This is a genomic window from Rhodocytophaga aerolata, assembly GCF_030503435.1.
Taxonomy (GTDB): Bacteria; Bacteroidota; Bacteroidia; order Cytophagales; family 172606-1; genus Rhodocytophaga; species Rhodocytophaga aerolata.
Genome location: NZ_JAUKPO010000015.1, coordinates 115344 through 166874 on the forward strand (window position 1 = coordinate 115344; position 51531 = coordinate 166874).

Consider the following 51531-nt stretch of genomic DNA (forward strand, 5'->3'; position numbering starts at 1 on the left):
TCTTCTTGCCGGAAGCTTTATTATCATCTTCAGCTTTATATGGGATTATTTACAATATGTAGAAAAATGGGGAGGCGTAACCAAACTCTGGACAATTAGCAGCCAGAACAGCCTGTTTATGGAAGCTCCGCAATATATCCCACAGCAATTCGACTGGTGGCTTTTCTGGATAGGCGAATGCGTACTGCTGCTAGCTATTGGTTTATATGTGAAGCGTATAGTATCCCAACCCTTGAATAAGCCTTCCAAAATGGCCTCCCCTGGCCCTGTGTATTCGGGAAATTTTGCAGACTACCTGGATGGTTTGTAATAGTTTATAAACCAAATCTTCCTTTTTCTACATGCATTTATTGATTTTTATATGAAAGTTAAATTCATATTACCTGCCCTTACAGAGGCCAAAAGTCCTTACTGGCGTCCGATCAAATATTCACTCTTTCCGCCCTTGGGATTAGCCACGCTGGCGGCTTATCTCTCCCCGGCAGATGAGGCTACCTTACAGGATGAACATGTGGAAGAAATTACGCTGCATGATCAGCTGGATTTGGTAGTGATTCAGGTATATATTACCAACACTTACCGCGCGTATGCGCTGGCAGATCATTACCGGGCTAAAGGATGTTATGTTATTCTTGGGGGATTGCATGTAACCTCGCTCCCGGAAGAAGCAGCCCCTCATGCAGATAGTATCTTTCTGGGACCTGGCGAAGAAACGTTTCCTCAGTTCCTGAAAGACTTTAAAAACAAATGCCCTCAGAAGCGGTATTTCTCTCCGGTCCGGACGCTGGCAGGCATCCCCCCTGTACGGCGGGATCTGATAAAAAGGCATTTGTATCTGGTGCCCAATTCAATTGTCGTAACCAGGGGCTGCCCTCACCATTGCGATTTCTGTTACAAAGATGCTTTTTTTGAAGGAGGGAAAGGATTTTATACGCAACTAGTAGAAGATGCCCTTTCGGAAATAGACCGGCTGCCGGGAAGGCATCTATACTTTCTGGACGATCATCTGTTAGGAAATCAGAAATTTGCTACTGAGCTTTTCGATGGCATGCGGGGAATGAACCGGGTATTTCAGGGAGCTTCCACGGTGGATGCCATCCTTCGGGGCAACCTGATTGAAAAAGCCGCGGATGCGGGGCTGCGAAGTGTATTTATTGGCTTTGAAACCTTGAGCACCCATAACTTAAAAGCTAGCAATAAGAAGCAGAATTTAGGGAAAGATTACCGGAAAGCCATTCAACGCTTGCATGATCTGGGGGTGATGATTAATGGAAGTTTTGTTTTCGGGCTGGATGATGACGACAAAGATGTATTTAAACGCACGGTTGACTGGGCAGTAGAGAACGGAATTACCACTTCCACTTTTCACATTCTTACGCCCTATCCTAGTACCAAACTGTTTGCAGACATGGATAAAGCCGGACGTATCCTACACAGGCAATGGGATAAATATGATACACGCCAGGTAGTTTTCCAGACAACCAGAATGTCTGCCAGGGAACTAAAAGATGGCTACGATTGGGCCTACAAAGAATTCTACAGCTGGGCTTCTATCCTGAAAGCCAGTACGCAACACGAGCAGGTAAAACACATGCTCAAACATTTTGCCTATGCCGGCGGCTGGAAGAAGTTTGAGCCTTTATGGAATTTTATTATCAAATCCCGGCAGCTTACTACCATGCTTCCGCTACTGGAAGCCATTCTTTCGAAAGTGAAGAAACAGTCAGTAATTCAAGCAGAGCCAGAGTTGGTCAGGACGCCGCCGATACCATTAGAAAGTTAAGTGCTTTATTCATTCTGCTTTTATTGGCTACTAATCACTCGATGCTACTCTTTATAGGCTTTGTCGTAATGCTACTGTTATTCTATATTTTTACTCTTTATAGTATATCATATGCTTTGATGAGTATCGTACTAAGAAAGGTTACAGATAGTTTTTTTGTTAGGATGTTTTTAGGTGTAGTACTTGCAGCACTATTGGGTTATTTACTTTTGGTTTTACATGAGTCTGGGTTAAGCACAGGATATGAGAATCTGCTGCTTTTTTTTGGTAGCTTACTAGCTGGTATTTATTTACGGGAAAAGCAAGCAAAAAAATCAAAACACAGGTAATCAGCTGATAAACTCTTCAATTAACTCATTCACCAGCTGGCTTTTTTCGTGGTGTACCCAATGGGTGGCATCTGGTATAAGGTATAATTTCCCTTTCTGGCAGTAGGAAAGGCTTTTCCTCGCCATTTCTTTTTTCAGGAAGGTATCCTTTTCTCCCCAGAGTATAAGCGTCTGCACTTCTATTTTATGATTGCCCATGACAGCCGGATTTCTGTACCGGACAGCAGCCCGGTACCAGTTAACCATACTTGGTATAGCATTTTGCTGTTGCCAGGCCTGTACGTATTGACTCATATCCGCTTTGCTAAACGTGGATGCATAAGAGCTTTTCAGCATACTATTCTGCAACATTTTGAAATTTCCCAGGCTGATAAGCTTTTCAGGAATAAACGGAATTTGAAAAAAGCCGATGTACCAGCTTCTTAGCATCTGACCGGGATCTGACCGGAGTGTTTGAAAAAACACCTTCGGATGCGGCACATTGATAATAATTAACCTGGTAATTAGCTGCGGATACAAATAAGCCATGGCCCATGCTACGGCTGCCCCCCAGTCGTGGCCAACCAGGTAAACCTTCCTCTCTCCTGCCGCTTGTATTAACTGGGCAATGTCGCTGGCTAACTCTCTTACCTGATAGGCTTTGAGTTCCGTAGGTTTACTGCTCAGGTTATAGCCCCGCTGATCTGGAAGCAATACCCGGTAGCCTTTTGCTGTAAAATAGTCTATCTGGTGTCGCCAGCCATACCAAAACTCCGGAAATCCATGCAAAAAGAGAAGCACAGGCTGCCCTTTCCTCCCTTTCTCCACCACATGCACCCGGATGTTATTTACCTCATAAAACTTGCTGTTTTCCGTCATATCTGTTTGTACGCACTAAGGAAAATAAGTTAACGATTTTCATAAAAAAGAAACGTCAATTCAACTCTCTCCGTTACAACAACACTTTTGAAACGGGAGCTTATTTTCTCACAAAAGGTATACGGATATTTCAGCCTATACAACCATTTACAGCGTGGGGCTCATTATCCATTTCTATAATTTCATTATTTACATATTTTGTATGGTAGTATCTTTTTATGGGGCGGCGCAGATGGTGACTGGCAGTAAACACCTGGTAACTTTATCGAACGGCACACGCATTTTACTGGATTGTGGGATGTTTCAAGGCAAAGGAGCCAATAACAAAAAGCTGAACGAAGAATTCGGGTTTGAACCGGAAAAAATCAACTACCTCATTCTTTCTCATGCACATATCGACCATTCCGGCCTTATTCCTAAGCTGGTAAAAGAGGGGTTTGAGGGACCTATTTTCTGTACGCCTCCTACACTAGAATTCAGCAAACTAATTTTAGTGGATAGTGCCCGCATTCATCAATCCAATACCTCTGGCGGGGCTACAGCGGATGAGCCTTTGTATACCGAAGCCGATGCAGAAAAATGCCTACAACAGTTTGTACCCATTCCCTATAACCAGCCACATGCAATTGATGAGAACATTGAATTGCTATTTACCGATACAGGGCACGTATTAGGCAGTGCGGCAATAAATTTAACCATGCAAGAAGACGGGCAAACCAAACGCTTGTGCTTTAGTGGAGATATTGGCCGCTTTACAAACCGAATTCTAAAAACCCCACAGCCTTTTCCGCAGGCAGATGTTGTTATCTGTGAAGCTACCTACGGCAACAAACTGCATATGGCCCTGCAAAGCACCGAGAGCCGGTTAGAAGAGATCGTTCAGGACGTGTGTGTAAACCGGAAAGGCAAGCTGATTATTCCTTCCTTCAGCATCGGCCGTACCCAGGAATTAATATATTCTCTCAATGTACTGGCAGAAGATGGCCGATTGCCTGAAATTAACGTATTTGTAGATAGTCCGCTTTCCGTTTATGCTACTGATATTATGCGCGACAACTCCGCCTATTTTAATGATGAAATGTTAGCATACATCAAATCCGATCCTGATCCGTTTGGTTTTCCGCAGCTGCATTATGTAGTAGACCAGGACGATTCAAAGCTTATTAATACAGTTGATGAACCATGTATTATTATTTCTTCCTCCGGTATGATGGAAGCCGGCCGCATTCGCCACCACCTTAAAAATACGATTGATGACCCGAAGAATGCCGTGCTCATTACCGGCTACTGCGAACCCTCTACTCTAGGCGGTCAATTATTGAGAGGAGCGGATAAAGTAAGCATCTTTGAAGAAGAACTGGAAGTAAAAGCCGAAATTATCTTAATGAAGGAGTATAGTGCACATGCCGATTTTGGAGACATTGTAAAGTTTTTATTCTGCCAGGATAAAGAACAACTACAGCAGATTTTTCTGGTACACGGCGAAAAAGAGGCGATGGAGAAGCTGAAAGAAGAATTAGGCGAGTATGGATTTAAAAACATCCAGATAGCCGAATTCCGGATGTCATACGAAGTATAAGTTTCCTGTGCTTTAGACCCGGCAGGTATTGCACTCCACATAGTTGTTAATCATCCGCGACAAAGTATAGTTTTGCTACTCATTGGATATGCATATACCCTGGCTCAACAAAAAACTCAACCATTTGCTGTATCAAAAAGCCTATAGCCGGGCCATATTTACCACCTTCGGTTTGGTAATAAAAGAGATGCAGCAAAGTTTCCGGCAGTTCTTTACCTGGCACAGTCCGCTGTTTTCGTTGTTGCGGTCAATAAAATATATGCTGATCCCCCTATTGCGGCTGGTGCAAGGCCGAAATGTGCGGATCAGTTATGGATTTACCGGAGAAGACCGGTTGATTGAATCCCTGCTGAAAACGCAGATCACGTATAATGGCTTTTATGTGGATGTAGGCTGTAATCACCCACAGTTTTTATCCAATTCCTTTTTGTTTTACCGGCGCGGATGGCGGGGAATCTGTATTGATGCCAATTCAACGCTTATACAACTGCATAAACGAGTCAGACCCTGGGACAAAGCCGTATGTGCTTTGGTTTCGGATTTACCCGAAGTGCGTACCTTCTATGAGTTAACCAATAATGTGCTTTCTACCACCGAACCTCAGTTTTTAGAAGAATACCTGTCAGAAGGCCTACAAGTAATGGCTACCAGAAGCATAGTACCCCAAACTCTTACCTCCATTCTGGATGCCTGTCAGGCTCCTGCACATATAGATTTTCTCTCCATAGATGCCGAGGAACATGATTTACACGTGCTGCAATCACTGGATTTCCGTAAATACTCGCCAACACTAATTATAGTGGAAGACGAATCATTTGATCCGGCTACCCCTTCTCAGAATACCATTTTTACGTTTCTTCAGCAAAGGGAGTATAGCCTGGCTGGCAGTATTCTAAAAAATGTGTATTACCTAAAAAACAAGCAGTAATGTCAAGTTTTCAGCTAAATTCGGCTTACTGTTTCTCCTTTTTCTTCAGGAATTTTCCATCTGCGGTAAACACGAGTTCCGTTTCGGATTTATCCTTTTTTAGTTTTACTTCATATACATTTTTGCTGGCATCTTTATCTTCCTTCCATTCAATCTGGTCTATCTTGTGGGAAGCATAGTTTTTTTTAAGGTAGGCGGAAGCCTGCTCAGGTAAATCTTTGGCATCTATCCGTTTGTCTGCAGAATCCCAGGTGCCGTCGGCCATAAATTTGGCTTCGGCTTTTTTACCATTTTGCCTGAAATCCGCTTCATATTTGCCGCTTTTATTTTTTTTCCATTTCACCTCGGTAGCATCCGGATACTTGGTGGAGAAACTACTGGAAATGGCTTGCGGAACATCGGTTGGAGCCAGGTCTTGAGCCTGCAGGCTCTGTGAGGCCAATACGACAAAACAGCCTATGTAAAAAAAAGATGAGAATTTCATATGGTATGCAGCTTAAATAATTTGACATGCTTTCAATCAGAATACAAAATTACCTAAACTCTTTCTTTTAGTTATACAAACGTTCAACATTTGGTTTTCTGAGTACTCTGGCTATAACCCGGAAAAATTACCGATGTAGGTTACCTTAGGTATATTGCTGTATGTTATGAATATCAGGGAGTTACTTAAAAAACAAGGCAACTTGCCTGACAAATTGCTTATTTTTTTCATTCAAAGGAAGCCTGTTCAGAACATTTTGTTCAAATATGTGTTTTTAAATACAAAGGTCTTTATGAACGAACAAAAGGTAAGCGGCTTGTTTATCAGTTAACAGAAAACGGTTGGACTTAGTATTAAGAAAATTAAATATTTACCACCCCCTATATCATCCCTAAACATCCCTTGGTATTTATTTTTATTCTATATTTTAAATGATTATATTTGAATCAGCACGAGACCTTTAAGTAACCATTTTACACGTTATTAACCGGAAACCAACCTATTTTCATACACTTTCACTTATTTAACTTTATTGATAAACCAGATAAACCTAAGGAATTTACAAATGGATACATTACAGATACTACTCGTAGAAGATAACCCCGGTGATGTACGGTTAACCCAGGAAGCCTTAAAGCAAAGTGATTTCCGCACCACCCTACAAGTAGTTGGAGACGGAGAAGAAGCCTTGCGTTTCCTACGAAAAGAGAATGGCTTTGCTCAGGTGTTCACTCCCGACCTTGTTTTACTGGATTTGAACCTGCCTAAAAAGAACGGATTTGAAGTACTCGAAACCCTACGGCAAGACAAAAACTTTAAACAAATTCCGGTCGTTGTGCTCACCACCTCTGTTGCCGAAGAAGACATTATCCGTACACACCACGCCAATGCCAATTGTTACATCAGCAAACCCTTCGATTTTACACAGTTTTTGATGGCGCTGCAAATCATTAATCAAAGCAAATACTCACCACTTAAAGTAACTCACGACATTTAATCTGTATTATCTTGTTAATACAAAGCCGGTAGCCAAAAAGCTACCGGCTTTTGATTTTTATACCTGAGGCAACCTATCTGCTGTAAAAATATATAAACTTTTGTAGGTCAAAGTATAGCCAATGGGGAAGTGAATTTCTGTAAAAGATTCGCATCCGAGATACTTGCATTTCATGAGTTATTATGCTTAATTTAATTTTTAGTTTTCATTTTTAAAGATTCCGATGCAAATTTCTCAAAGCAGAAAAGAATACGACGTATGCATTGTCGGCTCCGGTGCCGGCGGTGGTATGGCAGCCAAAGTCCTTACTGAAGGTGGCGCAAATGTACTAATGTTGGAAGCAGGTCCTAACTGGGATGTAAACAAAGACGGCAAGATGCTTGCCTGGCCGTATGATTCTCCCAGAAGAGGTGCCGGAACAACCAGGCCTTTTGGCGAGTTTGATGCAGCCCTGGGAGGCTGGGAAATTGAAGGAGAGCCCTATACTAAAGTTCCCGGCTCCGATTTTCAATGGTTCCGTTCCCGGATGCTGGGTGGCCGTACAAACCACTGGGGACGTATTTCCTTAAGATTCGGCCCCCTGGATTTCAGACGCCGCAGCATAGACGGCCTGGGAGATGACTGGCCGATCACGTATGATGAAATTAAACCCTACTATGACAAGGTAGACCGCCTGGTAGGTATTTTTGGTAGCAAAGAAGGAATATATAATGAGCCGGATGGCGAATTTTTGCCTCCTCCCAAACCCCGTTGTTATGAGTTATTTGTAAAAAAAGGCTGCGATAAATTAGGTATTCCTGTAATTCCTTCCCGTTTATCTATCCTTACCAAACCACACAACGGACGTGCGGCCTGCCACTACTGCTCCCAGTGTAACCGTGGCTGCTCTACCCATTCCAACTTCTCCTCCCCTTCGGTACTTTTACCTCCAGCCTTGAAAACTGGCAGACTGGAGATTATTACCGATGCCATGGCTAGGGAAGTAACTGTAGACCAGGAAGGACAAGCAACGGGCGTATCGTATGTAGATACCAACACTTTGCAGGAACATCATGTAAAAGCCAAAATTGTGGTACTGGCAGCTGGTGCCTGCGAAACAGCCAGGTTGTTATTGAATTCTAAATCAAGCCGCCACCCGAATGGCCTGGCTAACTCCAGTGATGTGGCCGGAAAATACCTGATGGATTCTACAGGTACCAACGTTAGCGGCTTTTTCCCCCAGATGATGAACAACGTACCCCATAACGAAGATGGTACAGGCGGTATGCACATGTACATGCCCTGGTGGTTGAACGACAAAAAACTGGACTTCCCACGTGGCTATCATATTGAGTTTGGAGGTGGCCGCCGTATGCCGAGTTTTGGTTTTATGGGAGGTATTCATAACTACAATAATCCTAATCCTTCGCATAACACGAGCGGCACCTACGATTCGGAGAAAAAAATAGATCCAGCCAATATGGTAGGAGGCGGATATGGTAAACAGTTAAAAGATGATTACCGCCGTTTCTATGGGTCAACGATTGGGTTCTCAGGCCGGGGCGAAGCCATTGCATTTAAAACCAACTATTGCGAAATAGATCCTAATACGGTAGATAAATTTGGTATACCTGTCTTGCGTTTCCACTACAAATGGAGCGAATATGAGTACAACCAGGTAAAACACATGCAGGAGACTTTCCGCGAAATCATTGATACGCTGGGCGGTGTAGCTCTTTCTCCCATGCCTACTAAAGAACAAGGCTATGGCATTGCTGCCCCTGGCCTCATCATCCATGAACTGGGTGTAACCAGAATGGGTAATGATCCTAAATCTTCGGTGGTAAACAAGCATTGCCAGGCGCATGAGGTGAAAAACCTATTCATTACCGATGGGGGCTCATTTGTTTCTCAGGCAGATAAAAATCCTACCTGGACCATTCTTGCCTTATCGATGCGTGCCTCTGAATATATTATTGACCAAAAGAAAAAGCAGAATATTTAACAGAACCCCAAGAGACACTCCCTCTGGGTTGGTTTAACTTTTTATGCTTTCCCTTTCTCACTTTTCAATTATCCATTTGCCATGAGCAAAATAAGCAGAAGACAATCATTGAAATTTTTAGGGGTCGGCTCTGTCGGAGCTGGCCTTACTATGGCCGGATGTGATACCAAGTCTACCGGAGACCATACCAGTGAAAACAAAGATGCCGCTGAACATAACCACGTAGCTCAGTCCGTAGATCCCAGCGACCGTGATAAACAGCTACTAAAAGAAAAATTCTTTACCGACCAGGAAAGAAAAACGGTACGTACGCTGGCAGATATTATCATTCCAAAAGACGAACGGTCTGGCAGCGCATCGGATGCAGGTGTTCCGGAGTTTATCGAGTTTATGATGTTGGATCAGCCCTACCGCCAGACGGCCATGCGGGGAGGTTTAGCCTGGCTTAATAACCGTTGCCTGAAAGTCCATGGAAAAGATTTTGTAGACTCCGATGATGCACAGCGGAAGGCAATTCTGGATGAAATTGCCTTCCCGGCAAAAGGAAAAGCAAAGAAAGAAATTACTCAGGGTATTTCTTTCTTCAATAGTTTCCGAGATCTGACAGCTACCGGTTTCTGGACCAGTAAGATCGGCATTGATGACCTGAAATACATCGGTAATGTGGCTAATCCGAACTGGAATGGCTGTCCGGATGAGGCTTGCAATCACCTGGGCGTACAAAATTCGGCATAAAAAAAGGGTAAAGAAGTGAAAATGTAAAATAGTTTTTGTAATTTATACATTCTATTGCCCCATAAACACTTCAGTGACAAACACTTGTTCCACTTAAACCTTCATACCTATGAAAACCGCAGAAGAAATCCTTAGAGAAAAAGCAAGGGACATCATAACTGTTACTCCCGAAACATCCATAGAAGAAGCCTTGCAATTGATGGTTTACCATAAAATTGGCGCTATACTGGTAAAAGAAGGAGATGATATTGTGGGTATCTGGACTGAACGTGACCTGATGCAGGATATATTACAGGAAGGCTTTTCTATTAAAGAAGCCCGGATCGGCGACTATATGACAACCGGTCTTCTGTCGGCCCCCTGCACAGACACCAGCTACGAGCTGATGGATAAGTTTTTAGGTATGCGGCTGCGGCACCTGCTGATTGAAAAAAATGGCCGCTACATAGGCATGCTCTCTGCCGGTGACGTAATGAAGGAGACTTTGCTGGATAAAACCCGTGAATATGAGGCGTTGAATTTTAAAGTAAGCTGGGACTATTACGAGAACTGGCGCACGCCGGTAACTAAAGCAAGTACAGAACCCAATGAACTGTACATACCTTATCCGGCTAATATTCAAGCCTTCCGCAACAGGTAAAACCAGGGTCTTTACCACTAAAAGCCTGTAGACACCTAATCAAATGGTGTTTGCAGGCTTTTTTATTGATGGTTAATCCAACAGAATATCATTTTCTAGCAATTCCTGCAATTTTGCAACTTTTCAGCCTGCTTTACACGTATTGGGCTACAACAATCATTATCAATCTTTTCCTCCTGATTTTTTGTATTACTACTAACTAATTTCTACAACAAATATTTGTGTTTCAAATATTTACTAATTCTACCACAACTAATTTTATCCATGATAAGCAATACTGCAAAAAAAACAAAGCGCACAACAAAAAAGACTAAACTGAATGTCTGGATTGGTAAACCGTACCCCTTGGGAGCCACCTGGGATGGTGATGGAGTTAATTTTGCCTTGTTCAGTGAGAGTGCAACCAAAGTAGAATTGTGTCTGTTCAATTCCGCAGAAGATTCCCAGGAATCTGTCCGCATCCGGATGCGGGAACAAACCGACTATGTATGGCATTGCTACATCCCAGGCCTGAAGCCCGGACAATTATATGGATACCGGGTATATGGTCCACACCATCCCGAACATGGCCAACGGTTCAATCCGAGTAAGCTACTGCTTGATCCCTATGCAAAAGCTATTACCGGCCGCATTAACTGGAGCAATGCCATGTTTGGCTATCCGGTAGAGTCCACAGATGAAAACAGGCATTTGTTACTCGATACACAAGACAGTGCTGCAGGTATGAACCGCTCTGTAGTCATCGATGAAGCCTTTGATTGGGGAAACGACAAAAGCCCGAATATTCCGCTCAATGAATCCATCATATACGAAGTACATGTAAAGGGATTTACCCAGCTGCATCCGGAAATAGATCCAAAAATCCGGGGAACCTACGCAGCCCTGGCCACCCCGGAAATTATTGATTACCTGAAAAAACTAGGTATAACAGCTGTAGAACTACTCCCGGTGCATCACTTTGTGCACGATAAAATTCTGGTAGAAAAAGGGCTGAACAATTACTGGGGATATAATACCATTGGTTTTTTTGCACCCCATGCCGATTACTCCTCACTGGGTATATTCGGTCAGCAGGTACTGGAGTTTAAGGCCATGGTGAAAACCCTCCATAAAGCCGGCATTGAAGTAATACTGGATGTGGTATACAATCACACTGCCGAAGGCAATCATTACGGGCCTACCCTATCCTTTAAAGGAATCGACAATCAAGCGTATTACCGGCTGGTAAATGGCAATCCACAATTTTACATGGATTATACTGGTACTGGAAATACCATTAATATGCTCCATCCTAAATCTTTGCAAATGGTTATGGATAGCCTCCGGTACTGGGTTACGGAAATGCATGTGGATGGCTTCCGCTTTGATCTGGCTTCAACGCTGGCTCGGGGTCTGCACGATGTAGGCAAACTTTCTACTTTCCTGGATACCATACACCAAGACCCTATCCTTTCTCAGGTAAAACTCATTGCCGAACCTTGGGATGTAGGCGAAGGCGGCTACCAGGTAGGAAACTTCCCGGTGAAATGGGCTGAATGGAATGGCAAATACCGCGACAGTGTGCGCCGATTCTGGAAAGGCGATGAAAGTCAGGTAGCCGAACTTGCTTACCGGTTGAGTGGCAGCAGCGACTTATACCAGCACAATGGCCGCTTGCCGGGCTCCAGCATCAACTTTATTACGGCACATGATGGCTTTACCCTGAACGATCTGGTAAGTTATAATGAAAAGCATAACCATGCCAACGGCGAAAACAACAACGATGGCGACAGTCATAATAATAGCTGGAACTGTGGAGTAGAAGGCCCTACGGATGACGAGGATATTATTTTCCTTCGTGAAAAACAGAAACGCAATTTTCTGGCTACCCTGTTTTTAAGCCAGGGCGTACCTATGTTGCTGCATGGCGATGAATACGGCCGTACACAACATGGCAACAACAATGTGTACTGCCAGGATAATGAAACGAGTTGGTTTAACTGGGAATGGACGAAGACAGAACAAGCCTTGTTTGAGTTCACCTCCATGATAATTAAACTTCGCAGAGATCATCCGGTGCTGCACCGCCGTAAATTCTTTCATGGCCGGGAAATCCGTGGTACCAAAATTAAAGATATCCGCTGGTTGCGTCCCGATGGAAAAGACATGACCCGCAAGGAGTGGCACAGTTCTTATGTCCGCTGCCTGGGTATGCTGCTCAATGGCCAGGTAATGAGTGAGTATGACGAACGGTCTCAGCGTATAAAAGATGATATTTTCCTGCTAATTGTGAACAGCTATTGGGAGCCTATTGATTTTAACGTTCCTGACCGGCCTATCAAAGGTAGCTGGGAAATCATCATCGACACGCACGAAGATATTCAGTCTGATGATAAGAAAAAGAAGAAAATCAATTTTGGAGAAGCATACACCTTGCAGTCCCGTTCGCTGGTGCTGCTTCGTATGATTCCCAAGGCAAGCAAGCAGAGCAATCATCTTGCGGAACAAGCAGAATAACAAAAATCTACCCTCACAGCCTGCACAAACTGTGAGGGTTTTTCTTTACCAATTATTGATGAGCGTTGTATAGGCAAGGGAATAGAACTTTTTTTAAGAAAAAACTTTTCGTGTTCTCTTCCGATATACATTTCCTTCGAATCCCCTTCAATCCTGCCAAGAATAGATGGGTGGTATAATTTTTCTACATATGTGCTAAAGTAGAGTCGTTACTTTATATTTTAATTACAGAAAATCTTATCAAATTTTATGGCCTTACGTATGCTACTTGCATAGGTAACAGATGCCTTCACATGTTTCATATTTAAAAGAAAGGACGATTTTTATGTTAGCAATGAATTATCGGGGGCCTCAACGGGTTCGTATTGATCATAAACCCTACCCAAAGATAGAGCACCCGCAAGATGCCATCATACGGGTAACCCGTTCCTGCATCTGCGGATCGGATTTGCACCTATATAATGGAAATGTGCCAGATACCCGCGTTGGCATGACCTTCGGGCACGAGTTCACCGGAGTAGTAGAGGAAATAGGTCCAGATGTTGAAAAGCTGAAAGTTGGCGATCAGGTATTGGTGCCTTTTAATATTTCCTGTGGCAAATGTCATTTTTGCAAACAAGGCTTGTACGGAAATTGCCACGAATCGAATTCGCAGGCTACAGCCGTTGGCGGTATTTTTGGCTATTCTCATACGGCAGGCGGCTACGATGGCGGGCAAGCGGAATATGTACGCGTGCCTTATGCAAATGTAGGGCCTACCGTTATCCCACCCGGAATGGACCTGGATGATGCAGTATTACTTACTGATGTGGTGCCTACAGGTTACCAGGCAGCTGAAATGGGAGGCATTCAACCCGGCGATACAGTAGTAGTCTTTGGAGCCGGCCCGGTCGGTATTATGGCAGCCAAATGTTCCTGGCTATTCGGCGCCGGCCGTGTAATTGTAATAGATCATGTAGATTACCGGCTGGAATTTGTCCGCAACTATGCCCAATGCGAAGCCTATAACTTTAAGGAGATGGACGATCCGGTGGTGTTTTTAAAACGGACAACTGACTGGATGGGTGCTGATGTATGTATTGATGCGGTAGGAGCTGAAGCGGCTGGCAGTGCACTGCAAACTATTACCGGAAGAAAGCTTTTACTCCAAGCAGGTTCTGCTACTGCCTTACATTGGGCTATAAATTCTGTCAAAAAAGGCGGCATTGTATCTATTGTAGGCGTATATGGGCCAACAGATAACTTGGTTCCGATAGGAAATGTGGTAAACAAAGGCCTTACGATCCGGGCTAATCAGGCTTCTGTAAAACGCTTATTACCCAGATTGATAGAGCACGTTCAGAATGGCGTGTTGAATCCGAAAGCATTGATTACGCACCGGGTGCCTTTAGAAGATGTAGCCGATGCGTATCATATTTTTTCAGAAAAGCTTGATAATTGCATCAAACCTGTTCTTATCCCATCATCCAAACGATAAAATAGATCACTATGAATAATACAGCAAAAGATTTTTCACATATAAAAGGCTGGGGCATAGATGCAGATCCAAAAAATGACCCAACCTATCCGATGAAACGCCGGACTGACGCAGAGCAGCAAGGATATAGCTGGCAGCGGCCAACGCAACAACCGGTAAATATTGAAGTGTTGCACTCCATTGAACGACCGAATGTAAGTGCTGTCTTTGGTACGTCTACTCCTCCTTCCGGTCTTAGTGGCATGATCCGGAGGTTTGCTTTTAAATACAGTGAATCCAGTTATGGCCATTGGTTACCCTTGTTACTAGCCGACCGGGTAAACGTAGTAGAAGGTGTGCTAGAAGATCTGTCCAAGGGACATGTACCCAATATTTTTGCCGAGAAAGGCTGGAATGCCGAGTGGAAACATAATCCGAAAGGGTTGGTACAGAAAGTAGCCATAGGGGTATTAGTTACAACCGCTGTTGTTGTACTTCTATCCAGAAAAAAAGAGCACAAACATACCAGACATACCGGGTACTCAGAAGACGAAAGGTACTCGGAAGACCAAGGGTATACAAGCAATAAAAGCTATTCCAAGCATGACTTGTTTCCCGAAAGCAAACCTATAAAATAGCTTATTCCTACTCACACAAAAAGGCTCTCTTTTGCAAGAGAGCCTTTTTGTGTGAGTAGGAATGCAGAATGATCCAGCATATTTTTACGCATTCTTCTCTAATGCTTTTCTGCAATACTCCACACATTTGGCTACCTCTTTTACGGCATCTGAACCTTCCGGAATCTGATATTCCAGTTCTACTGTTGCCGGGAAATTATATTTGTTCTTTTTCATCGTTTGTAATATCTGCACAATGGGCGTATCACCAGTTCCCCAGGGAAGATTAGCCCGTCCATTGGCTTTATTTTGCCGGTCTTTCAGGTGGGCACTGGCAATGCGGTCGTGTTTTGCTTCTATGAGTTCAACGGCATTGTACCCGGCGGCGGTGTAATGTCCCAAATCGCAGTTCAGAGCATTATTTCTAGACTGACTCAGGGCTGTATCCCAAAAAGTAGGCGTTTGCTGCTCATGTCCATGATAGGCGACCAGAATTTTATTTTTGGCGGCTAAGTCTCCCAGCCGTTTCGTCTGTGCAGGATCTTCCGGCAGTTCCAGGGTTACATGGCTTGCACCTAAGGCTTTTGCTGCCCGCATTCCATACTCTACTTCCGCATCAGAATTGGTGGCACTAAAGGCATTGGGTTTATACGCATAAATGGAAACACCGGCAGCTTTGTACATCTTTTTAATTTGCTCGAACTTCTCCATAGAAACCTTGGCACGCCATTGGGCCAGATCTTTCATACGGGCTGCCCGTTGTTCCTGCTCTTCTGGGGTAGGTTGCGGCCGCTGCCCTGGCGTTCCTCTAAACACCATCGGTTCGGTGGAACTATGCGGCGCTCCGGCAAAAGCTTCGGCAGTATTCCCCATCAGCTCAATAGCGCTGATATTTGCATCCTGGCAATATTGTAAAATTTGCTCAACATTACTCGGCATACTTCTAAAGGAGTAGGTTATCGTTCCTATCTGTACACCGTTGAATTTTGAATTAGGCTTTCCCATATTCTTTATGTACGCAGGTACCCCAAACGTTGAGGATGAAGCAAGGGCTGTTCCGGTTAATGCAAGGGCGGCAGTGCCTAAAAACTGGCGTCTGGTAATAGGTTGAGTTTTCATAGTCTTTGGATCAGGAGTAAAAAAATTGAATGTGGCTAAATAAACGATAACGGAAAGTAACGGAAATAAACATACACAGCTGGCTACCTTACTGGCTTACTTTTTCCAGTTCCTCCCAGGTAAAGGTTTTGGTTCTACCCGCGGTTTGGTCCCTGGCCTTTTTCACTTCTTCAGGCGTTACTATAACTCTGGATAAAAATTCAGGGGATAAGTTCCCTCCAAAGCCCCGCTCCGAAAGGCCTAAATCGTAGCGGACATAACTCAGAACAGAAGCCACCCACTCGTCATCATTGGTTCCCATCGGGGGCATCATATCCGGATAGGTTTTGCCTTCTACTGGCCCGGTTAAGCCATGTAACACAATCTTAATCATGGCCTCTTTCTTCTCCATCATCCGGCGGAAATTGCCTACCAGCGGTGGGGCAATCTGGGTAGGCAGTCCTTTTCCATCCCCGCCATGACAGGTAGCACAAAGAGACTTAAACGTGATTGACCCATTCAGTATCAGCTTCCGGCTGGCAGCATCCAGATTGCCAAGTTTGTGTCCGAACTTGCGGATCTCTGTATTTTTCTCAATGGTTTTCTTTACACTCGTCAGCATTTCATTGCCTGCATTAGCACTTAGTATATGATTCATAATTTCTTTTGCCTGTGGGACTTCACTGTATTGAAGAGAAAGCAACAGCTGGGTACGTACATCATAGCTTGGGTCATTTTGCAAGGCAGCCAGGGCATTGATTAGTGCTGTATCATTTTTCTTCAGGTAGGGTTCGCTAATCCATATTGCCGCGCGTCGTACCTGCGCATCCTGATCTTTTAGGGCGTTTTGTACTACTTCTTTATCAATAGCTCCAAGGCCTTCCAGAGTCCATAGGGCATGTAACCGGCCTAAGGCTCCTGGCTTCCGGCTAAGATTTCCTTGCTCACCTTGTGCTATTTGTTTCAGGATTGGTACTACAGTTTGATCTGCCCGGACTATCACTTCTTTCTGGGCATTATCCCGCCACCATCCGTTGGGGTGATCTAAATAGGTAACTAGCTTGTTTGTAGATTCAGTCAACATCTGTGGCTTTGGTCCTGGTGTTATACCTTCATAAACAAGCCGGTAGATACGGCCACGCTGCTTATTCTGATCCAAGCCCAGCCGCAAAATTTGTGGACGAAGGTAGCTGTCAGGTCCAGTCCAGGTGCCTTCCTGGATAATGCCACGGTTCATATCAATAATATACAGACACCCATCCGGGCCAGTGTAGGTGTTCACCGGACGAAAATTCATATCGGTAGAAGCAATAAACTCTTCTTGCTGATAGGCATTTTCCAGGGTTGTTTTTCCTTCGTTAGCAATTACTTTTGCCCGCCGGATGATTCTGGCCACTGGTTCATTAATTAAATAATCTCCCACAAGGGTCTGTGGTAAACGGTCGCCACGGAAAATTGACTGGCCATTGCCGGAAGTAAAATGATTTAGCGTAGAATCTTCCCTAAGCCTTTTTAAGCCGCCTTGAATATCCGGTGTTTTGATAATTGGCCACACAGCCCCAAATGTAGAGTCAATATAGGCGTCGCGGAACTCAAGCTGGCCATAAGCGGGATTTATCTGGAAACCGGAACCGGCATTTTCTCCTCCGCCCCGGCTAAAAAACAACCGGCCATAATTATCATGTGTTAAGCCCCATTGCCCATTAGAGCCGTTAATTAACGTATCGGGTTTCAGCTGGCCATTTACATACCGGAAACGGACCGGGTCTACGGTTACATAAATCCAGTTATCCAGGTTCCAGTCTAATCCGCTGCGCTGGTGTTCCAGATTTCCCGGAGATTTTTTGCCCAGTTTATACACCGGCCTTTTCTGATCTGCTTTGCCATCTCCATTGGTATCTTTGTAGGCATATACATCATAGGTATCCGTTTCATTGACCAGCAGTTCATCCCCCACACAAAGTACCATGCGGGGCAGCATGAGTTTGTCAATAAACACCGAACTTTTGTCCATTTTGCCATCTCCGTTCGTATCTTCCAGCAGCATCACCCGGCTGGCAGACACATGCTCTCCGGTGGTATCTACCGTTTGCATATATGTTTCCATCTGTGCCACATACATGCGTCCATTGCCATCCCAGGTTAAAGCAACCGGCTCGCTAATCATGGGCTCGCTGGCTACCAGTTCCAGCCGGTAACCTTTCGGTACCCGGAAAGTCCGAAGGCTTTGCTCTGGGCTCAACGGCGCTGGCGAAGGATTTTGATCTACCGTGCGGGGTGTAGCAAAGGACATTTCCTCTTGCACATTCGCTGGCGCATCATTGGGTGATTTTTTAGAAACCTGGCAGGTTACCAGAATAAGGGAAACAGATGCACTGGCAAGAATGCTCCAAATGGCTTTTTTCATTTTGAAAAGAAAACAAACGTACAGATTAGCTAAGTTGTCATTTTTACTTAAGCAGTAAAATTGACGATCATTCTAAAAGTACAAATAAATATTGTTTTTTTTCTGTTGCTATTAGACCATTGGTGCTTTTTTTTCGACAATCCGGTCAGGTATGCTTGCTCCACCCAAATGTACAAGGCAGGATTGAAAGCCTTCTGATGACTTGATCCTGCCTTTTGTACCCTACAAGAGAAACCTACTCCTCTAAAACCTAATACGCATTACTTACCAACATCAGTAACAAGATGACTAGCACTAGCATAATATACCCCAGGGTATACCTGATGTCATACAAAGTGTTGATCGTTGCCATGGATTTAATAATTAAAGGTGACTATGAATTTTCCTATTCTGATACAAACTTAGCCGTTACTAATTGGAAGAACAGCTGATGAAAATTAGCTGAAATATTATCAGCCGACAATGATTTTAATCAACCAGGAAGATGAGAAAACCAGGAACAGACAAACCTAGCGGCTTCCCTCATGGATTTAGTGTGCAGGTAAACGATAAGTTATGATCGGTATGGAGGCCTGATTGACTAGCCGCTCGGCCAGGCTGCCTTCCAGTACATGGTCTACCCCTTCCCTTCCATGCGTTAACATGGCAATGAGGTCAGCTCTTACTTCCTGGGCGTAGGCATTAATTCCTTCCAGTTCGGAATAATCATCCACCATCTGTATAGTAAAATCTTCTTCCTTATGTTTTTTCAAAAATGTATGCATCCGTGCTCTAATTTGCCCGGTAGTCTGAAAGTGTAAGGGAGTGTTCACATATAAAAGATGAATGGTAAAATCAGATGCCTTTTGCCATTGCTGCAAAGTATGAATGAATGGGTCTGCATTCTTAGTAAAATCAGTCGCAAACACCACCTGCTTGAGTTTAAAATCCTTCACCTTTTTGCGGACCGTAATAACTGGACACAGGGCTCTGCGTACTACTTTTTCTGCATTGGACCCGATAAAAAATTCATGCAATCCACTATCTCCTTTGGTACCCAGAACAATTAAATCGGCTTCCAGTTTTACAATATTATCGGCAATATCCTGGAAAATGCTGCCTATTTTTACAGATCCTTTCATGGCCACATCCTTCACCTGGTAATGTTGCACCAAGTTTTCAATCTCTAATTTGGCTAAGGCTACCTCTTCTTCAAAGGCTTTCCGCCCTTCTTCCGGCAACGCAGCCGTATCGGCATAGGCCTTATCATAAAGGGATGGCAGAATATGCACCAGCTCAATATTTGCTTTCATTTGCCGGGCCATTACGATAGCCACATCTATTGCATGATCTGCTTCTCTGGATAAATCGGTGGGAACAAGAATGGTTTTCATACTATCGGGCTATAGCAGGTGTATGTGTGTATTTGCTTCCTGTATATTTGCTTCACTGCTACAGTGTAAAAGAAGCACATTTGAGTGTTCAGACCAATGATTTTTGTGTGCCTGGCAACTGATTTTTCTCACCTTCTGTAGATAGACGTTATTTTTTTCGATACTATTTTGAGTTAGTTATTCACCATTTGTCTGGCGCCTGAAGGTTGTAAAGCAACTAAAGTAAGTATGGCGGAAACTAGTAACGAAACAGCCATAAAAAGATATGATGCTCCAAATCCTCCGGTAGTAGCATTTAAATACCCCACCAGATAAGACCCAATAAACGAACCCAAGGCGCCCATACTATTAATTAAAGCCATAGAAACACCGGCAACATTTTTAGGTAATACTTCCGGAATGATTGCAAAAAAAGGCCCGTATGGCGCATACATAGCACCTCCGGCAATCACCAGCAGCGCAAAAGAAAGGTAGAAATTACTGGTACCCAACAGATAAGAAGTATAAAAAGCAATGGCCCCTATTAGCAGAAAGGGCCAGACAAAAGCTTTTCTGTTCAGGGTTTTGTCAGAGAAGTAAGAGGCAGCTAGCATGCCGACGATAGCAAACAGGTAAGGAACAGAAGAAAGCCATCCGGTTTTTACAATCGTCATGTTGGGGGCAGCGTTGATAATGGAAGGAAGCCACATTACAAATCCATAGACGCCCACACTCCACAATGCATACTGCAAACTGAGCAATACCACTGTTCTGGACTTAAATGCCTGGGCATAGTTTTTTACCGGTTTTATGTGTTGTTGCTCTTCCTGCATCCGTTGGTCTAACTGCCGTTTTTCTGTATCCGATAGCCAGGTGGCATTTTTGGGTTTATCCTCTACCAGTTTCCACCAGAAAAAAGCCCAAATAATGGCCGGAAGTCCTTCCCAGATAAACATACCCCGCCAACCAACGGCTTCTATCAGGTAGCCAGATAAGATAGACATCCACAGTACGGTAGCCGGATTGCCCAGAATCAGAAAAGTATTTGCCCTGGAACGCTCGGTTCTGGTAAACCAGTTGCTAAGCAAAATAAGCATGGCGGGCATTACGGCACTTTCTACCACGCCCAGCATAAAGCGGATACCAATCAGCAAATTTACATCACTTACCAGTCCAGTAGCTGTAGCCAGACCACCCCAGGAAATCAACGACCAGAAGATTAACTTTTTGGCAGAATATTTGGCAGCATAATGGGCTCCGGGAATCTGAAAAAAGAAGTATCCGAGGAAAAACAAGGAACTCAGCAAAGACGAAGTGGCTGGGGTAATCTGTAAATCTTCCGCCATTCCACTGGCTGCCCCAAAACCAAAGTTTGCCCGGTCCAGGTAAGCCATGCTGTAGGTAATGAAGGCAATTGGTATCAGGCGGTACCACCGGCGTTGGGCGAGAACTTTTTCCATCGAAAGTGCAGTAAAGAGTAGAAAATGCCTGCCAATATATAAAATTACTGGACAAAACAAGTATTCAGGCCAGGATAACTCCCTTTTCACTCAGTAGTTGTCATTCTGCTGTTGGCTTCCATACACCATTGCAGGGATTCTAAAAAGGCAGTTGTCCGTTTATCTGTTACTTCCTGGTTAGCAGGCATACCTTCTTCCGTAAAGGCTTCTGTTACGGCTGGTACATGGTATCTGGCAGGCACTACCCAAACACCCTTTTTCCAGAGAGAGAAAACAAGTGAAGGCAACAACAATGCACCTCCAAACGGGCCATTGGAAACGGTAACAATACCGGTAGGTTTTCCTTTCCACTCGCCAGACAACAAATCAAGTACATTTTTCAAGCTTGCCGGATATCCTCCATTGTATTCCGGACTAACCACAATAATGCCCTGGGCCTTTGCCATCTTTCCGGCAAATGCCAATACTTCCTCAGGGGGGTCGGTCATGTGCCGCAATCTTTCTTCAAAGATAGGAAAGTTGTACTGCTGCAAATCCACAATTTCGCAGCTGGCCAGCTGGTTCTTTTCTATAAAATGCTTGAAATAAAGGCTTACCCGGTGGCTTTTCCGGTCTTTGCGCACGCTGGTAGAGAGAATGGCTATGTGTTTCATAAAATAAAAAAAGGTAGTTGGGGTGTATACGAAAATCTCTAGCAACTAACACATATCCTAAGTTGGTTTTTCCTTGTTCCGGCTTGCTTTAGCAGAAGTACCTTTATTCAAGAGTTCTCTGTATTTTCCATGCTCTAGAGTGTTCAACCAAAAATCTTTTCAAAGAAAGTAAGTATTTTTCCTTGTTTCTACGTGTAATACCCTTTGTTGAACCACCTAACGTACACATACCTTATGAAACCTTATGTAATTTGCCATATGCTTGGATCGGTAGATGGCCGGATCAAACAGAACATCTGGGGATTTAAAGACCATCATAAATATTTTGAAGAAACTGCCGAAAAAATACAGGCCGATGCCTGGCTTGTCGGGCGGGTGACGATGCAGGAATTTTCAAGCAAGCAAACTTATTCCTTAACGCATGAAACTACAGCTATACCAAAAGAAGATTTTGTAGCCAAACAACCGGCTAAAACATATGCGGTCGTTATTGATCCGTCAGGGAAATGTTTCTGGGATACAAATATGGTCTCTACTGAACATGTGATAGAGGTGCTAACCGAAAAAGTATCCTCCGCCTATCTGGCCCATTTGCAGAGCAAGAATGTATCCTATGTTTTTGGAGGCAAACAAGAACTTAACCTGGAACTGGTCTTGCAGAAACTATACAAATTATTTAACATACAGGTGCTGCGGATTGATGGTGGCGGACATGTAAATGGTTCATTTCTAGAAGCAGGTTTGCTGGATGAGTTTAGCCTGGTACTGGCCCCGGTAGCCGATGGAACTATTGGCTCCCCTACTGTTTTTGAAGCCGAGGAAGGATATGGCAACCGGAAGGCAACCCATTTTACCATTAAATCGGTAGAGAGAATCTACGACGACTTTCTGTGGATTCGATACCAGGTAGTAAAAGATAATACAACTTCCAGATAACCTAGCCCCCAGGCTGTTTCAAGTACATGTTCGTCCGGTTTCTTATTGGGCGAACATTTTTATGTACTTTCATCTACTCCCTTTTACTCTAGTTTTGACATGATTTGGTCAGTTTTTATCTAAACACCATACCAGTTTCCAGGCATTTTTTTACCCGGCAATTTGAAGTAATTTCAGGCGGAAATTCCTATACTACCCATGATTAAATATGTATTGTTTGCATCCTTAGCCCTTAACTTATTTTTTGTGGCGTTTTTTGCCATCCGTAAATTCAGATACTACTTTCCTGGCAAAATCCTTCACTATGAATATTCATCGGCAAGAAACCACTTGTTCGAAGTAATGCCACGCCGGGATAATTCTATCATTTTTGTAGGCGATTCCCAAACTCAGTTTTTTCCGCTAGATGAGTTATTTACCGATACTATACTGAACAGGGGCATTAGTGGCGATGTAAGTGGTGGCGTATTGAACAGATTAGAAGAGATTACACGACGCAAGCCTGCCAAACTTTTCATACAGGTGGGAATTAATGATATAACCCGTTCTATCCCACTGGCAGTAATTACACAAAATTATGCGGCCATTCTTCAACAGGTAAAAAATCAAAGTCCCGCAACCAAAATATATGTACAATCATTGCTGCCGTATGGGCCTCGCTACACGAAAGTACGTGAGTTTAACACCTTGTTAAAACAATTAGCTATAGGTGAAAAAGTTACCTACATTGATTTATACAGTCCCTTTGTAGAGAACAACCGCTTGGGCAGCCCTTATGATTGTGGAGATGGGCTTCATTTATCCGGTGAGGGATATTTACTTTGGCGGGATATAGTGAGCAGTTATGTGGCCGAATAAGTTGCTCCACGCTAGTAACAAGTAGGTGCAGTCGTCTGGCAAAATTCAACCATATAATTTGTAACCATATAAATGAAAAGCCTGTTGCTATCAAACCTAATTATCAGGTAAGAGATGGTTACTGCTTTGTTACCTGTAATGCCAGATCTATTCGTTCTTCATTGGTTTTAGTGCCTATGGTATTCAGCCTGGTAAAATCTCCCCTCAAGGCTTTCAAAGCATATTTTTCAGTATCTATTTCTTTTCTGGTACGGTAACCCAACCGTCTTAAAATGGGTAAAGGCGGGCACCATCCTTGAATGGCATGCCACAGGAGAAAAGACGAAACAATGCCAGGAATTAGGTACCAATTGCGGTTCAGGGTAGATCCCAACAATACGCCAGTCAGGCTCAAGGTAGAGGCATTTGCCACTAATGTGCGGTCGATGTCCCATTCCTTGTCGAGTTCTTCTATCCGTTGGCTTAGTTGTTAGGCGGTTAACTTACCTTGAAAGTCCTGAAGGTTTTCGCGGATTTGTTGATCTATATCCCGGTTTACTTTTTCCGGAGTACTTTTTCTGGACTGATCGAACTTATTTTCCTGTGCGACTGAGTTCATAGGAGCTTGTCTGTTTATGTAAAAAACCAGTAGAGTACTTTACTCTGGAACTTCTACGAATTCTTCCTCCTTGAGTTCAGGTACGTCTCCATGGTCGCAAGAAAAACCACAACCACCTATCTAGCAGCATTGCATTGGGAATAGGGTAGCTCCTGGAAGTTCCAGGGTAAAATAGGCATAAGTAATCTAAAAGTTGTTTGCTGACACCAAGTTTAGCCGCAAAAAATATAAATTCGCCCCATTCATTCGTTTACCAACTAGATTAATTATTCATTTTTTGACATGAAAGTAGTAATTGCTGAGAAACCTTCCGTAGCCAGAGACTACGCCAAAGTACTAGGTGCCACCAGCCGGAAAGATGGGTATCTGGAAGGAAATGGATACCAGGTAACCTGGGCAATCGGACACCTGGTGAGGCTGGCTGATGCAGAAGAATATGGCTTTGCAAAATGGAAACTGGAAGACCTGCCCATTATTCCCGGGCAATTTAAGTTATCGTTGACAGGCGATGCAGGCTTGCAAAAACAATTTTCGGTTATCAAAAACTTATTTGCCAACGCAACAGAAATCATTGTGGGTACAGATGCCGGGCGTGAAGGAGAATTGATATTCCGCTACATTTATCAGATTTCTGGCTGCAACAAACCCTTTAAACGGCTCTGGATTTCTTCACAAACTGACCAAGCCATACGGGATGGATTTGCCAAACTAAAGTCCGGGACCGATTACGATAATTTATATTTTGCTGCCCGTAGCCGTAGTGAAGCCGATTGGCTGGTAGGCATTAATGCCACACGGGCATTAACCCTTTCTTCCAGGGCTAAATCTGTATTATCTATTGGCCGGGTACAAACCCCGGTCCTGTGCATGATTTGTGCCCGGTATCTGGAACATATCAATTTTAAGCCGGAAGCCTACTGGGATTTGTACATTACGCTGGAAAAAGACAGTAAAAAATTCAAAGCCAGGCATCCGGTAGCATTTAAAAAACAAGAAGAAGCCGAAGCGGCCCATCGCCAGGTTACCGATACGGCCACCTGTACACGGGCAGAAACCAAAAAAGTGTTAGAGCAGGCACCCTTGTTATTTGACCTGACCAGCCTGCAACAGGAATCCAACAAAAAATTTGGGTTTCCGGCACAGAAAACCCTCGATATTGCTCAAGATTTGTATGAAAAGTATAAGCTGATCACCTATCCCAGAACTGGCTCCAGGTATCTGTCTGATGATCTGTATCCTAAAATTCCCGGAATGCTGGATGTAGTGGCCAGTAAAACAAAATTTACTGCGCATGCCAACTTACTTAAACTTTCTCCCATCTCCAGGCGGCCATTCAATAATGATAAAGTAACAGACCACCATGCCCTGCTACCTACGGAAACAAATCCGTCTGGCGTAAGCTTGCCACCAGAAGCAGAAAAAATATATGACCTAATTGTGACCCGTTTTCTGGCTGCCTTCTCCCCTCCTTGCGAGAAAGAAGTAACCGGGTTAGATTTTTTAAGTGGCGGATTACTTTTTAAAGCCTCAGGTTCTGTTATTCTGGTTCCTGGCTGGCGGGCTGTAGAAGAAGAACTGAAAGAAAAAGACGATGATCCAGCTGACGAAAATCAGAAGTTACCCAAAGTTTACCAGGGAGATATTTTGCCTGTTACCGACCCGGCTGTTATTAAAAAGATGACCAAGGCTAAACCTATCCATACCGAATCCACCCTACTGAAACTGATGGAGACAGCCGGTAAGGAACTGGACGATGACGAACTGAGGCAAGCCATTAAAAATTGCGGCATTGGCACCCCGGCTACCCGGGCTTCTGTGATTGAAACCTTGTTTGAACGAAAATACATTGACCGGGAAAAGAAAAAAATCATTCCTACCGAAAAAGGATTGCAGGTGTACGAACTGGTGAAAGATCAGCCAATTGCCAGCGTTAGCATGACCGGCAACTGGGAAAAAGCCCTGAACTTAATTGCCGAAGGTAAAAGGAATTACAGTCAGTTCATTGTGGGAATTCACACCTATACTCAGGAGGTGGTTGCTACCATGAAACAAGCCGGGCTAGCCATGCCCGGAGCCCAAAATCCAAAGGTTGAAATACATGAAGTGGGCAAAATCGGGGAAGATCTGGTAAAGGCAGGTAAGGGGCAATATGGTACATTTATTATTTATCAGGAAAAATTTTATAACGTAGCCGACAAAGAGCCAACTGAAATAACTCCCGAAATAGCTATGGCTGCCATTGAAGCGAAAAAAGTTCAGGATAAAGAAAAGGCGGCTTTGCGTAAACAGAACCTGGTGGCAAAAATCGGAAAACGGTATGAGATCCGCAATGGCCAGTATGGACTCTATGTAACGGATGGAAAAATCAATGCTAGCCTGCCCAAAAATATCACGGCAGAAGTGGCGGCAACCTGGAAGGCAGAGCAATGTAAACAAACCATTGCTTATTATGTAGAATGGAAGAAAAACAGAGATGCCAGTAAGCAATAATCTACTTATTTCCCTATGACTCTGTATAGTGTCTAGCAATTTCTACGGGATACTTGTATCTACCGAATGGGAAGATTTGGAGGATACTTAATCAGAAGCTATAGAGTTGACTACCTATGAACTTTAATTGTATTTTAATCCGTTTTTTTAGGCAAGCGGGAAGAGATGAGTTAACTTTAAAATGTAATCTTTTTCCATTGGTTACATAATAGTAAGGTAATTTTTGAAAGAGCCCCTTTTGTAAAGAGGCTTTTTCTCTCCCTAGTTCATACATTGGTTTGGTTAGCCAATTGATCTGTAGCAAAAGCTTCTCCAGTGGAGAAGCTTTTTTGCTACTATACTCTGCCATTCGAAATTTAATTTTCTTTATAGACCGGTAGGGTTTTATTTTAGCAACAACCGATAGACTTTATAAAAACCACAGAGTAGGTAGTTGGTACCGGCTCTTTGGTTTACCTGTCGTATGTGATCACAACTCATTAGGGGTATGGATGGGTTCTTTCAGGGCCTCTATCTGCCGGAGGTATTCGCTTTCTTTGCGGTGCATTTCTTCTTGTGTAGCTGCCAGCTCTTCTAAATTCTGGCGCATTTCTTCTTCCTGGGCCCGCAGCATTTCTGCCTGATTCTGGGATTCTTCCAGCAGTTTGCGGGTCTTTTCATTGATGCGGTAATTCTGTATAAAAGAAGCAATGTTCTCCCCGGCTTTTTGGATAAAAGCAATCTGGTATTGATCAAACCTGGTAAACGAAGCGATTTCAATTAGTCCTTCTACTTTATCGTTCACCTTCAACGGCATAATTAAAATGGCTCTGGGCGTAGATTCTCCCAGCCCTGAGGTTATGCGGATATAATCAGTAGGGACTTCCGTCAGATAAATATATTCCTTTTCCAGGTAAGCCTGACCAATTAATCCCTGGCCTGGGCTATAGGACTGATCCACGAATTTTTTACGGGAATAGGCATAACAGGAAGCCAATTGAATGGAAACCTGCGTGGCTTGTTCACTTTCTTCTACTATGTATATCCCGCCTTGGTTGGCTTTCAGATAGGTTACTAGTGAAGCGATGAGTTTATCATATACTTGTGCATGATCTTTATTACTTTGCAGTATCTGCGCAACCGAAGCAAACCCTTCACTTGCCCAGTTTCGCTTTTGCTCTTCTAACTGGGATTCTTCTACTTTTTTCAGGTTCTCCTTCAATATTTGCTCAGAAACTTTCAGCGTCTGGTTTTTTGCTTCCATATCCTCCAATAGTTTCTCACTGCTTTTTTCTGCTTGCCTGTTCAGAAAAGCCGAGCCAAGCATACAACCAAAACCTGTAATGACGGCTAATGAAACCGTAACATCACTTAGCCAGCCTTGCCGTAACACCATTGCATTAGCATTGCTCAGTTCTACCCAGTTTTTCGTAATGGGGAACGTTACAATCACCAGAGCACAGAACAAAGCAGTAGATGTCAAAAATACTTTTTCTTTCAGGTCGAAAATAACAAAGGGAATTAAGGAAAAACTAAGTTCCGTTAAGAACACACTGGAAATAGGTTCATCGGCTCCTTCGCATAAAAAAGCATTGTAGCTGGCAGCCAACAGTAAGGGTAATACCGACAGTAAAATTCTGGAATAATAAATTCCGCCAAAATAATTTATAAACAGCACGGTTATACACGTGAGTCCGCCCATTCCGGGAATAAAAGCTAATACCGGAAAATAAAACAGCGAAATTATAACAAAGGGAATAGCTATAGCAACTATGAGAATGAGTGCAATCGTATTGGTAGGCAATACTTTTCTTTGTAAAAAAACCGGCAGATTCTCATCCTGGCCAGTATACAATATGTTAGTTAAGCTGAATGACATTGTCTGTGAGAATAGATGAGAATAGTCGGACCATTCATTGAAGTACAGCCTTAAAAATACGCATGTCCCCAGCCAGAGTTATTTTACTTTTTCATTGAAACATAGACAGGTAAGGTATTCGAATAAAAGTTTTCAGAGGCGACTTGCTTGTTTTAATTACATCCTCGGTAGTCACCAGATTTACCTATATGGGCAGGATATGCTATATACTTTGAGGAATTATAGAACAGATAGTGGTTTCTCTGGGAAGCACTACTGAACACACCGTATTTTTACGGATGAAAGAAAAAGCTTTATACTGAGTAAAATTAGTAAATGTACTGTGTGCAGAGCCTTTATCTGACATTATGGCCATTGAATTGATCTCATAAATTTCCATAGGTACCATTAACCCTGTTTTCAATACCTTAGATAAAGCTTCTTTAATAGTCCATAACCGGGTGTAAAAGATGGCGTCATCTTCTCCAAGGGTTGAATTCAGACTCCGTTCAAAATAAGTAAGTTGGGAGCCTATGTTCTCTTTCGCATCCGGTGTTATGGTTTCAATATCTATACCCATGGGGTGTTCCTCTGGAAAGGCGAGCACCACGGCATACTCATGTGTATGTGCCATACTAATGGCAGGTTTCTCACTGGTAGCATAACAAACCAGCGGTTGTCCGAATATTCCCGATTTGATTACAATGCGTTGATGATCCTTTTCGTCCAGGTAATTTGCGAGTACTTTTTTTGCCAGGAACCTGCCCTGAAGGAATGACTGCTTTTTTCTTTCATAAAGTAATTTACTGAATTGTTCCAACTCCAGCGGATGCAAAAACGCCTCTTTACTTGTATGTAAATCCGAATATACGTTATTGGAAAAACCCATGGTTGAAAAAAAATCACCCTCCCGTCTAGTCAATTGGAGTTTGTAGAGTTCAGCATGCGCTTCAGTAGAAGTAATGGTTTTGGGAAAATCAAAAGAATGAATCATTAGTATAAACGAGTGGATAAAAAGTAAGGAGCATGGCATAGCCATCTCCCTACTCACTGTTTGGATAAAAGAATATCAGGAATGGGCGACTGCTACCTGTAAGGCTTCCGTAAGGCGGCTGAGAATTAACTCTTTGTTACGGCTTAAGAACCAATGGTCACCTTCTACTACCTCCATAGAAAACGTACTGGCGGTCTGCTGTTTCCAGCTCCTGATTTGCTCTACCAGCACTACTTCATCTTTATCAGCGGCAAAGGCATATATCGGAAAATCAAACAAGGCTTGTTCCTCATACCGATAACTCATAATCAGGGGCATATCTTTCCGCATAACCGGCAGAATACGTTTCAGGAACTCCACATCATCAATATAAGTCATCAATGAAAGCAGTTTTTCTTCTGAGTTAGTAAACACAGCTGTCTCCCGGATAGAATCTGTTTCCTTCCACCGTTTGGTTAGCTGCGGAGGTATGGTACCGGTAATAAAGAGTTGTAATGGTGTAACTCCGAAGTGTTTACGAAGGTAGCGGATTAGTTCAAAACCAATAATGCCTCCAAAGCTATGTCCGAGAATGATAAATGGTTTATCCAGATACGGAGCAATCACACGGGCCATATCTTGAATCAGCAAGTCCATGTTTTCGTAAGGAACCTCTGCGCTTCTGTTTTCCCGGCCCGGTAGTTGAAAGGCCAGTACATCGGTTTCCTGCGGAGGGTTATACATAAAGTGACTGAACATAGAGGCCCCTGCCCCCACTGGGTGAATACAGAATATACGCGTTTTTATTGCCTGGGTGTTCTTTTTGTTTCTGACCATCCATGTATCTAACACTTCTATATCCGTTTCGCTGGCAATACCTGAAGTGTCCGCGGCGGCTGCCTGAGCTGGTGTATTTCCCACTGATAACTCTCCAATTAATTGAGTAGCTAACTCTGCAATACTTGGCCCTTTGGCAATTTTCATCAAGGGATAATTAATGCCCATTTTCTGTTGAATCCAGTTCCGCAGCTGATTCAGCATTAACGAATCCAGACCTATTTTAGAAATAGAGAGGGTACAATCAATTTTACTGGCTGAGGTACCCAGTATTTTTGCCAGGGATTCTGCTAGTTTTTCCTGCAGGAAAGCAGGTTGGGTTTCAGCTGGCAAGGCGATTAACTGGTCTACCAGAGCAGCATTGGTACTTGACCCACTTTTATTTTTCAATCCTTCACTGGTCATCAGGTGTGCAAAGCGGCTATCCGAATTGAGATGCGTAAAAAACTCTTTGAACCGTTTCCAGTCCAGGTTTGCGGCCATGCGTTGAGCTGGTTTCTGTAATAAGATGTTTTCCAGCTTGGCCGTTACCTGTGTTAGGGTGAGGGGAAGCCAACCCTGATTGGCCAGTACATTTATTACTTGTCCGCCTTCTTTAGACATTCCGGCATACATACCCAATACCCCTAAGTTAACTGAGCTGGCGGCCAAGCCCTTCGACTGCCGGTAATGGGCTAGCTTGTCCAGGAAGTTATTGGCTGCCGAGTAGTTAGACTGGCCTGGCAAGCCAAAAATAGCAGAGATAGAAGACAACATCAGGAAGAAATCTACAGGCTCATTCAAAGATGCCTGATGCAGGTTCCAGGCACCCAATACTTTTGTATCGAACACCCGCTGGAACCGGCTTTGGTCCATGTTTGGAATAGTCGCATCGTCCAGGATAGCGGCACTATGGATGATTCCTTTTACTGGTGGCATGGTGTCTTTGATCCGGTTAAATACTTTTTGTATGGCCGCTGCATTGGTTATATCTACTGATTCCAGGACTACACCAACGCCTTGCTGCATCATAGAAAGTACAGCCTGCGTATCTTCATCCGTTTTACAGCCACTTCTGCTTAACAACACTACATACCTGGCTCCTTTTTGCGTTAACCAAGTGGCTAGTTCTAATCCAAATCCGCTTGCTCCGCCGCTTATCACATACGTACCTTTCGCATCCAATACCAGGTTTTCGGCCGGCGTTACATTTACCGGATGTTCATCTACACTGATAACTAGTTTACCCACATGCACGGCTTTACTCATATAGGCAAGCGCTTCGGAAAGCTTAGCCACCGGAAAGGTAGTATACGGAAGCGCCGTAAGCTGCCCACTCACCAACATAGCCTGAATTTCAGTAAACAACTTTTTACCCAGTTTTGGCTTCTGCAACATCAACCGGTCTACGTCTACTGCATGGTACGACAGGTTATTTCCGAACCGTTTGAGTCCTAGTTTTGCATCGTTATAAATATCTGCTTTTCCGATCTCAATAAACTTTCCAAAGGGTGCCAGACATTTAATGCTTTGGGTAATTGCTTTGCCTGAAAGTGAATTAAGCACCAGATCAACGCCTTTGCCACCGGTTACGTCCATCACTTGTTCCGCAAACTGCAAACTTCTGGAATCGAAAACATGAGGAATGCCCAATGATCGTAAGTAAGCGCGTTTTTCTTCACTGCCAGCGGTAGCTATTATTTCTGCACCGGCAAGTTGCGCAAGCTGGATGGCTGCAAGCCCTACGCCACCGGATGCGGCATGGATCAGGACACGGTCCCCTTCGCTGATTCTGCCCAGATGATACAAAGAATAGTAGGCCGTAAGATACACAACGGGAATCGTTGTTGCCTGCTCAAACGTTAAATGAGCTGGCTTTGGTACCACACAGGAAATATGGGCGATGGTATACCCAGCAAAACTGTCCGAAGCCCATGCCATTACAGCATCACCGATGGCATAACCCTGTACATTTGCTCCTACTGCGGTAATAATACCGGCACATTCCAGGCCTAAGTTCTTCCCTACGACTCCGCCTTCTACGGCCTCATTGGAAAGCAAGCCCATGGTATTCAACACATCTTTAAAATTCAAGCCAGCTGCTCTTACTTCAATTTCTACTTCATCTGCTTTAGGCAAAGGCCTTTTGGTTTCCTGAAAAACAATACCATCCAACACTCCATATGCTTTTACTACCGCCCGGAAGGGATACCTTAGGGCTGCAACGGTTTTACTAGCAGTCATGGTTGCCGACTCAGCCGTTACTTTTTCGAGTTTACGCAGATACTTGCTTGTTCCGCGGAGCGCCAGTTCAGTTGCAGAAGCTTGCCTGGAGATGCATTCTTTGTATAAATTATCTATTTCTGCGGCAGTCACCTGTTGGGAAATATCGAGGATAGAAAGCGGAATAAAGGGATATTCATTTTTCAGAACCCGGCCCAGCCCATACATAGCAGCCTGGCTTACATTCACCGCTTCTTCTGCTGACAACGCTTCTACCCCCTGTGTGACCATGTAGATAGCAGGTTCTATTCCATTGTTTACTACTGCCTTCAGCATAGACATTGTTTGCTGAGTAAGTAACTGTTGTTGCATAGCAAGTTCCTGGCAGGTGAGTGTTTCTGAAAATTCTGTGTCCAGGCCCCACAAGTAGATAATTTTTTGCACCTTTTTTCCCTGCAGCCACATCGTTTCAAAAACCTGATCCATCGCTTGCTGGCTGGCAGTGGCATCAAAGGCATTTCCTTTCTTTAAAACGGTGGGTTGTATGCCACTTGCCTGCAATCTATCGGCTAGTTGTTTGCCTATGCCTTTGCTATCGGTAAAAATCAGATACGTTTCTGCAGAAGCGGTGCCGGTTGATCCGATGGTTTGCGCGGCGTGTGGAATAGCAGACGTTTCTTGTTCGGTCATCCGTTCCCATTGGTAGGTGTACATGCCATTATAGAGATCATTGGGCTGTTCGCCACGAGAGCCTTCAATGTACTTGCAGGTAACTTCCTGAATCTGTGCAATGGTCTCCCCTGTTTCTGACAAAATAAAGAAATCGCCGGTCAGGAAGGAATCATTGATCTGGGTGAGTTGAACATAGCTAAATACGTTGGTACCCGGTTGTTGATACATCTGCAGCCGCTCGATATGTACTGGTAAATACACACCTCTTCTTTCAGTGTCGGTGCCAGGTTTTACAGCAAAAATGATATGAAGGCAAGCATCCAGCAATGCGGGGTGGAAATGGTATTTTTCCAGGCCATACACAGTGCTTTTGTCTAAGGCCAGGGCTCCCAGCACTTCTGTTTCACTGCGCCACAATTTTTGTATACAGCGGAACGACTCTCCATATTGAAGGCCATCTTCCTTTAACTCCAGATAATAATCTGTAACTGACAGCTGTGTATTCACCCGTTTTCTGATTGCCTCTAAATCAACCCTGGTGGCTGGAGCCATAGTGCTCAAGGTATTTATTTTACCTCTGGAATGTTTTGTCCAGGTCGCTTCTTGGCTGTTGCGTGGCTTGCTACACAGCACATAATCTCCTTCCAGAGATGAGATTTCCAGTCTTATTTCCGGAGATTCTCCTTCTTCTGGCAAGAACAGGGCTGCTTCAAAATGAATATCTTCCAGGAAGCTGAATTTGTCTGGAAAGGAAGTATAGGCAATGGCATGGGCTATTTCCAGATGCCCGGTACCCGGAAACACAATGGTTCCGTCAACTTTGTGATCTTCCAGATAGGGAAACACCTGTTTATCTATGGATAGATCCCATAGCAGTAAATTTGCATCTACTGCCGATTGTTTGCATGTATCCAGATAAGGATGCAAGGTGCTGCCCAGGCGTTTTTGTTTATGTTCGTCACTTTCAAACCAGTAGCTTTCATGCTGCCAGGCATAGGCGGGAAGTTTTACAAACTGACAGGAATCATTGAAAAGTTTTTGCCAGTTGAGTGGGTAACCATGAACGAACAGTTTACCCAAGGTACCCATCATGGTTACTTCTTCCTCTTCTTTGCGGCGCAGGGAAGGTAACACAAGGCCATTGCGGATGTTACTATGGAGCAGTTCAGTAGCGCCTTCTGCCAGTACCGGATGCGGGGCTATTTCAATAAAGGTATCATACCCATCGTTGACCATTTGCTGCAAGGCATCTGTAAAGTATACCGGCTCCCGTACATTCTGAAACCAGTACGAGCTTACCAGATGTGTCCCGTCTTCCTGTTTGCCGGTTACCGTTGAATAAAGTGGAACAAGTGCCTTGGAAGGAATCAACTGCTCTAATGAACTTATTAACTCTTCTTTCAAGGGTTCCATGTGATGGCTATGGAAAGGCACATTTACTTTGAGTATCCGGTGAAAAACATCCCGTTTATCCAGGCTTTGGGCTATTCGCTCGATTACCTCAGTATCTCCAGATAAGGCCACCATCTTAGGTCCGTTAATCGCTGCCACGGACACCTGTGCTTCCCATCCATTAATTTCTTTACGGGCAGCATCCAGTGGTAAACCTACAGCCAGCATCCGTCCTTTATCGGTTGCTTTATCTTGCCCCCGGCTCCTGTGATAAATAACTTCTACGGCTTGCTCCAAGGTTAGCGCCCCGGCTGCATAGGCTGCCGCTACTTCACCAATAGAATGGCCTACGACGCCATCCGGCAAAATACCCCATGATTTCCAGACTTCTGTTAAGCCAATCTGAATGGCCATGATGGCCGGCTGGGCAATACGGGTTTCGCCTATCCGGGAAGTGGCTTCATTGCGGCTCATTTCTTCTAGCAATGACCAGTCCGCAATTTTTGAAAAAAGTTGATCTATGCGAAGTATAACCTCTCTGAATACCGCAGAAGAGTTCAGCAATTGCTGCCCCATCGCAAACCACTGCGGCCCCTGGCCAGAATAGATAAAGCCAAGTTTAGATCTTTTACCGGCATCCTTGCCTGCATACATGCCCGGCCGGCTTTCATCGGCCAGGTAAGCTTCCAGATGTGCCAGGAGCATGTGTTTCGATCTGGCAGCTACCGTTAGTTTATAGGGATGTACTGACCTTCTGGTTGCAGCGGAAAAACAAATATTCCGCAGGCTGGCTTCTGTGTTTTGCAAAAATGGAATATATTTTTGAATAGTAGCTTTTAGTGCCTCCGCATTTTTTGCCGATAAAGTAAACAACTGCAATTGTTCATCATCAGCTGGGGTTTCAAGTGTTGGTAGCGCCGGAATTTTGGGTAGCTGGTATTCCTGTAACACCACATGGGCATTTGTGCCACCGGCACCAAAGGAATTCACACCACCAATAGCAGGACCTCTTTTATCAGGCCAGGCTTGCAGCTCGGTAGATACTTTTAGCTTATATTGATCAAAGGGTATATTGGGATTTGGATGCAGAAAATGCAGATTCTTGGGTATTTGCTGATGCTTTAAGGCCAAAGCTACTTTAATTAAACCAGCAACTCCGGCAGCAGATTCCAGGTGTCCAATGTTGCTCTTAACCGATCCGATTAATAACTTGTTGGAGTCTTCCCGTTTTTCGCCCAGTACGGTACCAAATGCTTTGGTTTCAATAGGATCTCCTACCGGTGTACCAGTACCATGTGCCTCTACATACCCAACCTGCTGAGGGTTTACCCCCGCATCGGCATAGGCATTCCGGAGCATATCTACCTGTGCATCATAACTAGGCACTGTAAACCCTTCTTCGGTATAGCCATCTGAATTTACGGCTGAACCACGGATAACGGCATAAATATGGTCTCCATTTTTTTCTGCCTGGGCCAATGGTTTGAGAAATACCACGCCTGACCCTTCGCTGCGAACATATCCGTTTGCCCGGCTATCAAACGATTTACAATAGCCATCCGGGGATAAAAATCCTCCTTTCGACATCATAATAGACGATTCCGGGCGCAAAATCAGGTTTACCCCACCGGCCAGTGCCTGCGTACTCTCCCCAGACCATATACTCTGGCAAGCCAGATGCACGCCTACCAAAGAAGACGAACAAGCTGTATCCAGGGTCATGCTGGGGCCTTTCAGGTTGTATACATAGGAGATTCTGTTGGCAATAGCTGTCAGGGATACACCCATCGGCACATGCGGACTTATCTGGTTTCTTTGCAGGCTGGATACCTGGATATCCCAGTAATCATTCATGAACACACCCATATAGACTCCGGTTTTAGAACCTGAGAATTGCTCCAGGGTAATACCGGCATCTTCCAAAGCCTGGTAAGTAATTTCGAGCAACAGGCGTTGCTGTGGATCAATGCGGGAAGCTTCAGCCGGGAAAATATCAAAAAATTCGGCATCAAACTTATCAACATCCGGTATAAATCCGCCTTTGGCAGACTTTATTTTGCCAGCTTTGGAAGCATTCGGGTCATAAAACGCATCCAGACGCCAGCGGTCTGCCGGAACATCTGTAATAGCATCCATGCCGTTTTTTAAACCGTTCCAAAATTCCTCCGGGCTGTTTGTATTTCCAGGAAACCGGCAACCTATGCCGATAATGGCAATAGGTTCTTTTGCAATAGTTGATTGCCTCTCAGATTCCTGAGTGGACGAAGACTGTTTACTCATTATTTAGTAAGGAGAAAGATTTAGGAGTACAAGAAAAATTCTTAAAAGATATATCCTGACAGGATATTTTTAGGAGGTGGTTTATACGATCTTTATTCCATTACCCGGCTTCCGGAAGCCAGAGGTAGTAGAATACGATTTACATGCAAAAGATCTTCAGAAGATGATGTACAAATATACAGCTGCCTTACGTATGTAATCAAGCGACGATTCTGCAAAAATACTAACATCTCTGAGGACAGAAAACAGCTCTGAAATGTGGACTGAATGAGAAGAATGGCCTTTTCTTAGGGGAAACTTTCCTGCTCATTATAACATAGGGTATTTGAAAAGAAGATAAATACTTTCTGTTTATTTTCCGTATACTCCTATTTATTACATTTAAGCCGGAAGCATATATTTAAAAGAAAAGGAGATTTCCTGTGATCTGTACCTATGCAGCATTTGAAAAAGTTGATCCACCTCATTAACCAGAAGGGGAAGAAAAATATCGTACTTTTTGAACAACTCACCATCAAACCTGGCAAAGAACAATCTTTGTTTCAAGGAGTCGTGAATGCAACATTTCACAACGATCATACTGCTTCAAAGTACCTGTATAAATCGCTTCCGGAAGATACCAGGTATGTCATTCTAAAGTCGCGGCTGGAAGCAAAACTACTCAATTACCTGTTGTTTCTGGATTTGACCGAAAGCAACCAGAAGCAGGATGACAGTGCTAAAAGACGGTGTGAACTGTTAGTTCATCAGGCAAAATTATTGAGCAGGCAGAGGGAATACCAGATGAGTGAAAAAATTCTAAGGAAAGCCATCCGAATGGCCAAAGAATATGAATATACGGCTTTGCAGATTGAAGCCCAGGAACTGCTCCTGCATATTTATTTTACGGAAGAAGCCCTTACTTCTTACCAGACTCTGAAAGTACAATATAGCCAGCAAAGGCAAATATTAGCAGCCGAACGGGATGCCTTTTTGCTGTATCAGCAGGCCCAGCTGGAGTTGTTGCAAGACAAAACTACAGAAGACACCTTAGAATATATTTACTCGATTACCCAACAATTGCAGCAACGCTGGCAACAATTTCAATCGTTTACCCTATTTGATTTATACTACCGGCTTCATGTCAGGCAGTTAGAGCTGGAAGAATCCTATCCGCAACTGCTGGTTTTAACAGCCATGGCTGAAGAATTCGTTAAAGAGCTAAAAGTAAATGACAAGCGGTTTAATTATTTGCATAATTATCGTTTGCGTTTATATGCTTCTTTACGCGCAGGGGAATTGGAGGCTGGGCTACGCTTAGCTGAGCAGGGAATCCCTCTTTTTGATCCTTCTTCTGAAGATTGGTTAGGCTTTACAGAAAGTTATTTTCTGCTTTCCCTGCATAGCAAACACTATCAGCAAGCTTCGGCACTTTTAAAACAGGTAGAACATAGCCCCATTTTTACCAAAGCTCCTGTTGTTAGTAAAGAGAAATGGTATCTGTATAAAGCCTTTTTGCATTTGATGAGTGTAGAGCAGGCCGATGGGTTGCCGTTTGACTATGAGACCCTCCGGCAAAAGTTACCCCAAAGCAGAAAAGATAAACAGGGTTTGAATATAGCTTTACTCCTGATAGAATTTTGCTATCTGTTATTGACCCATCAAAAAAATGCGTTAACTAAAAAAGCAGAGACGTACAAAAAGTATTTAGAGCGGCACTTTACTACCCCTAACTTACTCAGGGAACGTATATTTTTTTTACTGATGCTGTATGTTATCCGCCATAATTTCAGAATTGAACCTATTGAACAAAAATCAGCAAAGTTATTTAATCAATTAAAACAAAGTTTATTACCCAGGGGAGCTCATGTAAGCAGAATTGAAATTGTCCCTTATCCTCAGTTGTGGGAGAAAATAAAAGAGATTTTACGCCAGAAAGAGTAAGTTCAAGGTACTATTACAGTCCAGATAAGCTGATTTATGCTTTGGCAGGGCACCCACATGCTAGGTGTAAAGTTGACTACTACCTTTGCATCAACTGTGTAAGGATGATTAAAAGTAAACGGTAAACGTGCTGCCCTCATTTTCTATGCTTTCAACCGCAATTGATCCTCCGTTATTTTCGAGCATCCGCTTTATCATGTACAGGCCCACACCCGAGCCTTCTACATGGTCATGAAAACGTCTGAACATCGTGAACAGATTTTGTTGTTGAAGGGCAGATAACCCCAATCCGTTGTCAGTTATGCTGAGCATTACCTGATTGTTCACCAGCTTTGTATCTATGGAAATTTTAGCCGGACGTTCTGTTGAACGGTATTTGATCGCATTGCTGAGCAAGTTAAAAAGTATGCTCCTTACATTTTGCCGGGAGTATACGACAGAAGCTACCTCCACTTTCTCTTGAATTTCAACGCCTGCCTCCTGAATAGTATCCTGCAAATCTGCTTTAATATCGACTAATATATCAGAAAAATATACCGTTTCCCGTTTATCATCCAGGTTTCGCTGAACTTTGGCTATTTGGGTTAAATCTTCAACAGTGCGGCTTAAACGAGTGATCGATTCATCAATAAGGGAGGTTACGTGCAAAGCATCTTCATCTAATTTCCCATTCATTCGCTTACGAAACAAAGCGAGCAGCCCTTTCAGCGAATTTACCGGAGATTTCAGATCATGAGAAGCGGCATATACAAAATTATCCAGATCTACATTCACTTTGCCCAGCTGTTCGTTTGAAATTTTCAGCGCTTCGTTGTTCGACAGCAGCGCTTCATTGGTGGCAGCCAGTTTTTCGTTTGTGGAAGCCAGTTCCTGGCTTAGCGATTGAAGCTTTTCTTCATCAACTTTTTTATCGGTAATGTCCATCACGACTCCTGCCATTCGGGTGGGCACTTTTTCTTCATAAAAAGTCTGACCTCGCAGGACTAGCCATCTGGTAGTTCCATCGGTACGCCTGATCTGTATTTCTGCATTTAGCTCTCCGGTGGTCAGCGCTTTTTTGAAAAGCTCCTGTACTCTAGGTTGCTCTGCCGGTTCTGCATGATTTACAAACTGCTCTAAGCCCCAGTGAGGCAACAAGCTGGTATAGCCAAATAACTGATCGTGTTGAAGCGAGCGGATAGATTCATTGGTTTGTAAGTCTAACTGCCAAGTACCCATTTTGCCGGCTTCCAAAGCCAGTCTTAAATTTTGCTCACTCTGTTCTATCTTCTTTCGGGCAAGTAGTTGCTCAGTAATCTCATAGGCAAAAACTAAAATACCATTGATCTTCCCTGTCACATCGTGCATGGCTTTGTAGATGAAGTTCACATAAATTTCTTCTCTGGTGCCATTGTTAAACCGGTCGATATTCACCCTAACCTCGTTACCAATATAGGTTTCTCCGGTTTTATACACGTTATCTAAAATTGTTTTGAACGGCTGGTCTTTTAGTTCCGGGAGTGCTTCTAGGATGGTTTTCCCTTGTAATTGCCGGTTAGAGAAAAGCTGTTGATACAAAGGATTAACCAGGTCAAAAATATGATCAGGCCCGGTAAAGGTACAAATCATGGCCGGAGCATCCATAAAAATCTCCTGAAGCAGTTTCCATTGTTTCTCGGCTTCCTGCCGGGCGGCCTGTTCCCGGATTACCTGTGTTTCCCGTTCTGCTGCTTGTTTCTGGGCAGTAATGTCCATAACAATACCCGACAAGGCAGTTGGCACTCCCTTTATATTGAAAGATGCTTCTCCCTTCAGATGTATCCAGCAAATTTGTTTATCGGCTCTCCGGATGCGCATCTGGCAGTCCAGATACCCGGTTACCAGCGCCTGCTGATAGATTTCTTTAACCATTGCCCGGTCTTCGGGGGCAACGTGTGCAAGTAATATAGGAAAATTCCACTCCGGCACTGCTTCAGCATAGCCAAATATCTGGTCGTAGCCTATGGATCTGGTAGTAGTTCCTACGATCAGATCTTCATGCCAGGTACCCATTTTGCCGGCTTCCAGGGCTACTTTCAACACTTCTTCATTGCGTTCTGCTTTCTGCCTGGCTTTTACGGAGTTGGTTACTTCATTAGCCACTTGAATCACACCAATAATTTCACCTTCATTGCTTAACAAAGGCTGATACAGAATATTAAAATAACACAGTTCTATCCGGCCTTTACGCTCCAGGGGGGCGGGCATTTCACTTCCTGAAAATGGCTCACCGGATGAGACAACTTTGGCTAAAATTTCTTCAAACCCCTGGCCGGAAACCTCAGGCAAGGCAACAAACAAGGGCTTATTCAATACCTGCTCTTTGGTACGGCCCCATATTTCACACATTTTGGGATTGGCAAATTCTATTATATGATCATTGCCCATATACACACCAATGGCAACAGGTGCTTGTGTATATAAATGCTGTAACCATTGACTTTCTTCTAAACTAGGGGTAGCTACTATTTTCGTCACCAATTGTATAAATTATAGATCCACACTTTGTAAAATAACGGTTTCCTGGTGAGAGTTGGCTGGTAGAATATATCTACAAAAATAGGTATAAAAATGATAAATACCCCAGACTCCGTGCACAACCCTTTTTATTTCTTTTATGAAAACTACCGGCATTCAGGTTTTAATCTTAATCAATCTTAAACTTCAGGTAAAATATTGATTTATTCAAAGCTACAAACTCTTTCACCAATCGGTAAACTTCAATTCTTAGAAACCCTTGCACTTGGAATCCGGGCTGATGAATGTAAGCCGGGAAAATGCTTGTTTATAATATAGTATTTTCAAGAAATTTTCTCAGACTTTATTTGTCATATTGCCTCTGTTTTAAATACCATCTCTAGCCTGTCCATAGCCATTTCTTGCGGGTAAAGGTAGTATTCTTACCTACTACTTCTTGCCTCTTGTACCTGGGTTGCTGGCAGTTGTTTGGCCGATAATTTTTTTGGTAAGTATACACTAAAGGTGCTGCCCTTTTTTTCCTCGCTTTGTACTTCTATTGAACCTCCATGCATGGTAACAAATTCCTTACACAGCAATAGTCCCAGACCTGTCCCTTTTTCTTCGTTAGTGCCCAAAGAACTATGTTTGACGTCTAACCGGAATAATTTTTCCAGGATGTCCTTACTCATGCCTACGCCAGTGTCTTGTATGCTAAACGTTAGGTGAGTATCTGATGCTTCTACAAAGAGTTGTATCGTTCCGCCTTTTTTTGAAAACTTAATTGCATTGGCCAGTAAATTCCGTACAATGGAATGCAGCATGTTCTCATCGGCTTCCAGAAAAAAAGTATCCTTAATTGAATTGATAATACCTACCTCTTTCGATTGAGCGGTTTCCTTCAACAAGTCTACAGCTTCTTTTATAACCTGCCCCAGGTCTACTGTTTGCGGATTAAATATCATATCACCTGTTTGGGTGCTTGCCCACTCTAATAAATTGGTGAGCAGCCGTTTCAGGCGATTTGAAGATATAAAAATCCCTTGTGCAAATTTTTCGATTTCTTCCTGTGATAAGGTATCTATATGATAAGCCAGCTGGTTAGCCGACCCAATTACTCCGTTAACCGGACTTAGCAGGTCATGGGCAATAATGGAAAAAAACCTGTCTTTTGACGCATTCAGTTTTTCCAACTGTTCGGTACGAAGTTTTACTTTTCTCTCCAGTGATTCTTTCTCCCGTTCCAGCAATTTCTTTTGCTGATTCAATTCAAAAAAATTAATCACTTGTTGGGCAAGCAGCTGGAGTTCTCTTTTTTTTGTTTCGGTTAAGCGGCGTGGTACGATGTCAATGATGGCCAGAGAGCCTATTCTAAACCCTGCTTCATTTATCAATGGAGCCCCGCAATAATACCGGATCAATGGTTCACTGGTTACCAATGGATTATCTTCAAAACGTTCATCTGCATGCGTATCTGGCACTTCAAATACTTCAGTGTTCATTATAGTATACTGGCAAAAAGAAATGCTCCGTTGTGTTTCCTGCACACTCAAACCCACATTAGCTTTAAACCATTGCCTGTTCTGATCCAGAATTGTGATAAGCGCAATAGGCACGCCGAATAAATTAGCCGTAAACTTGGTTAATTCATCGAGTTGTGGATCTTTTGCCGTATCTAAAATGTGATAGTCTAATAATGAATGAAGTCTTGCAGCTTCATCATTTGGAAAGGGTTGAACCATAGCGCATGTATTGCGGTTGAAAGCCAGAATAATAAAATAAGTTGCTTATTGGTTTACAGGTTAGGTGAGCACGTACTGCCAACAGAAGAAATTGTACGGCTATTTAAAAGCTGATCAGAATGGTTATAAGTAATAGCTTATACCTGACAACCCAAAAAAGGCACGTAATCCATTTCCGGTGATATCATACTGATTGGCACTAAACATCAGTTAAGCTAGTAAAATATTAGTTACCAAACAATAGTCTGAAAAGGGAATAAGTCAGAAACTGAATAGGTTAGATTACCTTTTACCTTTTTAGATTTTCACGAAAACTTACTTCGTATAAAACTTCCAGCTGGGTTTGTAGGATTTGGATAGTGGCTGATTAGTCAGGCTGGCACGGATTAACTCTACTGGTAAGGCATTTTCCTGCATGACAGCATCATGAAATTGTTTAAAGGTGAGTTTTCCGCTGTCTACCAGTTCTTTTTTCAATGCATAGAATTGCAAGCCGCCCACCATATACGCCAGTTGATATAAGGGACTATAGCCCCCTTCGAATGAACGGCGTACCTCACCCTCAGCATTGGCCCGTTCATGCCCTACGCGCTCTACCAGAAAATCAATACATTGCTGGGGCGTCCATTTACCCAGGTGATAATTCAAGGAGAACAGAATACGGGCACACCGGTGCATCCGCCAGAATAACATGCCTATTTTGTCTTCCGGCGATTGTGGAAATTTCAGATCCCAAAGAATAAATTCCCAGTATAAGGCCCATCCTTCTGTCCAGAAGGGAGTATAAAAATGACGGTAGGTTTTGTAGCGGTCATTCATAAAAAACTGCAAATGATGCCCGGCAATTAATTCGTGATGCACGGTAGCCCTGGAAAAATGCGGATTATTTCCCCGCATACTCATCAGCTTGTCTGCTGGCTGCATGCGATTGGTTGGGTAGGAGATAATAATTTCTTCGCCTCCCAGAAAAAACGGGTTAACCAGCTGCCTTTCTGCGGACATCATGCTCATCCGCCAAGTTTCTTCTGCTACCGGAGGAATAGTAATTAAATCGTTTTCCTTTAAAAAACGGATGGATTCATTATATAAGCGTAAAATAAGCTCTGGTTGCTTGCCAACCGGTACGTAGGTATTTTTCACTTTTTCCATGGCCTCCCTCCATTTATCTCCAAAACCCATCTCTCTGGAAGCTTTCAGCATTTCCTGGTCGCACCAGGCAAATTCTTTGTTGGCTATGTCAATAAGCTCTTCCGGGCTATAGGGAATAAGTTCGTACTGCAACTGACGAACCAGTTCTTCCCTGCCAATGGGGTTTCCTGCAATGCCACTGCCATCGTCTTTCTGCGGCGATACAGTTTTACGCTTAGTGCTGAGTAAAGAAGCATAGGAAGCCAGCAAACTATCTGCTTGTTTATATGGTTCTGGTACCCACCAGCTAAATTGCGGATCGTATTCATTATAAAACTCATACACACTTTTTAAGGCTTCCTGCAATCCTTTAACGGTAGATTCTGCCCGCCTGGCCAAGGCTCCATCTATAGCTGGTTGAGCAGCTAGTATCTTTTTGGCTTCTGTAATTTGTTTGCAAACAGCCGTTAAATCGGCCGCTATTTGCTCGGCCTGGGGTACTGCTCCCCGGCGGCGGGACTTTTCAATGGCATAAATTTTATCAGCAAATACAATCCAGGGGCTAATCTGCGTATATTCTTTTTCTTCAATAGCTAACTGGCGGAGCTCTTCTGTTAAATCTTTTTCAAAAACGATATAATCTATTTTACCGCTGGTACTAAAGTTTTCGAAGGTGAGTTGCCGGAGTTTTTGCAGGTATTCTTCATATAGCTTTTTTAAGCGTTCTCTTCTTTCCGGAGAGTTTTTTACAAAGTAAAACCGGCTAAGACTCCCTTTATCTGCTTCATACTGCACAAGTAGATGATGTACTTCGCTGGTTTGCGTAAACAAGGCAGAAGGGTTGGTAGATGCCCCCGATTGTGCAAGCACCTGACAACTTGTGCCGGCAATTAAGCATACTATTATTGAACAATGAATATATTTTTTTACCTGATGCATAATATACTAGTTAAATAAACCGATGGTGATGGAAATGGCGATACGGAAGATAACAGGCTTTTTAACAAAGTAAAAGCACAAACCAGGATACCTTGGTATACTTTAATTTTTCTGTGTTCTTCAAAAGGGATTCTTGGCACCCTTCATCACTCTAGCAATTCATCTATTCTCACAAATTTATACCCTTTGCTTTTTAACTCAGTTACTAATCTATCCAGCTGGAAATAGAATTTGTCTGTTCTGCGAGGGTCAGTCCCGACATGCATCAGTAGTATAAACCCATTCAATCCATGTGTATCGGTAGCTTCACACGCCAAGATGGAGCGATAAATCTGATCAGAAGACACATACCGCTTTCCCATTTCCGGATAGGTATAATCTGTAGTGGAACGTGTGCCGGGTGTGAAATTGACTAATTTGTAGCCAGCTTCTTTTGTCCATTGAGTAATAGTGGCATTATACCATTCAAAAGGAGGAATAAAATACACCGCACGCTTCTTTTCTACGCCAAAGGTAGCCATGAGGGCATAATTCGCCTGTAGATCTTGTATAAACTGCTCTTGACTTACCAGCAAACTATCCCGGTTAGTCCAGTCGGCATAGAGCAAATGTTTGTCTGAATGTGCCCCCAGGTAATGGCCGGTTTTCTTCAATTTCCTAATCAAAGTGGCATAGTCCGGATTGGCATAAAAGTTACCGGTTAAGAAAAAAGATCCTTTTATTTTCTGTTGTTGCAAAGTAGCTTGTATCATTTCTCCCCCATCGGCAAATGCATCTCCTGTAAAAACCAGGGCTAACTCTTTTCTGGAAACATCGCCACGTACAATGGCACCCTGCGAATCAGTTACTACTTTTTTCCCCGGACTCCCCTCCTGGAGTCAGTGTCTTTAGCTGCCAGTAAATAGATTAAGGAGGCGGTACCATCCATGGTCGGTTCGTTGGTGCTGTAATCTCCATAGTCGTCATGATATACTACCAGGTCTGACTGGAACCGGGCATATTCATCGGCACTTCCAAGTTTAAGCCCCAATAAACTGTTGTAAATTTTACCATACACGGGCCCATCTACCAGGCCGCCATCTAAGGGGTACTGATGCAGCACCGTGAATGAAGAATGGGGGTCAACCGGTGTATCTCCCTGAGCTGGCAACCCATAAACCATACTCGTTCCCCAGGGATTACAGCCAAACAACCAGTCGAAACATGCCTGCTCTAATTGTATATATGTCTGGTCTCCGGTTAGTGTCCGGTACAGGTAACATTGGATGGCAAAAGAAGTAGTTAAGTTATTGGAACACCAGATAAAGGGAACACCCCGGTAGAAGGCATTATGTTTACCCCGTTGCCATATCTTTTCAATTCCTTGTTTGTAATAACTCATCAGTTTGGCTCTGGCTTCTTTGTCACTTTTCAAAGCTAACTCGTAGTGGCCGAAATTATGGAACGGGTACCATTGGTAATGCCGGGCAGTATCTTTGACCATCCAGGGAGTTATTGGTTCCTGGCTACTATACTCCATTCCCTGTTCAAAATACTTTTTGTCATTGGTAAGCTGATACATAGCTGCTGCGCCCAATTCCATATCATCTACCCAGTTATCTTCTTCATAAAAATAAGGAGCTTTTACAGAAGCTGTCTGTGCTACGCCTGGTTTGGCCTGTCCATATTGAAAAGCTGATAGTGATTTCACTTTTAAGGTTTGGGCCAGGGTTGGGTCAAGAGCAGCATATAGCTGGGAGCCGAGTGCAAAAGCACTGGCCAATTTTCCGGCTGTAGAAGCAGTGCCAGTTGCCCGGTTTTTAAATTTCCCCAAGCCCTGCACGTCGCCAGTAATAAAATAGACCGGCCGGCCTTTGCCCTTTCCATACCCATAATCTACAGTATCTTTGTTAGGCATCCGGAACCCTGCATGATCCCGGTCGTCGGCTAACTGGTTAAACATCCAGTCGGCCCGGGGATGCATTTTCATGAGCCATTCCAAGCCCCAGGTTGCTTCATCTAGAACATCTGCCCGTCCATTGGTTCCTACTAACCCGTTTGCCTGGTGTTTGTCTGTGAAACTTTCAGGAAAGTCGCGGTAAGCGGCCAGCAGATGATAGGTAGCATTGGCCGAAGTAGTCGCATATTGCAGATAATCTGTGGCATCGTGCCAGCCGCCGGCTACGTCTATATGGGTTCCATCCGGCATGGGTCCATATACAGTATAGCCGTCATGCGTATGACAGGAATCTTTCAAGAACGGATTATAGCCGCTTCTCTGCTGGCGCATGTACCGCAAAGCAAAATCTGCTGTGCCCTCATATATATTTTCCCGGATGGAAAACTCTGGCGACCGGGCGGAACCTGCTTGTAAATAATAGGTTCCAGGCACAGAAAACTGGGTAAAATCGAGCCGAAAGGCATGCACAAAGGGACCATAAGCTCCAAAATCTTTTCCAGCCGCTTTTTTAAGCACCACTCTGGCTGTTTTTACTTCTACGAGTTCAAAAGTTTGAATGGACTGGCTTGTATTTTTTGTGCCATACACGGCCACCTTCACCCCTGCAGGCGCATAGCCTACTAGATTAATTCTGATCCAGGCTTGGGAATGATCTTGTCCTTTTAGGAAGGTAATGAAGAAAACATGCAGGAATAAACTAAGGATGAAATTACGTAAAGACATAAGAAAGCAGAAAGGCAAGCTTCTAAAAAATGTATCCGTTTAGCGAATATAGTAGCAGGGCAATCAGAAACAAGAAACAGTATCTGATTATTTATTCCGGCAATACTATTGATTTATCATTTAGACTTCAGCCAGAGGCAAGCTACCCTCTACCGTTGTTAGTGGATTATTTAGAAAAAAGCAAACAGGCTTTTCAAACACTGATTAATGTACTCTACTTAATTACGCATTTTGGTTGTATATTGACGGCTCAGTATATAGCCATAGGAAGGGTCTTACCGGGCAGATATATTTGGTTTAACAGCCGTTTTTCTTAAGTCTTCCAAATCTTTTTCATTGATTATACCCCTTCTTCTCATCAGAAAAATAATATGATTTGCTTCTTTCAATCTTGTATTGGACCTCCACAGAAAAAAGATCACTGTGAGGAGTAATATTTTTGAAACAATGAGGGCAAGTAACAATAAGGTGGTTGCGGTCATAGGTAAAGATTAATTAATGATGTATTAAACTCTTTGATAATGCTGTGCCTACATACTCTGCACTGGCTTAATTTGCATCCTTTGAAAATTAAGACAAGTTACAGTATTTTGCTACTACTTAAAAATACACTGCATCATGGAAATGATGACTTTTTTCTTAATTGATGGTGTAATGATCAGGTAAAATTCATAAAAGTAAGTATTGACAGCTAGGCTAAACAGTCGTAATTTAAAGGTTTGAAACTTGAAAGTTTCAAAATATTTCATTCTGACTTACTAAACAGCCCTTCCATTAGGAGGGCTTTTTGTTTTCCTATTCAATTTAGACTATATAAGCTGCCTCCTGAAAGCAAGTTTTAGTAAAGACGATTAACGTTTTTGATTATTGGGAAATTAATCTTGTTCGGTTGGCAGCCTTGGTAGCAGGTTATTTTTCGCCTTTTGCTGACTTTTATCCAATCTTTTTCTTTCAAATGCCCACATCCGGACACTTGCTGTTCCAAATCCGGACACTAGTTGCTACTCCATTTAAAATATATGCCTGACCTACCAAAACTGGATCAATTATTCTCCTAGCCTATTTACCGCCTGTACCTGCTAAATACCATCCATTTATAAAGTACTTATACTATAGCCTCAACCAGGTTGTTATGCCATGATCTGGTATCAAATTTTCATATTGACTAGTACACACCGTGTATCACTTACCTTTTAAATAAACGAAAGACACAATAAACTATGAAAACGCTTCCTACTTCAATGACTACCCTTCGTAACTTACTTGCCGGATTCTTTGTATCTGGTGCTTTTTTCATGACCGGAACAGCGGCTGCCCAAGATGTTAAATTTGTAGACAATGCGCCTATTCATACCCAGATCACTGAAGACTTAAAAATAGCCTTATATCCTGTAGAAAATGAACAAATGATTAACGTGCATGTAGAAAATCCGGAACATAAAAAAGTAAGAATCCTCATCACTAACAGCCAGAATGAGTTAGTTTACCAAAAAACCGTAGGCAATGGTTCTATTATTTACAGTAAATTCAATTTATCACAGCTGGAAAAAGGAGTTTACACCATGGTAATTGAGAGTGCTACTCAACGGTATGCCAATAGTTTTGCCGTAGAAAATCGGCAGCATATGGCTAAAGCTTTTTAAAGCCCACATTTATTGGCTATTTCTGCAGCAGGTTATACCTACATGGTATTCCTGCTGTATTACTTTAGCTACCGTACTCATTTTCTACGATTGAGAATTCCCTAATTAATTGATCCATCATGTTAATTGCCTCCTAAGCTTAGCAAATACACCTAACCTTATTCCTTACTGATACTGGGAGCAGGATAGCTTAAAAGAGAAGCTTATTATTATACCAATTAAGGCATTCTAGGATTAGAAAACCATATCAGAAATCTAGTTCTGGCCCAGGTTTATAGTTCGTCTCCCCGAAAATACGTATGTCTGTGATTGAGGTACTCACCCTTTCAATAATGCTTATACTATTCCCTAAACTGCAGCCGGCACATGCACAAGAAGTACAGTTGTTATAAACTTATCTATTTTAGAAGACGAGATTTTTTATATTACTACCAGTGAGTTGTATACCCTGCAAGACAGCAACAAACCTTTATCAATAGCTGCAGGATATGTTCAATCAGAGCTATGTTCAGACAATTTAAAAGTAAAACACTGCCAGTATAGGTATTTTATCCAATAAAAATTAGTTTAGCTTTCTTATACCAACCAAGTAATTGCTCATTTATGAAAATTGAACACTTTGCTCTTAATGTAGAAGATCCGTTGGCTATGTCACACTGGTACACTCAACATCTCGGTATGCACGTGGTTAGGCAGTTAGACGTAGCTCCTTTTACTACCTTTCTTTCTGATGATAGTGGCAGAACGTTACTTGAGATATATAAGAAACCTGCTGAGAATGTGCCGGTTTACAAGCAGATGGACCCCCTTCAATTACATTTGGCATTTGTTTCTTTTCAACCGAAAGAAGATGCGGAAAGATTAGTAAAAGCAGGAGCTAGTTGGGAAAAAGAGGATCAGTTCGCAGATGGCACACTTCTGGTCATGTTGAGAGATCCATGGGGATTAGCATTACAGTTATGCAAAAGAGCTTTCCCACTGCTTACTGAAGCAGAGATAAAGCCTTTCTTCTCATAAAAAGTAGTTATTATCCATCTTTTATGGTGTTTGGTTTTCTACATAAATTCTTGTTAAAGTTATTGGACGGCTATCTGCAACAGATGTCTTTTTTACTGCGTTGATTATACTACTTAGGTCTATACTATCCTCACTTTTGGCTTTGTAATTGACCATCTACTTTAGGAAGTTTATACACACTTCCTATCCATGAACTAAATTTCTGTTGATCAGGTGAGTTCTGGAAAAGCTTCCAATCACCAAATAGGTCATCCAAGTTGAAAGGAAGATATGCTGCTTACTATCGCTTATACTCTGAATTAATATATTTACTAGAATTCATTATTTGTTAACCTTCCTCTATACTTCCTGTAGAATAATTATACTCTATACTTGAATACATAGTCTTATTTTGTACAAAAACTGAATCAATCAGCCTTTGCTAGTTAGCTATAAATTTCTAGAAAAATTTTACGCGGATAAGAGGGTCAATTTTTTGCAGGATATCTTGCTAGTCGTTCTGTTTTGACTGTACCTTATTCACAATGAGGTTGTATTTTCTCAAAATAAAGTCAGTTTTCATCAAAAAGCTCTTTATTTCTTCTTTAGTAGTGAAGAAATAAAGAGCTTTTTTAAAATGCAAAGGCAACTATATTTTTTTAAGAGAGAAAAATCAGAAAGCAGCTAATTACCTGTTGAGTAGGCGATTATGTAGCCTAATAAATGAGGGTAAACTTGTGTATTGCTCGTTCTGCCGCCTCTTCCTGCACTTCATCTTCTGTTAGAAGCCTCACTTTATGGCAAGCGTGCTTTTTACATTTTTTTTGAAACAGACTGTAAATGCAAGCTCTGTAATTTTGAATTTTACTTATGCCACCTATTCTTAAACGATACCAACTATGAAAGTAACGCTAATCAAACAATAAACATGCCAAAGACACACTTGCATTATGAAATCGCCAGAATTATTTTTTTCTTTTTATTTTTTATCTGCCTGTTGCCGGCTCAAGCAGCTACCTACTACTTTTCAGATAGCGAGGGCAACGACTCCTACAGCAGCTCGCAAGCGCAAAATCCCTCTACTCCCTGGCG

The 51531-nt window shown here is 43.0% G+C and carries 34 protein-coding genes and 1 pseudogene (1 of these 35 cut by a window edge); 17 read left to right on the forward strand and 18 right to left on the reverse strand.

Annotation, left to right across the window (positions count from 1 at the left end):
* Together Q0590_RS22200 and Q0590_RS22205 are read left to right on the forward strand one after the other, a co-directional pair.
* A protein-coding gene (locus Q0590_RS22200; RefSeq protein WP_302039808.1) for a hypothetical protein crosses the window boundary here: on the forward strand, nucleotides 1-310 show its 3' end. 479 nt of this gene lie to the left of the window's left edge; 310 of the gene's 789 nt are visible here — the last part of the coding sequence; the start codon falls outside the window, past its left edge; the stop codon is at nucleotides 308-310.
* Nucleotides 311-361: 51 nt separating this feature from the next.
* The gene (locus Q0590_RS22205) at nucleotides 362-1783 is read left to right on the forward strand and encodes a B12-binding domain-containing radical SAM protein (RefSeq protein ID WP_302039809.1); all 1422 of its coding nucleotides are present in this window, start codon (nucleotides 362-364) and stop codon (nucleotides 1781-1783) included.
* 329 nt (nucleotides 1784-2112) lie between these two features.
* Here the strand turns inward: Q0590_RS22205 and Q0590_RS22210 are convergent, their stop codons facing one another.
* Nucleotides 2113-2970, reverse strand: coding sequence for an alpha/beta fold hydrolase (locus tag Q0590_RS22210; protein ID WP_302039810.1), 858 nt, complete (start codon nucleotides 2968-2970; stop codon nucleotides 2113-2115).
* Nucleotides 2971-3172: 202 nt separating this feature from the next.
* Between Q0590_RS22210 and Q0590_RS22215 the strand changes: the two genes are divergently transcribed.
* Both Q0590_RS22215 and Q0590_RS22220 read left to right on the forward strand, forming a co-directional pair.
* Complete coding sequence (locus Q0590_RS22215) at nucleotides 3173-4549, forward strand: MBL fold metallo-hydrolase RNA specificity domain-containing protein (protein WP_302039811.1); 1377 nt, start codon at nucleotides 3173-3175, stop codon at nucleotides 4547-4549.
* Between the two features lie 88 nt (nucleotides 4550-4637).
* Complete coding sequence (locus Q0590_RS22220) at nucleotides 4638-5477, forward strand: FkbM family methyltransferase (protein WP_302039812.1); 840 nt, start codon at nucleotides 4638-4640, stop codon at nucleotides 5475-5477.
* A 25-nt stretch (nucleotides 5478-5502) separates the two neighbouring features.
* Here the strand turns inward: Q0590_RS22220 and Q0590_RS22225 are convergent, their stop codons facing one another.
* Entirely contained in the window at nucleotides 5503-5961 is a 459-nt protein-coding gene (locus tag Q0590_RS22225; RefSeq protein ID WP_302039813.1) for a PepSY-like domain-containing protein, read from the reverse strand.
* A 565-nt stretch (nucleotides 5962-6526) separates the two neighbouring features.
* On the opposite strand from Q0590_RS22225, the gene Q0590_RS22230 reads away from it, so the two are divergent.
* From Q0590_RS22230 to Q0590_RS22260, 7 genes and pseudogenes are all read left to right on the forward strand, one after another.
* On the forward strand, nucleotides 6527-6958 hold the full coding sequence (locus tag Q0590_RS22230) for a response regulator (RefSeq protein WP_302039814.1): 432 nt from the start codon (nucleotides 6527-6529) through the stop codon (nucleotides 6956-6958).
* 223 nt (nucleotides 6959-7181) lie between these two features.
* Nucleotides 7182-8942: a GMC family oxidoreductase gene (locus Q0590_RS22235; RefSeq protein ID WP_302039815.1), complete on the forward strand. Its 1761-nt coding sequence runs from the start codon at nucleotides 7182-7184 to the stop codon at nucleotides 8940-8942.
* A gap of 81 nt (nucleotides 8943-9023) precedes the next feature.
* Nucleotides 9024-9677: a gluconate 2-dehydrogenase subunit 3 family protein gene (locus Q0590_RS22240; RefSeq protein WP_302039816.1), complete on the forward strand. Its 654-nt coding sequence runs from the start codon at nucleotides 9024-9026 to the stop codon at nucleotides 9675-9677.
* Nucleotides 9678-9786: 109 nt separating this feature from the next.
* A complete protein-coding gene (locus tag Q0590_RS22245; protein ID WP_302039817.1) occupies nucleotides 9787-10317 on the forward strand; it encodes a CBS domain-containing protein in 531 nt (176 codons plus the stop codon).
* 264 nt (nucleotides 10318-10581) lie between these two features.
* Nucleotides 10582-12813 carry a glycogen debranching protein GlgX gene (gene glgX, locus Q0590_RS22250; RefSeq protein WP_302039818.1) on the forward strand — a complete coding sequence of 744 codons (2232 nt, stop codon included), beginning with the start codon at nucleotides 10582-10584 and terminating at the stop codon, nucleotides 12811-12813.
* A 325-nt stretch (nucleotides 12814-13138) separates the two neighbouring features.
* On the forward strand, nucleotides 13139-14290 hold the full coding sequence (locus tag Q0590_RS22255) for a zinc-dependent alcohol dehydrogenase (RefSeq protein ID WP_302039819.1): 1152 nt from the start codon (nucleotides 13139-13141) through the stop codon (nucleotides 14288-14290).
* Between the two features lie 11 nt (nucleotides 14291-14301).
* Nucleotides 14302-14784, forward strand: a pseudogene (locus Q0590_RS22260) (hypothetical protein); the annotation flags it as partial.
* Between the two features lie 207 nt (nucleotides 14785-14991).
* Here Q0590_RS22260 and Q0590_RS22265 read toward each other — a convergent pair.
* The 5 genes from Q0590_RS22265 to Q0590_RS22285 all read right to left on the reverse strand — a co-directional run bounded on the left by Q0590_RS22265 (nucleotide 14992) and on the right by Q0590_RS22285 (nucleotide 21856).
* A complete protein-coding gene (locus tag Q0590_RS22265; protein WP_302039820.1) occupies nucleotides 14992-16005 on the reverse strand; it encodes a sugar phosphate isomerase/epimerase family protein in 1014 nt (337 codons plus the stop codon).
* Between the two features lie 88 nt (nucleotides 16006-16093).
* Nucleotides 16094-18391, reverse strand: a complete 2298-nt coding sequence (locus Q0590_RS22270) for a DUF7133 domain-containing protein (protein ID WP_302039821.1) — start codon at nucleotides 18389-18391, stop codon at nucleotides 16094-16096.
* 530 nt (nucleotides 18392-18921) lie between these two features.
* The gene (locus tag Q0590_RS22275; protein ID WP_302039822.1) at nucleotides 18922-19764 is read right to left on the reverse strand and encodes a universal stress protein; all 843 of its coding nucleotides are present in this window, start codon (nucleotides 19762-19764) and stop codon (nucleotides 18922-18924) included.
* A gap of 173 nt (nucleotides 19765-19937) precedes the next feature.
* Nucleotides 19938-21203 carry an MFS transporter gene (locus tag Q0590_RS22280; RefSeq protein ID WP_302039823.1) on the reverse strand — a complete coding sequence of 422 codons (1266 nt, stop codon included), beginning with the start codon at nucleotides 21201-21203 and terminating at the stop codon, nucleotides 19938-19940.
* 86 nt (nucleotides 21204-21289) lie between these two features.
* Nucleotides 21290-21856 (reverse strand): NADPH-dependent FMN reductase, encoded by a 567-nt coding sequence (locus Q0590_RS22285; protein WP_302039824.1) that lies wholly within the window; start codon nucleotides 21854-21856, stop codon nucleotides 21290-21292.
* Nucleotides 21857-22090: 234 nt separating this feature from the next.
* Between Q0590_RS22285 and Q0590_RS22290 the strand changes: the two genes are divergently transcribed.
* On the forward strand, nucleotides 22091-22792 hold the full coding sequence (locus Q0590_RS22290) for a RibD family protein (protein ID WP_302039825.1): 702 nt from the start codon (nucleotides 22091-22093) through the stop codon (nucleotides 22790-22792).
* Between the two features lie 198 nt (nucleotides 22793-22990).
* Complete coding sequence (locus Q0590_RS22295) at nucleotides 22991-23650, forward strand: GDSL-type esterase/lipase family protein (RefSeq protein ID WP_302039826.1); 660 nt, start codon at nucleotides 22991-22993, stop codon at nucleotides 23648-23650.
* A 118-nt stretch (nucleotides 23651-23768) separates the two neighbouring features.
* Here Q0590_RS22295 and Q0590_RS22300 read toward each other — a convergent pair whose 3' ends face one another.
* Both Q0590_RS22300 and Q0590_RS22305 read right to left on the reverse strand, forming a co-directional pair.
* Nucleotides 23769-24062, reverse strand: a complete 294-nt coding sequence (locus Q0590_RS22300; RefSeq protein ID WP_302039827.1) for a hypothetical protein — start codon at nucleotides 24060-24062, stop codon at nucleotides 23769-23771.
* Between the two features lie 57 nt (nucleotides 24063-24119).
* Nucleotides 24120-24248: a hypothetical protein gene (locus Q0590_RS22305; protein WP_302039828.1), complete on the reverse strand. Its 129-nt coding sequence runs from the start codon at nucleotides 24246-24248 to the stop codon at nucleotides 24120-24122.
* A gap of 282 nt (nucleotides 24249-24530) precedes the next feature.
* Here Q0590_RS22305 and Q0590_RS22310 point away from each other — a divergent pair, with 282 nt between their 5' ends.
* Nucleotides 24531-26738 carry a DNA topoisomerase 3 gene (locus Q0590_RS22310; protein WP_302039829.1) on the forward strand — a complete coding sequence of 736 codons (2208 nt, stop codon included), beginning with the start codon at nucleotides 24531-24533 and terminating at the stop codon, nucleotides 26736-26738.
* A 469-nt stretch (nucleotides 26739-27207) separates the two neighbouring features.
* Here Q0590_RS22310 and Q0590_RS22315 read toward each other — a convergent pair whose 3' ends face one another.
* The 3 genes from Q0590_RS22315 to Q0590_RS22325 all read right to left on the reverse strand — a co-directional run bounded on the left by Q0590_RS22315 (nucleotide 27208) and on the right by Q0590_RS22325 (nucleotide 36931).
* Nucleotides 27208-28596 carry a GAF domain-containing protein gene (locus Q0590_RS22315; RefSeq protein WP_302039830.1) on the reverse strand — a complete coding sequence of 463 codons (1389 nt, stop codon included), beginning with the start codon at nucleotides 28594-28596 and terminating at the stop codon, nucleotides 27208-27210.
* Nucleotides 28597-28798: 202 nt separating this feature from the next.
* Nucleotides 28799-29569 (reverse strand): 4'-phosphopantetheinyl transferase family protein, encoded by a 771-nt coding sequence (locus tag Q0590_RS22320; RefSeq protein ID WP_302039831.1) that lies wholly within the window; start codon nucleotides 29567-29569, stop codon nucleotides 28799-28801.
* Between the two features lie 75 nt (nucleotides 29570-29644).
* Nucleotides 29645-36931, reverse strand: coding sequence for a type I polyketide synthase (locus Q0590_RS22325; protein ID WP_302039832.1), 7287 nt, complete (start codon nucleotides 36929-36931; stop codon nucleotides 29645-29647).
* 435 nt (nucleotides 36932-37366) lie between these two features.
* Here Q0590_RS22325 and Q0590_RS22330 point away from each other — a divergent pair, with 435 nt between their 5' ends.
* Nucleotides 37367-38854, forward strand: a complete 1488-nt coding sequence (locus tag Q0590_RS22330) for a hypothetical protein (protein ID WP_302039833.1) — start codon at nucleotides 37367-37369, stop codon at nucleotides 38852-38854.
* A 108-nt stretch (nucleotides 38855-38962) separates the two neighbouring features.
* On the opposite strand, the gene Q0590_RS22335 is transcribed toward Q0590_RS22330, so the two are convergent.
* From Q0590_RS22335 to Q0590_RS22360, 6 genes are all read right to left on the reverse strand, one after another.
* On the reverse strand, nucleotides 38963-41350 hold the full coding sequence (locus tag Q0590_RS22335; protein WP_302039834.1) for a PAS domain-containing sensor histidine kinase: 2388 nt from the start codon (nucleotides 41348-41350) through the stop codon (nucleotides 38963-38965).
* A gap of 422 nt (nucleotides 41351-41772) precedes the next feature.
* Nucleotides 41773-43071 (reverse strand): GAF domain-containing sensor histidine kinase, encoded by a 1299-nt coding sequence (locus tag Q0590_RS22340; RefSeq protein ID WP_302039835.1) that lies wholly within the window; start codon nucleotides 43069-43071, stop codon nucleotides 41773-41775.
* 315 nt (nucleotides 43072-43386) lie between these two features.
* Complete coding sequence (locus Q0590_RS22345; protein ID WP_302039836.1) at nucleotides 43387-45138, reverse strand: DUF885 family protein; 1752 nt, start codon at nucleotides 45136-45138, stop codon at nucleotides 43387-43389.
* Nucleotides 45139-45284: 146 nt separating this feature from the next.
* Nucleotides 45285-45890: a polysaccharide deacetylase family protein gene (locus tag Q0590_RS22350; RefSeq protein WP_302039837.1), complete on the reverse strand. Its 606-nt coding sequence runs from the start codon at nucleotides 45888-45890 to the stop codon at nucleotides 45285-45287.
* A gap of 95 nt (nucleotides 45891-45985) precedes the next feature.
* The gene (locus Q0590_RS22355; protein ID WP_302039838.1) at nucleotides 45986-47800 is read right to left on the reverse strand and encodes a glycoside hydrolase family 9 protein; all 1815 of its coding nucleotides are present in this window, start codon (nucleotides 47798-47800) and stop codon (nucleotides 45986-45988) included.
* Between the two features lie 275 nt (nucleotides 47801-48075).
* Nucleotides 48076-48282, reverse strand: a complete 207-nt coding sequence (locus tag Q0590_RS22360; RefSeq protein ID WP_302039839.1) for a hypothetical protein — start codon at nucleotides 48280-48282, stop codon at nucleotides 48076-48078.
* A gap of 738 nt (nucleotides 48283-49020) precedes the next feature.
* On the opposite strand from Q0590_RS22360, the gene Q0590_RS22365 reads away from it, so the two are divergent.
* Both Q0590_RS22365 and Q0590_RS22370 read left to right on the forward strand, forming a co-directional pair.
* Nucleotides 49021-49443: a T9SS type A sorting domain-containing protein gene (locus tag Q0590_RS22365; protein WP_302039840.1), complete on the forward strand. Its 423-nt coding sequence runs from the start codon at nucleotides 49021-49023 to the stop codon at nucleotides 49441-49443.
* 603 nt (nucleotides 49444-50046) lie between these two features.
* Nucleotides 50047-50460 (forward strand): VOC family protein, encoded by a 414-nt coding sequence (locus Q0590_RS22370; RefSeq protein WP_302039841.1) that lies wholly within the window; start codon nucleotides 50047-50049, stop codon nucleotides 50458-50460.
* The last annotated feature ends 1071 nt before the right edge of the window (nucleotides 50461-51531 follow it).

Excerpts from the sequence above, each read along its gene's own strand:
- Q0590_RS22345 (WP_302039836.1), bottom strand. The coding sequence starts at position 45,138 with ATGCATCAGGTAAAAAAATATATTCATTGTTCAATAATAGTATGCTTA.
- Q0590_RS22205 (WP_302039809.1), top strand. The coding sequence starts at position 362 with ATGAAAGTTAAATTCATATTACCTGCCCTTACAGAGGCCAAAAGTCCT.
- Q0590_RS22350 (WP_302039837.1), bottom strand. The coding sequence starts at position 45,890 with ATGATACAAGCTACTTTGCAACAACAGAAAATAAAAGGATCTTTTTTC.
- Q0590_RS22305 (WP_302039828.1), bottom strand. The coding sequence starts at position 24,248 with ATGAACTCAGTCGCACAGGAAAATAAGTTCGATCAGTCCAGAAAAAGT.
- Q0590_RS22245 (WP_302039817.1), top strand. The coding sequence starts at position 9,787 with ATGAAAACCGCAGAAGAAATCCTTAGAGAAAAAGCAAGGGACATCATA.
- Q0590_RS22325 (WP_302039832.1), bottom strand. The coding sequence starts at position 36,931 with ATGAGTAAACAGTCTTCGTCCACTCAGGAATCTGAGAGGCAATCAACT.
- Q0590_RS22215 (WP_302039811.1), top strand. The coding sequence starts at position 3,173 with ATGGTAGTATCTTTTTATGGGGCGGCGCAGATGGTGACTGGCAGTAAA.
- Q0590_RS22210 (WP_302039810.1), bottom strand. The coding sequence starts at position 2,970 with ATGACGGAAAACAGCAAGTTTTATGAGGTAAATAACATCCGGGTGCAT.
- Q0590_RS22320 (WP_302039831.1), bottom strand. The coding sequence starts at position 29,569 with ATGATTCATTCTTTTGATTTTCCCAAAACCATTACTTCTACTGAAGCG.
- Q0590_RS22255 (WP_302039819.1), top strand. The coding sequence starts at position 13,139 with ATGTTAGCAATGAATTATCGGGGGCCTCAACGGGTTCGTATTGATCAT.
- Q0590_RS22280 (WP_302039823.1), bottom strand. The coding sequence starts at position 21,203 with ATGGAAAAAGTTCTCGCCCAACGCCGGTGGTACCGCCTGATACCAATT.
- glgX (WP_302039818.1), top strand. The coding sequence starts at position 10,582 with ATGATAAGCAATACTGCAAAAAAAACAAAGCGCACAACAAAAAAGACT.
- Q0590_RS22295 (WP_302039826.1), top strand. The coding sequence starts at position 22,991 with ATGATTAAATATGTATTGTTTGCATCCTTAGCCCTTAACTTATTTTTT.
- Q0590_RS22310 (WP_302039829.1), top strand. The coding sequence starts at position 24,531 with ATGAAAGTAGTAATTGCTGAGAAACCTTCCGTAGCCAGAGACTACGCC.
- Q0590_RS22315 (WP_302039830.1), bottom strand. The coding sequence starts at position 28,596 with ATGTCATTCAGCTTAACTAACATATTGTATACTGGCCAGGATGAGAAT.
- Q0590_RS22225 (WP_302039813.1), bottom strand. The coding sequence starts at position 5,961 with ATGAAATTCTCATCTTTTTTTTACATAGGCTGTTTTGTCGTATTGGCC.
- Q0590_RS22270 (WP_302039821.1), bottom strand. The coding sequence starts at position 18,391 with ATGAAAAAAGCCATTTGGAGCATTCTTGCCAGTGCATCTGTTTCCCTT.
- Q0590_RS22240 (WP_302039816.1), top strand. The coding sequence starts at position 9,024 with ATGAGCAAAATAAGCAGAAGACAATCATTGAAATTTTTAGGGGTCGGC.
- Q0590_RS22230 (WP_302039814.1), top strand. The coding sequence starts at position 6,527 with ATGGATACATTACAGATACTACTCGTAGAAGATAACCCCGGTGATGTA.
- Q0590_RS22220 (WP_302039812.1), top strand. The coding sequence starts at position 4,638 with ATGCATATACCCTGGCTCAACAAAAAACTCAACCATTTGCTGTATCAA.
- Q0590_RS22355 (WP_302039838.1), bottom strand. The coding sequence starts at position 47,800 with ATGTCTTTACGTAATTTCATCCTTAGTTTATTCCTGCATGTTTTCTTC.
- Q0590_RS22290 (WP_302039825.1), top strand. The coding sequence starts at position 22,091 with ATGAAACCTTATGTAATTTGCCATATGCTTGGATCGGTAGATGGCCGG.
- Q0590_RS22330 (WP_302039833.1), top strand. The coding sequence starts at position 37,367 with ATGCAGCATTTGAAAAAGTTGATCCACCTCATTAACCAGAAGGGGAAG.
- Q0590_RS22340 (WP_302039835.1), bottom strand. The coding sequence starts at position 43,071 with ATGGTTCAACCCTTTCCAAATGATGAAGCTGCAAGACTTCATTCATTA.
- Q0590_RS22275 (WP_302039822.1), bottom strand. The coding sequence starts at position 19,764 with ATGAAAACCATTCTTGTTCCCACCGATTTATCCAGAGAAGCAGATCAT.
- Q0590_RS22235 (WP_302039815.1), top strand. The coding sequence starts at position 7,182 with ATGCAAATTTCTCAAAGCAGAAAAGAATACGACGTATGCATTGTCGGC.
- Q0590_RS22360 (WP_302039839.1), bottom strand. The coding sequence starts at position 48,282 with ATGACCGCAACCACCTTATTGTTACTTGCCCTCATTGTTTCAAAAATA.
- Q0590_RS22265 (WP_302039820.1), bottom strand. The coding sequence starts at position 16,005 with ATGAAAACTCAACCTATTACCAGACGCCAGTTTTTAGGCACTGCCGCC.
- Q0590_RS22370 (WP_302039841.1), top strand. The coding sequence starts at position 50,047 with ATGAAAATTGAACACTTTGCTCTTAATGTAGAAGATCCGTTGGCTATG.
- Q0590_RS22285 (WP_302039824.1), bottom strand. The coding sequence starts at position 21,856 with ATGAAACACATAGCCATTCTCTCTACCAGCGTGCGCAAAGACCGGAAA.
- Q0590_RS22365 (WP_302039840.1), top strand. The coding sequence starts at position 49,021 with ATGAAAACGCTTCCTACTTCAATGACTACCCTTCGTAACTTACTTGCC.